Annotated in this window: 50 protein-coding genes (2 of these 50 running past the window's edge); 17 read left to right on the forward strand and 33 right to left on the reverse strand. The window is 44.9% G+C overall.

Annotation, left to right across the window (positions count from 1 at the left end; translation table 11 throughout):
* The 3 genes in view from recJ to xerD are tightly spaced (at most 60 nt apart) and all read right to left on the reverse strand, a layout consistent with a single transcriptional unit that may run on beyond the window.
* On the reverse strand, positions 1-1,168 hold the 5' portion of the coding sequence (gene recJ, locus HKI82_RS12900) for a single-stranded-DNA-specific exonuclease RecJ (RefSeq protein WP_171138294.1). It extends 572 nt beyond the left edge of the window; the window shows 1,168 of its 1,740 coding nt (coding positions 1-1,168); its start codon is at positions 1,166-1,168; its stop codon lies off the left edge, out of view.
* A gap of 60 nt (positions 1,169-1,228) precedes the next feature.
* Positions 1,229-1,984, reverse strand: a complete 756-nt coding sequence (gene dsbC / locus HKI82_RS12905; protein WP_171138256.1) for a bifunctional protein-disulfide isomerase/oxidoreductase DsbC — start codon at positions 1,982-1,984, stop codon at positions 1,229-1,231.
* Between the two features lie 11 nt (positions 1,985-1,995).
* Positions 1,996-2,904 (reverse strand): site-specific tyrosine recombinase XerD, encoded by a 909-nt coding sequence (gene xerD / locus HKI82_RS12910; protein ID WP_102940970.1) that lies wholly within the window; start codon positions 2,902-2,904, stop codon positions 1,996-1,998.
* Positions 2,905-3,084: 180 nt separating this feature from the next.
* On the opposite strand from xerD, the gene fldB reads away from it, so the two are divergent.
* On the forward strand, positions 3,085-3,603 hold the full coding sequence (gene fldB / locus HKI82_RS12915; protein ID WP_102940969.1) for a flavodoxin FldB: 519 nt from the start codon (positions 3,085-3,087) through the stop codon (positions 3,601-3,603).
* A 2-nt stretch (positions 3,604-3,605) separates the two neighbouring features.
* Here fldB and ampD read toward each other — a convergent pair whose 3' ends face one another.
* On the reverse strand, positions 3,606-4,148 hold the full coding sequence (gene ampD / locus HKI82_RS12920; protein ID WP_171138257.1) for a 1,6-anhydro-N-acetylmuramyl-L-alanine amidase AmpD: 543 nt from the start codon (positions 4,146-4,148) through the stop codon (positions 3,606-3,608).
* Positions 4,149-4,281: 133 nt separating this feature from the next.
* Between ampD and nadC the strand changes: the two genes are divergently transcribed.
* The 8 genes from nadC to yacG all read left to right on the forward strand — a co-directional run bounded on the left by nadC (position 4,282) and on the right by yacG (position 11,412).
* Entirely contained in the window at positions 4,282-5,169 is an 888-nt protein-coding gene (nadC, locus tag HKI82_RS12925; protein WP_042484530.1) for a carboxylating nicotinate-nucleotide diphosphorylase, read from the forward strand.
* Positions 5,170-5,437: 268 nt separating this feature from the next.
* The gene (locus tag HKI82_RS12930; RefSeq protein ID WP_171138258.1) at positions 5,438-5,881 is read left to right on the forward strand and encodes a pilin; all 444 of its coding nucleotides are present in this window, start codon (positions 5,438-5,440) and stop codon (positions 5,879-5,881) included.
* A gap of 15 nt (positions 5,882-5,896) precedes the next feature.
* Complete coding sequence (pilB, locus tag HKI82_RS12935) at positions 5,897-7,585, forward strand: type IV-A pilus assembly ATPase PilB (protein WP_171138259.1); 1,689 nt, start codon at positions 5,897-5,899, stop codon at positions 7,583-7,585.
* 18 nt (positions 7,586-7,603) lie between these two features.
* A complete protein-coding gene (locus HKI82_RS12940; RefSeq protein WP_102940965.1) occupies positions 7,604-8,830 on the forward strand; it encodes a type II secretion system F family protein in 1,227 nt (408 codons plus the stop codon).
* 79 nt (positions 8,831-8,909) lie between these two features.
* Complete coding sequence (locus tag HKI82_RS12945) at positions 8,910-9,779, forward strand: prepilin peptidase (RefSeq protein WP_171138260.1); 870 nt, start codon at positions 8,910-8,912, stop codon at positions 9,777-9,779.
* 3 nt (positions 9,780-9,782) lie between these two features.
* Positions 9,783-10,391 carry a dephospho-CoA kinase gene (gene coaE, locus HKI82_RS12950; RefSeq protein ID WP_102940963.1) on the forward strand — a complete coding sequence of 203 codons (609 nt, stop codon included), beginning with the start codon at positions 9,783-9,785 and terminating at the stop codon, positions 10,389-10,391.
* A gap of 31 nt (positions 10,392-10,422) precedes the next feature.
* Positions 10,423-11,163, forward strand: coding sequence for a cell division protein ZapD (gene zapD / locus HKI82_RS12955; protein ID WP_102940962.1), 741 nt, complete (start codon positions 10,423-10,425; stop codon positions 11,161-11,163).
* A 45-nt stretch (positions 11,164-11,208) separates the two neighbouring features.
* Entirely contained in the window at positions 11,209-11,412 is a 204-nt protein-coding gene (gene yacG, locus HKI82_RS12960) for a DNA gyrase inhibitor YacG (RefSeq protein WP_171138261.1), read from the forward strand.
* 66 nt (positions 11,413-11,478) lie between these two features.
* Here the strand turns inward: yacG and parC are convergent, their stop codons facing one another.
* The 6 genes from parC to nudF form a co-directional block, all read right to left on the reverse strand.
* Complete coding sequence (gene parC, locus HKI82_RS12965) at positions 11,479-13,758, reverse strand: DNA topoisomerase IV subunit A (RefSeq protein WP_171138262.1); 2,280 nt, start codon at positions 13,756-13,758, stop codon at positions 11,479-11,481.
* A gap of 3 nt (positions 13,759-13,761) precedes the next feature.
* Positions 13,762-15,642: a DNA topoisomerase IV subunit B gene (gene parE / locus HKI82_RS12970; RefSeq protein WP_102940959.1), complete on the reverse strand. Its 1,881-nt coding sequence runs from the start codon at positions 15,640-15,642 to the stop codon at positions 13,762-13,764.
* A 211-nt stretch (positions 15,643-15,853) separates the two neighbouring features.
* The gene (gene yqiA / locus HKI82_RS12975) at positions 15,854-16,441 is read right to left on the reverse strand and encodes an esterase YqiA (RefSeq protein WP_171138263.1); all 588 of its coding nucleotides are present in this window, start codon (positions 16,439-16,441) and stop codon (positions 15,854-15,856) included.
* Position 16,442: 1 nt separating this feature from the next.
* Positions 16,443-17,264: a 3',5'-cyclic-AMP phosphodiesterase gene (cpdA, locus tag HKI82_RS12980; RefSeq protein ID WP_102940957.1), complete on the reverse strand. Its 822-nt coding sequence runs from the start codon at positions 17,262-17,264 to the stop codon at positions 16,443-16,445.
* Between the two features lie 18 nt (positions 17,265-17,282).
* Positions 17,283-17,732: a DUF1249 family protein gene (locus HKI82_RS12985; protein WP_042484558.1), complete on the reverse strand. Its 450-nt coding sequence runs from the start codon at positions 17,730-17,732 to the stop codon at positions 17,283-17,285.
* Positions 17,720-18,349: an ADP-ribose diphosphatase gene (gene nudF, locus HKI82_RS12990; RefSeq protein WP_102940956.1), complete on the reverse strand. Its 630-nt coding sequence runs from the start codon at positions 18,347-18,349 to the stop codon at positions 17,720-17,722. The genes HKI82_RS12985 and nudF overlap by 13 nt, the downstream gene beginning before the upstream one ends.
* A gap of 249 nt (positions 18,350-18,598) precedes the next feature.
* On the opposite strand from nudF, the gene tolC reads away from it, so the two are divergent.
* A complete protein-coding gene (gene tolC, locus HKI82_RS12995) occupies positions 18,599-19,933 on the forward strand; it encodes an outer membrane channel protein TolC (RefSeq protein ID WP_171138264.1) in 1,335 nt (444 codons plus the stop codon).
* A gap of 86 nt (positions 19,934-20,019) precedes the next feature.
* Here the strand turns inward: tolC and hldE are convergent, their stop codons facing one another.
* From hldE to HKI82_RS13010, 3 genes are all read right to left on the reverse strand, one after another.
* Complete coding sequence (gene hldE, locus HKI82_RS13000) at positions 20,020-21,450, reverse strand: bifunctional D-glycero-beta-D-manno-heptose-7-phosphate kinase/D-glycero-beta-D-manno-heptose 1-phosphate adenylyltransferase HldE (RefSeq protein WP_171138265.1); 1,431 nt, start codon at positions 21,448-21,450, stop codon at positions 20,020-20,022.
* Positions 21,451-21,534: 84 nt separating this feature from the next.
* On the reverse strand, positions 21,535-24,381 hold the full coding sequence (glnE, locus tag HKI82_RS13005) for a bifunctional [glutamate--ammonia ligase]-adenylyl-L-tyrosine phosphorylase/[glutamate--ammonia-ligase] adenylyltransferase (RefSeq protein ID WP_171138266.1): 2,847 nt from the start codon (positions 24,379-24,381) through the stop codon (positions 21,535-21,537).
* A 148-nt stretch (positions 24,382-24,529) separates the two neighbouring features.
* Positions 24,530-25,786, reverse strand: coding sequence for a methyl-accepting chemotaxis protein (locus tag HKI82_RS13010; RefSeq protein ID WP_171138267.1), 1,257 nt, complete (start codon positions 25,784-25,786; stop codon positions 24,530-24,532).
* A 98-nt stretch (positions 25,787-25,884) separates the two neighbouring features.
* Between HKI82_RS13010 and HKI82_RS13015 the strand changes: the two genes are divergently transcribed.
* Positions 25,885-26,661: a potassium channel family protein gene (locus HKI82_RS13015; protein WP_171138268.1), complete on the forward strand. Its 777-nt coding sequence runs from the start codon at positions 25,885-25,887 to the stop codon at positions 26,659-26,661.
* A gap of 54 nt (positions 26,662-26,715) precedes the next feature.
* Here the strand turns inward: HKI82_RS13015 and HKI82_RS13020 are convergent, their stop codons facing one another.
* Positions 26,716-28,233, reverse strand: coding sequence for a CYTH and CHAD domain-containing protein (locus tag HKI82_RS13020; RefSeq protein ID WP_171138295.1), 1,518 nt, complete (start codon positions 28,231-28,233; stop codon positions 26,716-26,718).
* Between the two features lie 205 nt (positions 28,234-28,438).
* On the opposite strand from HKI82_RS13020, the gene HKI82_RS13025 reads away from it, so the two are divergent.
* From HKI82_RS13025 to HKI82_RS13035, 3 genes are all read left to right on the forward strand, one after another.
* On the forward strand, positions 28,439-29,119 hold the full coding sequence (locus tag HKI82_RS13025) for a TIGR00153 family protein (protein ID WP_171138269.1): 681 nt from the start codon (positions 28,439-28,441) through the stop codon (positions 29,117-29,119).
* A 136-nt stretch (positions 29,120-29,255) separates the two neighbouring features.
* A complete protein-coding gene (locus tag HKI82_RS13030; protein WP_171138270.1) occupies positions 29,256-30,515 on the forward strand; it encodes an inorganic phosphate transporter in 1,260 nt (419 codons plus the stop codon).
* Positions 30,516-30,671: 156 nt separating this feature from the next.
* Positions 30,672-31,280 carry a TIGR04211 family SH3 domain-containing protein gene (locus HKI82_RS13035; protein WP_171138271.1) on the forward strand — a complete coding sequence of 203 codons (609 nt, stop codon included), beginning with the start codon at positions 30,672-30,674 and terminating at the stop codon, positions 31,278-31,280.
* An 82-nt stretch (positions 31,281-31,362) separates the two neighbouring features.
* Here the strand turns inward: HKI82_RS13035 and HKI82_RS13040 are convergent, their stop codons facing one another.
* The gene (locus tag HKI82_RS13040; RefSeq protein ID WP_171138272.1) at positions 31,363-32,163 is read right to left on the reverse strand and encodes a general secretion pathway protein GspB; all 801 of its coding nucleotides are present in this window, start codon (positions 32,161-32,163) and stop codon (positions 31,363-31,365) included.
* A complete protein-coding gene (locus HKI82_RS13045; protein ID WP_171138273.1) occupies positions 32,163-33,788 on the reverse strand; it encodes an ExeA family protein in 1,626 nt (541 codons plus the stop codon). The genes HKI82_RS13040 and HKI82_RS13045 overlap by 1 nt, the downstream gene beginning before the upstream one ends.
* 88 nt (positions 33,789-33,876) lie before the next feature.
* Here HKI82_RS13045 and HKI82_RS13050 point away from each other — a divergent pair, with 88 nt between their 5' ends.
* On the forward strand, positions 33,877-35,094 hold the full coding sequence (locus tag HKI82_RS13050) for a multifunctional CCA addition/repair protein (RefSeq protein ID WP_171138274.1): 1,218 nt from the start codon (positions 33,877-33,879) through the stop codon (positions 35,092-35,094).
* Positions 35,095-35,328: 234 nt separating this feature from the next.
* On the opposite strand, the gene eno is transcribed toward HKI82_RS13050, so the two are convergent.
* The 5 genes from eno to rlmD form a co-directional block, all read right to left on the reverse strand.
* Positions 35,329-36,630, reverse strand: a complete 1,302-nt coding sequence (gene eno, locus HKI82_RS13055) for a phosphopyruvate hydratase (protein WP_102940945.1) — start codon at positions 36,628-36,630, stop codon at positions 35,329-35,331.
* A gap of 80 nt (positions 36,631-36,710) precedes the next feature.
* Positions 36,711-38,351 (reverse strand): CTP synthase, encoded by a 1,641-nt coding sequence (locus HKI82_RS13060; RefSeq protein ID WP_102940944.1) that lies wholly within the window; start codon positions 38,349-38,351, stop codon positions 36,711-36,713.
* 204 nt (positions 38,352-38,555) lie between these two features.
* Positions 38,556-39,359: a nucleoside triphosphate pyrophosphohydrolase gene (gene mazG / locus HKI82_RS13065; RefSeq protein ID WP_171138275.1), complete on the reverse strand. Its 804-nt coding sequence runs from the start codon at positions 39,357-39,359 to the stop codon at positions 38,556-38,558.
* A gap of 70 nt (positions 39,360-39,429) precedes the next feature.
* Positions 39,430-41,652 (reverse strand): GTP diphosphokinase, encoded by a 2,223-nt coding sequence (gene relA / locus HKI82_RS13070; protein WP_171138276.1) that lies wholly within the window; start codon positions 41,650-41,652, stop codon positions 39,430-39,432.
* A gap of 110 nt (positions 41,653-41,762) precedes the next feature.
* Positions 41,763-43,082 carry a 23S rRNA (uracil(1939)-C(5))-methyltransferase RlmD gene (gene rlmD / locus HKI82_RS13075; protein WP_171138277.1) on the reverse strand — a complete coding sequence of 440 codons (1,320 nt, stop codon included), beginning with the start codon at positions 43,080-43,082 and terminating at the stop codon, positions 41,763-41,765.
* Between the two features lie 162 nt (positions 43,083-43,244).
* Between rlmD and barA the strand changes: the two genes are divergently transcribed.
* Positions 43,245-46,031, forward strand: coding sequence for a two-component sensor histidine kinase BarA (barA, locus tag HKI82_RS13080; protein ID WP_171138278.1), 2,787 nt, complete (start codon positions 43,245-43,247; stop codon positions 46,029-46,031).
* Positions 46,032-46,129: 98 nt separating this feature from the next.
* Here the strand turns inward: barA and acpS are convergent, their stop codons facing one another.
* From acpS to rpoE, 11 genes are all read right to left on the reverse strand, one after another.
* Positions 46,130-46,507 carry a holo-ACP synthase gene (gene acpS, locus HKI82_RS13085; protein WP_102940939.1) on the reverse strand — a complete coding sequence of 126 codons (378 nt, stop codon included), beginning with the start codon at positions 46,505-46,507 and terminating at the stop codon, positions 46,130-46,132.
* 5 nt (positions 46,508-46,512) lie between these two features.
* On the reverse strand, positions 46,513-47,244 hold the full coding sequence (pdxJ, locus tag HKI82_RS13090; RefSeq protein WP_102940938.1) for a pyridoxine 5'-phosphate synthase: 732 nt from the start codon (positions 47,242-47,244) through the stop codon (positions 46,513-46,515).
* 17 nt (positions 47,245-47,261) lie between these two features.
* On the reverse strand, positions 47,262-47,993 hold the full coding sequence (recO, locus tag HKI82_RS13095) for a DNA repair protein RecO (RefSeq protein ID WP_102940937.1): 732 nt from the start codon (positions 47,991-47,993) through the stop codon (positions 47,262-47,264).
* Between the two features lie 77 nt (positions 47,994-48,070).
* Complete coding sequence (gene era, locus HKI82_RS13100; RefSeq protein ID WP_102940936.1) at positions 48,071-49,048, reverse strand: GTPase Era; 978 nt, start codon at positions 49,046-49,048, stop codon at positions 48,071-48,073.
* Entirely contained in the window at positions 49,041-49,718 is a 678-nt protein-coding gene (gene rnc, locus HKI82_RS13105) for a ribonuclease III (protein WP_102940935.1), read from the reverse strand. The genes era and rnc overlap by 8 nt, the downstream gene beginning before the upstream one ends.
* A 36-nt stretch (positions 49,719-49,754) precedes the next feature.
* Positions 49,755-50,654, reverse strand: a complete 900-nt coding sequence (lepB, locus tag HKI82_RS13110) for a signal peptidase I (RefSeq protein ID WP_171138279.1) — start codon at positions 50,652-50,654, stop codon at positions 49,755-49,757.
* 94 nt (positions 50,655-50,748) lie between these two features.
* Positions 50,749-52,542, reverse strand: coding sequence for a translation elongation factor 4 (gene lepA / locus HKI82_RS13115; RefSeq protein ID WP_102940933.1), 1,794 nt, complete (start codon positions 52,540-52,542; stop codon positions 50,749-50,751).
* 114 nt (positions 52,543-52,656) lie between these two features.
* Positions 52,657-53,127 carry a SoxR reducing system RseC family protein gene (locus HKI82_RS13120; protein WP_102940932.1) on the reverse strand — a complete coding sequence of 157 codons (471 nt, stop codon included), beginning with the start codon at positions 53,125-53,127 and terminating at the stop codon, positions 52,657-52,659.
* Positions 53,124-54,089, reverse strand: a complete 966-nt coding sequence (gene rseB / locus HKI82_RS13125; protein ID WP_171138280.1) for a sigma-E factor regulatory protein RseB — start codon at positions 54,087-54,089, stop codon at positions 53,124-53,126. Before rseB ends, HKI82_RS13120 begins: the two co-directional genes overlap by 4 nt.
* Positions 54,086-54,703 carry a sigma-E factor negative regulatory protein gene (locus HKI82_RS13130; RefSeq protein WP_171138281.1) on the reverse strand — a complete coding sequence of 206 codons (618 nt, stop codon included), beginning with the start codon at positions 54,701-54,703 and terminating at the stop codon, positions 54,086-54,088. Before HKI82_RS13130 ends, rseB begins: the two co-directional genes overlap by 4 nt.
* Before the next feature lie 48 nt (positions 54,704-54,751).
* Positions 54,752-55,324 (reverse strand): RNA polymerase sigma factor RpoE, encoded by a 573-nt coding sequence (gene rpoE, locus HKI82_RS13135; RefSeq protein WP_102940929.1) that lies wholly within the window; start codon positions 55,322-55,324, stop codon positions 54,752-54,754.
* Between the two features lie 425 nt (positions 55,325-55,749).
* Here rpoE and nadB point away from each other — a divergent pair, with 425 nt between their 5' ends.
* A complete protein-coding gene (nadB, locus tag HKI82_RS13140) occupies positions 55,750-57,363 on the forward strand; it encodes an L-aspartate oxidase (RefSeq protein ID WP_102940928.1) in 1,614 nt (537 codons plus the stop codon).
* A 45-nt stretch (positions 57,364-57,408) separates the two neighbouring features.
* Here nadB and HKI82_RS13145 read toward each other — a convergent pair whose 3' ends face one another.
* Positions 57,409-57,671 carry the 3' portion of a YgfX family protein gene (locus HKI82_RS13145; protein WP_146027671.1) on the reverse strand. Its footprint extends 136 nt past the window's final position, so 263 of the gene's 399 nt are visible here — the last part of the coding sequence; its start codon lies beyond the right edge, outside the window; the stop codon is at positions 57,409-57,411.

Here is a 57,671-nt window from a genome sequence, read left to right on the forward strand (position 1 = left end):
CACCATCAGCAAAAGCAATCACAGGACGGTGATATTGCTCTTTGATGCGCGAAGCCAGAATACCGATAACGCCTTGGTGCCAGTCTCTTTGGAACAGCACTAAGCCATACGGCAGTTCACTGTCTTTACCAAACTCCAGACGCTCACAAAAGGCCATCGCCTCTTGCTTCATCCCCTCTTCGATATCTTTACGAGTCTGGTTTAAACCATCCAGTTCGCTTGCCATTCTGCGCGCTGCATGGATGTTGTTACACAGCAGAAGCTCAACCCCAAAGGACATATCATCCAAACGGCCGGCCGCATTAATACGTGGACCAAGCGCAAAACCAAAGTCTGATGCCACCAGTTTGCTCGCATCACGCTTAGCAACTTCAATCAATGCCTGAATACCAGGTCTTGCCAAGCCAGCGCGAATTCTCTGTAAACCTTGGTGCACCAGAATACGGTTGTTTTCATCGAGTGCGACTACGTCAGCAACTGTGCCTAAAGCGACTAAATCAATCAGTTCCATCAATTTAGGCTCTTGCATACCTTGTTCGGTAAAGTAGCCAACTTTGCGCATGTGAACACATAAAGCCATCATCAGGTAGAAAGCAACGCCCACACCCGCCAATGCTTTTGAAGGAAAAGCACACTGCTGAAGGTTTGGGTTCACCATCGCATCCACTTCTGGCAGCTCATGTCCCGGCAGATGGTGGTCTGTTACCAATACCTGCAAACCTTTTTGTTTGGCATAACGGACGCCTTCGATTGAAGAAACGCCGTTATCGACAGTCATGATCATCTCAGCACCGAGGCTGATCGCCTGATCAACCACTTCAGGGCTTAATCCATATCCGTCTTCAAAACGATTTGGCACCAGATAATCCACATTACGGCTGCCAAGCATACGCAAAGCCAATACCGAAAGCGCAGAACTGGTCGCGCCATCGGCATCAAAATCACCAACAATGATGATGCGCGTTTGCTCTTTAATTGCTTGATATAAAAGTTCAACCGCCTGCTCGATACCGTGCAGCTTTTGGTATGAATGCAATGCCTTAGCGGCTTTATTCAATTGCTCTAAATCGGTAACGCCACGGTTTAAATAAACACGTTTTAAGATGGGCGGAATAGAATCAGGAAGAAGAGATAAATCAGGTTCTGGTCTGCGTTGAATTTCGATCATGGCTGGATTTCTGTCATACATGCGCAGGCTTGAGTCTCCTCAAGCCTGTATCCTCAGTAATTATTGCTGTTGTAGGCGTTGTTCAAGTTGTGATGGAGGCAAGTAACCACCCACCATATCACCCGAAGGTAAGAATATGGCTGGTGTACCGCTAATACCTAACTGACGGCCAAGCTGATAATGGTCAGTGATCGTTTGTTTACATTGAGCGAGATTTTTACCTTGCGCGACTTCGGCAGGCTCACGGGTCACTTTAGCATTGTGCATCGCTGATGCAGGGTCTGCTGCACACCAGATTTTCGCCATATTGTCAGCGACTTGTCCACTTGGTCCCTGACGAGGAAAAGCCAGATAGCGAACGGTAATACCGCGCTTGTTGTATTCCTTCATCTCTTGATGCAGACGTACACAGTAACCGCAGGTGATATCGGTAAACACAGTCACAGCGTATTTTTCATTATCCGCTTTGTATTCGATCATGCTGTCTCTGAACTGAGCAATTTTTTCAGCATTAATTGGCGCTTGGCGCTTGGCCATCACATCAACATAAGAGCCGTCTTCACTCAGCTCATAAAGTGTGCCAGCAATCAGGTATTTGGCGTCAGGAGACGCAAATAACACACCGCCTTCGGTATTGACTTCAACCAAGCCATCAATAGAGGAAGGAACAACATCAATCACAGGCATTCCCAGTTTTTCAAATTTGCTGATAAAAGCTTCTTTATCAATATCAGTCTCCGCAGAAGAGCCTGCTGAAAAACCGGCTAAAGCGAATAATGGTAAGAGAGATAAAGTCAGTCGGCGTAATACGCTCATTAAAATCACCTTTAAGCCCTTGGATGGTGCTCACTATGTATTTGTTTAAGTCGCTCAGTTGCAACATGAGTATAAATTTGGGTTGTCGATAAGTCACTATGCCCCAAAAGCATCTGTACCACACGTAAATCCGCGCCGTGATTTAACAAATGAGTCGCAAAAGCATGACGCAAAACGTGCGGTGAAAGCTTCTCAACATCAATTCCAGCAATCACAGCATAATGCTTTATGCGATGCCAAAAAGTCTGTCTGGTCATCTGCTGTGCTCGTTTACTTGGGAAAACTACATCCGAAGTTTGCTGACCTAATAATTCAGACCGCCCTTGATGGAAAAAAGTTTCAATCCACTCAATCGCGTTTTCTCCCATCGGAACCAAGCGCTCTTTTCCGCCTTTACCAATTACGCGCACAACGCCTTGGCGCAGGCTGATATTTTCTGTGGTCAGAGATACCAGTTCTGTTACACGCAGCCCTGTCGCATAAAGCAGCTCCAGCATGGCTTTGTCTCGAAGTTCAACGGGGTCATTCAGATCTTGAGCATTGAGCAGCGCTTCGACTTGCTCTTCAGTTAAATCTTTCGGCAAGCGTTTAGGCAGTTTCGGACTGACCATCAAAGCCGTTGGATCATCACTGCGGATTTTTTCACGATGCAGATATTGAAAAAGACGGCGTATTGCAGAGAGCATTCGCGCACGCGAGGTCTGCTTGTAGTCTTGGTCAATTAACCATGTTTGATACTCTTGCAGACCCGATAAACTGATGTAGTTCAGACGGTAGTTATTCTTATTCATCCAGCCTAAAAGCTTTGTTAAATCATTACGGTATGAAACTACCGTATTTTCTGACAAGCCTCTTTCCAGCCAAAGAGTATCTAAGAACTGCTCCATGATTCCTTGGTCAGGCAAAAATAATTCCGACACGTGTTCCTCTTTTTCTTATCATTATGCGAGATATCGACAATATGCCAAATAGCCACTAAGGCTACGAGATATCGCATGGATATACCATAAAAATCGGGCATGCTCAGGATATTCGCTGCACTCTCGGTCATTTTATGTTTAGAATCTACCATCCCAGAGAAAGAAAGAACTCAATAACCTATGAAAATTGGTCTATTTTACGGCTCAACGACCTGCTATACCGAAATGGCCGCTGAAAAAATGCGCGCGATCATCGGGGATGATCTGCTCGACATTCACAATGTAAAAGAAACACCGCTCAGCTTAATGAGTGACTATGATCTGCTAATATTAGGCATCTCGACGTGGGACTTTGGAGAGATCCAAGAGGACTGGAACGAATTATGGGATCAAATAGATGGCGTACCGCTAAACGGCAAGTCCGTCGCATTGTTCGGCTTAGGCGATCAAGAAGGTTATGGCGAATGGTATCTGGATGCGATGGGACTACTACACGACGAGATCAAGAAGACGGGAGCTAACATCATCGGTTACTGGCCTGTTGAAGGCTATACCTTTGAAGCATCAAAAGCACTGACTGAAGATGGGACTCAGTTTGTTGGCTTAGCGCTGGATGAAGACTCTCAATACGAACTCAGCGATGAACGCATTGCCACTTGGGTTGAGCAAGTGCTGATTGAGTACCAAGAGTCTCTTTAAGCTCAATCAAGCAAAGCGCGGTACTTTATCCAGTCAAATACCAAACCTGGGTCTGTTTTACGCATCGGGGCAATGTATTGGTGCCCCGTTATTCTTGGCACAGTGATTTGCGGATACATAATCATCAGTGCTTGGCTGAGCTTGGCTAGCGCCTGATATTGCTCCTCGGTATAAGCGACATAATCTGTACCTTCCAACTCAATACCTATCGAATAATCATTACAACGCTCTCTGCCCGCAAAAGAAGACTGTCCTGCATGCCAGGCTCTAGCGGTAAATGGAACAAACTGCACCACTTCGCCATTGCGCTTGATCAAGCAGTGCGCAGAGACGCCCATTTTATGGATCACTTTGAAAAACGGATGCTCATCCGGATTTAGTTTTCCGGTAAAAAACTGCTCAATATGATCACTGCCAAACTGGCCCGGTGGCAGGCTAATGTTATGCACCACCAGCAATGAGATATCGTTAACGTCGCTTCGCTCATCAAAATACGGTGACGGCACTTTGCGCGCAGTGTGATACCAGCCTTGGTTATCAATCATAAAGAGACCTTTATTTATTCATTCAGTGCTTTTGATTTTAACCGTCTCACGAGGAAATGCGAGATTAAGGGCTGAATTTAAATCTTACTCATCGTATTATGCCTGCCTCTGTTAATCCGGATTAAGATTTGCGATGAAAAATACTCACAATAGCCAAGAGCGCCTTGATTACCTAAAACAACAACTACCATTGGAAATTGCTCGTACCGTTGAAGCGACCCTAAAGGAAGATTTAGGTGGAACTCTCGACCCAGCGGCTGATCTGACAGCAAATCTTATCCCTGCAGATGTGCAAGGCACTGCCACCATTATCACGCGCGAACACGGTGTGTTCTGCGGTAAAGCTTGGGCGGATGAAGTCTTCAAACAACTGGGTGGTGAAGTCAAAATCGACTGGCATGTGGAAGATGGCGACAAAGTCGAACCAAACCAAACACTGTGCACGCTTTCTGGCCCAGCGCGAATCCTTCTTACAGGCGAGCGTAACGCGATGAACTTTATTCAGACACTTTCAGGTTGTGCAACGACAACCGCTGAATATGCGAAAGCGTTAGAAGGTACCAACTGCCGCTTACTGGATACGCGTAAAACCATTCCTGGTTTACGTAGTGCTCTGAAATACGCTGTTGCTTGTGGCGGCGGCTATAACCATCGTATCGGTGTGTTTGATGCTTACCTAATTAAAGAGAACCACATCATCGCCAATGGTGGTATTACTCAAACGATTAAAACAGCGAAAGAACTTAATCCGGGTAAACCTGTTGAAGTTGAAACAGAGAGCCTAGAAGAACTGCGTGAAGCGATTGAAGCTGGCGCTGATATCATCATGCTCGACAACTTCACCATGGATATGATGCGAGAAGCGGTTGCGATTAATGCAGGCCGTGCGGCGTTAGAAAATTCAGGCAACGTTACTCTAGAAACACTGCGCGAATACGCGGAAACAGGTGTTGATTACATTTCTGTGGGTGCGTTAACTAAGCACGTGAGAGCCATGGATCTCTCTATGCGTTTCAAATAAGCGTTTTAAATCAGCACGGTGAATATGCATCAGCAGATTTGAACCCAAATTTGTTTCAATTTTAAGACCCGCTTCGGCGGGTTTTTCGTTCCTTCTTGATACTCCATTCCAAACGAATGCGAAGCCAGTCGAAAGCTTTTGTTGATGATATGAAAGTCGTTCAATAAATAAATCTCATCACTCGCGCAACTGAACTGCTGTCGTTCTCAATATCAAACCAAGCACATAATCTCTTACTCCGAATAGCCCAAACAAACGGAGAGAGGCAATGAAAACAAATCAGCTTAAAAAACAGAAAGGTTTTACCTTAATTGAATTGATGATTGTGGTTGGCATCATTGGCGTACTGAGTGCGATCGCAGTTCCAGCCTACCAAAGCTATCTATTAAAAACTGAGGCGAACACAGCCGTCAGTATTCCTAGAACGCTATTAACCAATATCGACTTATTTATTCAAGAGAAAGGCGAATTTCCTTCAGATAGTAATTTTTCAGAAATTGGCGGCGCGAAAAACATGAGTGCTTTAGGCTCGCTCACACTTACCAAAACAGAAAAGACTAAAGGAACTCTTATTTTTAAAATCGAGAGTGATAGTGCACTCAAAGACAAAACCGTTACTTTTACTCGTAACGAAAATGGTTGGAAATGTACCCACACGACAGAACAAAAATTAAAAGGCTGTTCTGACCCTACTGCTAAGCCTGCCACTTAATAATAACGAACTCTAATGATAACCAACCTAATCACCCTACTGCGCCAAGCTAATTTATTAAGCTTGGAGCAAGAGCAGAGTGTGGTGAGCCATATTGAAGCTTCTGGCACTGATGTGCCGGAAGCTTTAATTCAGCTTGGGTTTATTCACTCGTCTGAACTCGCTAACTATCTACAGCAACAACTAGCGATGCCAGTCACTCAACTCAATGAGTTTGATTATGCACAGGTATGTCAACAGCTTGGTTTAAGAGATCTCATCACTCGCTTTAATGCTCTGCCAATTCAAAACCAAAATAACCAACTGCTTCTGGCGGTATCAGATCCAACACACCCGAGTGTAGAAGATGAGTTTCGCTTCACAACTGGCTTAAACGTTGAACTGGCACTCGCCGATCATAAATCATTGCAAGCCGCCATTCGTCGCCTCTATGGCAAAACAATCAACGACGAAGCTAAGCAGAACAAAGAGATCAGCCAAGATGAACTTGCAAGCTTAGTTCAACTTTCTGATGATGAGCTGCAATCGATTGAGGATCTCAGTAAAGACGAATCGCCGGTAAGCCGATTTATCAATCAAGTGTTACTTGATGCTGTGCGCAAAGGAGCTTCCGATATTCACTTTGAACCCTATGAAGATGTGTATCGTATTCGCCTACGTTGTGATGGTATTTTAGTCGAAACTCACCGCCCTGCGAGCCATCTCAGTCGGCGGCTTGCTGCGCGTATTAAAATACTTTCAAAGCTGGATATTGCCGAACGCCGACTTCCCCAAGACGGACGAATTAAACTTCGCTTAAATCGCGATACTGCGATTGATATGCGAGTTTCATCGCTGCCAACTTTATGGGGAGAGAAGATTGTATTACGTCTGCTTGATAGCAGCGCAGCCAATCTCAACATCGACAAACTCGGCTATGACGAAGTGCAAAAGCAGCACTATTTAGATGCCCTTAAAAAGCCGCAAGGCATGATCTTGATGACAGGTCCAACAGGAAGCGGCAAAACCGTTTCTCTTTATACAGGGCTACGCATACTCAATACCTCTGAAATTAATATCTCCACCGCGGAAGATCCGGTGGAAATCAACCTCTCGGGCATTAATCAGGTGCAGGTACAACCTAAGATAGGTTTTGGCTTCTCTGATGCACTACGTTCCTTTCTTCGTCAGGACCCTGATGTGGTGATGGTGGGTGAGATTCGAGACCTCGAAACTGCGGAAATAGCGGTGAAAGCAGCTCAAACTGGACACTTGGTGTTATCAACACTCCATACCAACTCTGCCGCCGAAACCGTCATACGTTTAGCCAACATGGGTGTTGAACCCTTCAACCTCGCATCGTCTCTGAGTTTAATCATCGCCCAACGTCTGGCTCGCCGTTTATGCAGCCACTGCAAAATAGCCACTACGCCATCCGTCACCTTGCAAGCTCAGTTTAACTTGTCAGCGGACGAAACCATATACCAAGCCAACCACTTAGGCTGTACCGAGTGCACCGGAGGATATTCTGGACGTGTCGGAATCTACGAAGTGATGGCTTTCAATGACGTTCTTGCTGAAGCCGTCATGAATAAGTCAAGTGTGGCGCAAATCGAAACCATCGCTAAGGCCAATGGCATGAGCACTTTGCTGGATTCTGGCGTACAGAAGTTAAAGCAAGGTGTCACCAGTTTTGCCGAGTTACAACGTGTTTTGTATTTCTAATCATTAGTGAGTATTTATATGAAAAAGAACTCTAGCCCTCAACTCAGTAGCTTTCGTTGGAGCGGAATAAACAGCACAGGTAAAAAAGTGTCTGGTCAGCTTCTGGCGCTGACAGAAAGCGAGGTTCGAGACAAACTAAGTGAACAGAGCATTAAGGTCAAAAAACTCAAGAAAGGCAGTGCCCCTCTTTTTACGCGTCTGTTTCACCGAGTTAAGGGAAATGACATCACCATACTCACTCGCCAACTTTCTACCATGCTGACGACGGGTGTTCCTATTGTTCAAGCACTGAAACTGGTTGGTGACAATCACCGTAAACCAGAAATGAAATCGATTCTGACTCAAATATCCAAAGGAGTTGAGGCCGGTACTCCCATTTCAAAAGCAATGCGTAACACCAGCAGCCACTTTGATTCCTTGTATGTTGACTTAGTTCAGACTGGTGAACAATCCGGAAACCTAGCTGAAGTTTTTGAACGTTTAGCCACATACCGCGAAAAAAGCGAAGAGTTGAGAGCAAAAGTTATTAAAGCATTGATTTACCCAGCAATGGTTGTACTTGTTGCCCTAAGTGTCTCGTACTTGATGTTAACCATGGTGATACCGGAGTTTGAAGCCATGTTCAGTGGCTTTGGCGCAGAACTTCCTTGGTTTACGCAGCAGGTTTTAAAACTTTCGCACGGCGTTCAGGCTTATAGTTTGGTTGCTCTTGTTGTTACTATTGCGTCTGTTGTCGCCTTTCGTACTGCAAGGAAAAAATCCTCACTGTTTCGCCTGAAAACCAGCCGCCTAGGATTAAAATGCCCTGTTATCGGCAGCGTGTTAGCCAAAGCCGCTATCGCCAAATTCAGCCGCACACTGGCAACCAGTTTCAGCGCGGGTATTCCGATTCTCTCCAGTTTAAAAACCACTGCTAAAACCGCTGGCAATGTCCACTTTGAATACGCCATAGATGAGGTTCATCGTGATACCGCGTCGGGTATGCCTATGTATATCGCGATGCGAAATACGGAAGCTTTTCCTGAGATGGTATTGCAAATGGTAATGATCGGTGAAGAGTCAGGAAAACTCGACGACATGCTGAATAAAATTGCTTCGATCTACGAGTTCGAGGTGGATAATACCGTCGATAATCTGGGAAAAATCCTCGAACCTTTAATTATTGTGTTTCTTGGCGTGGTTGTCGGCGGGTTAGTAGTGGCAATGTACTTGCCAATCTTTAACTTAATGAGTGTGTTAGGGTAATATAACCATCACTAACGCATTCAACCGCTTAGTTTTTTAATCAATACCCTCCCTTTTACTGCGGCAAATGAGCGAACAAATGGAAATTTTTGAATACTATCCTTGGCTTTTCGTAGCATCTGCCTCTCTACTCGGTTTAATTATCGGCAGCTTTCTCAATGTGGTGATCTATCGGCTACCGAAAATGATGGAGCGAGAATGGCGTCAGGAATGTGCGGAATATTTTCCAGAATCCAACATTCAAGTGCCAGAAGGCAAGCTGACCCTTAGCACACCACGCTCAACTTGCCCGAGTTGCCAAACACCACTGCGCATTATGGATAATGTACCCGTGATTAGCTGGCTGCTATTGCGTGGTAAATGCGCCCATTGTCAGGTTCCCATCAGTGCGCGTTATCCGTTGATTGAGCTCCTTACAGCAGCGATGAGCTTTCTTGTCGCACAACATTTTGGCTTTAGTTACTTCACTATTGCCTTGTTGTTTTTCAGCTATGTTCTCATCGCAGCAACCTTTATCGATTTAGATACCATGTTGCTGCCAGATCAACTGACACTCCCGTTGCTTTGGGCGGGTATTACACTTTCACTTATAGGTATAAGCCCAGTTTCTCTGCAAGATGCCATTATCGGCGCTATCGCGGGTTATTTAGCCTTGTGGTCTGTGTACTGGGTCTTCAAGCTCGCAACAGGCAAAGAAGGTATGGGATATGGTGATTTTAAACTGCTTGCGGCACTGGGTGCTTGGTTGGGCTGGCAGCAGTTGCCTCTGATTATTCTGCTTTCATCCTTAGTAGGGCTTGTGTTTGGTATCATTCAACTGCGATTAAAGAAGCAAGGTATCGATAAAGCCTTCCCTTTTGGACCTTATATTGCCATTGCTGGATGGATAGCTCTTCTGTGGGGACACGAAATCATTGATAGCTACTACTCTTACTTATTGGGGTACTAAACGATGGCATTAGTGATTGGCTTAACCGGAGGCATCGCAAGCGGAAAGACCACTGTCGCCAATATGTTTCGCGACCAGTTTGGTATTGAAATCGTCGACGCTGACGTGATTGCTCGACGAGTAGTAGAAAAAGGCAGTATCGGCCTCGAAGCCATCCATCAGCATTTTGGCGATGAGATCTTAACGGCAGAGGGAGAACTCAACCGCGCTGAGCTTCGAACACGAATATTTGCCAATGAAGAAGAAAAAACTTGGGTTAATCAGTTGCTTCATCCAATGATTCGTCAACAAATGGAGCAAGATCTGCAACGAGTCACATCGCCTTATGCGTTATTGGTCGTTCCGTTACTTACGGAAAACAATCTACAGCATATGGCTGATAGAGTTTTAGTTGTGGATGTCGATGAAGAAACACAAATTGAAAGGACAATGAGTCGAGACAAGGTGCCGATGGAACAAGCAAAATCGATCTTAGCTGCACAAGCCAGTCGTGAACAACGTTTAGCCATTGCCGACGATGTGATTAAAAATGACGCGAAAAACCAGAAACTTTTGCCTCAAATCACAGAATTACACAAAAAGTACCTAGCCATCAGCCGTAAAAATCTGTGAGAATAAGCCGAAAGGACGCAAGGCAAATCTGATGACGACACACAAGTTTGAACACCCTCTGAATGAAAAAACACGTATTTACTTACGAGTTGAAGCTTTGCTGCACCAGATGGAAAAAGCATCAGCCTTTGCTGACAGTATTCAGCACCAGTTATTTTTCCGTTCTCTATTCGATCTACTCGAAATTTTTGAGCAGATACAATTAAAGAGTGAACTGGCAAAAGATATCGAAAAACAGCGCCTCACTTACCGCAGTTGGTTAAACGTGGACGGTGTAGACCAAGAGATGCTTTCAGCACTGCTTGCTGAAGTGGATGAAGTACATCGCAATCTAATGAGCGCAGATCGTTTTGGTCAGTCACTTAAAGAAGATCGTTTCTTGTCTGCCATCCGACAGCGTTTTAACCTACCCGGCGGATCATGCTGTTTTGATCTTCCCGCTTTGCATTACTGGCTTCACCTCTCGCCAGAGAAAAAATCTCAAGATGCCAACAAATGGATGAGTACCTTAAAACCATTGTTAGATGCACTGACTCTTTGGCTCAAACTGACTCGTGAAACAGGTAGCTTTAAACCTCGTGTCGCACAATCTGGATTTTTCCAAAGCGATGCAGAAGATGCCAACATACTGCGCTTGTCCATTCCGCTCGAATATGGTGTGTACCCAATGATCTCAGGTCATAAAAATCGTTTTGCGATTAAATTTATCGACTTTAAAACTGGGCAAGCCAGCTCTGAAGAGATACCCTTCGACCTTGCTGTGTGCTGCTGAATAAACGTTTCTTAGCAGCTGAACCATCATTAATAGGAAATCTAGATGTCGTCCCAAAAGCCTACTGTGGTGAAATGTCCCCAATGCAAGCAAGAAGTCGTATGGAATGAGCAAAGTCCTTATCGCCCTTTTTGTAGTAAACAATGCCAAATAATTGATTTTGGTGAATGGGCTGATGAAGAAAATGCCATTGCTGGTGCGCCAGATATGTCCGACTCTGACGGATGGACAGAAGACTACAACTCTTAATCCGATATTGAATTTTAAGCACAAAAAAGCCCCGAAGTTCGGGGCTTTTGCTTTTACTCGTTAGTGTTACTCTTCAGGCTCTGAGCTTGATTCTGCATTTGAAGTATCAATATCTATCTCAGTTACTCGCTGTAAGCCTCTAGGTAACAATCCACCACGGCGACCACGTTCACCACGGAAGTTATCCAAATCACTCGGTTTCAAGCCAAGCTTACGCTTACCAGCATACAGAGTGACTGAAGCACCACTTGGTAATGCAATCAGATGAGACACAACCTCTTCGCGAGATTTGGCTTTTGCCGCTGGAATATTGATGATCTTGTTACCTTTACCTTTACCTAACTGTGGCAAGTCTTTAATTGGGAACAACAACATACGTCCCAAGTTGGTAATGGTAAGGATCTCATCAGTTTCAAGATCATTGACCGCTTGAGGTGCCATAATCTCAGCATTTTCAGGCAAATTCACCAGTGCTTTACCACTGCGGTTTTTCGAAAGCAGATCGGTTCCCTTACAGACGAAACCATAGCCAGCATCAGAGCCAACCAGCCAAAGCTGCTCTTCTTCACCCATGATAACCTGACGGATCGTCGTCCCTTCAGCAACGTTCAATCGGCCTGTAATCGGTTCACCCTGACCACGAGCCGAAGGCAAGGTATGTGACTCAAGAGAGTAGCTACGGCCATCACTGCCGAAGAAAACAACTTGTTGGTTACTCTTACCGCTCGCTTGAGCTAAGTAAGCATCGCCTGATTTGTAGCTTAGACTGGTGCCATCAACATCATGGCCTTTCGCATGACGAATCCAACCTTTTTCAGACAGAACCACAGTGATCAGTTCGCTTGGCATCAAATCACGTTCAGTTAGCGCTTTCGCTTCTTCACGTTCAACCAATGGTGAGCGACGATCATCACCGTATTTCTCAGCATCCGCCTTGATCTCTTTTTTCAGCAAGGTGTTTAGACGGCGTTCAGAGCCCAGAAGATCTTCCAGTTTTTTACGCTCTTTCTCTAACTCGTCTTGCTCACCGCGAATCTTCATCTCTTCCAGTTTCGCTAAGTTACGAAGTCTGGTGTCTAAGATCGCATCAGCTTGAATATCACTGATACCAAAGCGAGCCATTAATACTGCTTTCGGATCGTCTTCAGTACGGATAATTTCTATCACTTCATCAAGGTTAAGGTATGCAACCAACAAACCTTCCAAGATGTGTAAACGAGCCATGACTTTATCAAGACGGAATTGAAGACGACGACGTACGCTGGTACGACGGAATTCGATCCACTCATTGAGAATGTCGACCAAACCTTTGACCTGAGGACGATTGTCCAGACCGATCATGTTCAGGTTTACGCGGAAGCTTTTCTCTAAATCAGTCGAAGCGAACAGGTGGCTCATCAGCAAATCGCAATCGACACGATTCGAGCGCGGAACAATCACAATTCGAGTCGGGTTTTCGTGATCAGACTCGTCTCGTAGATCGTCAACCATAGGCAGTTTCTTCGCACGCATCTGGTTAGCGATCTGTTCAAGAAGTTTTGCACCCGAAACCTGATGTGGCAGCGCCGAAATAACGATGTCAGAACCTTCTTTGTGCCAAATCGCACGCGCTTTGATGCTGCCGCGGCCAGTGCGATAAATTTTTTCCAACTCAGCTTGAGGTGAAATAATTTCCGCTTCAGTTGGATAATCCGGCCCTTTCACAAACTGCATCACATCTGACAGTTCCGATTTCGGGTTATCAATCAGATGGATAGTTGCATCGGCAATTTCGCGTACGTTGTGTGGCGGAATATCAGTCGCCATACCAACGGCAATACCTGTTACACCGTTCAATAGAATATGTGGCAAGCGTGCTGGCAACATTTGCGGCTCTTTCATCGTGCCATCAAAGTTTGGCTGCCAATCCACGTTACCTTGGCCAAGTTCGCCTAATAATACTTCCGCAAACTTAGATAGCTTTGCTTCTGTATAACGCATGGCCGCGAAGGATTTCGGATCATCCGGCGCACCCCAGTTACCTTGACCATCCACCAGAGGGTAGCGGTAAGAGAAAGGCTGAGCCATCAGTACCATCGCTTCGTAACATGCAGAGTCACCATGCGGATGGTATTTACCCAACACGTCACCTACGGTACGTGCAGACTTTTTATATTTTGCCGCAGCCGAAAGTCCCAGCTCCGACATTGCATAAATTATGCGTCGTTGAACCGGCTTTAAACCATCACCAATATATGGCAAGGCACGGTCCATGATTACGTACATCGAGTAGTTCAGGTAAGCATCTTCCGTAAACTTGCGCATTGGAAGTTGTTCAACACCCTCGAAGTTAATTTCAGTACTCATTCATTACACCTCAGCCAAATCGCCATTGCTTTGTAGCCAAGTACGGCGGTCATCCGCACGTTTCTTGCCTAAAAGCATGTCCAACATCTCGTCCGTTGCCGTTTCATCATCAATCGTGAGCTGTACTAAACGACGAGTGTTTGGATCCATGGTTGTTTCGCGCAATTGAAGTGGGTTCATCTCACCCAAACCTTTGAATCGCTGAACGTTAATTTTGGCTTTCTTCTGGCTTAGTCTTTCCAAAATGCCATCTTTCTCTGCGTCATCTAGCGCATAGAACACTTCTTTACCGCAATCGATTCGATAAAGAGGAGGCATAGCGACATAGATATGACCCGCTTTGGTCAGAGCTTGGAAGTGCTTAGTAAACAGAGCACAAAGCAGAGTTGCGATATGAAGACCATCCGAGTCCGCATCGGCAAGGATACAGATTTTGCCGTAACGCAATCCGCTGAGGTCGTCGCTATCCGGGTCAATGCCCAAAGCAACAGAAATATCGTGTACTTCTTGAGACGCTAGTACCTGATCAGCAGACACTTCCCAAGTATTAAGAATTTTACCGCGTAGTGGCATCACCGCTTGGAACTCGCGATCACGTGCTTGCTTCGCACTACCACCCGCAGAATCCCCTTCGACGAAGAAGATTTCAGTACGGCTAAGGTCTTGCACTGAACAGTCTGTGAGTTTACCCGGTAGAGCTGGCCCTGAAGCCACTTTCTTACGGACCACTTTCTTACTAGCACGCATACGGCTGTGAGCATTCGCAATACACACTTCTGCAAGTTGTTCTGCAAGTTGAGGCTTTTCATTCAGCCATAGGCTAAACGAGTCTTTCACCACACCAGAAACAAATGCGGCCGTTTGACGAGAAGAGAGACGTTCTTTTGTTTGACCAGCAAACTGCGGATCTTGCATTTTCACCGAAAGAACATAGGCACAGCGGTCGAATACGTCTTCACCCGTGAGCTTAACACCACGTGGCAATAAATTACGGAACTCACAGAACTCGCGCATTGCATCCAATAAGCCCTGACGCAATCCATTGACGTGAGTACCACCTTGCGCAGTTGGGATTAAGTTAACGTAACTCTCAGTAATGAGCTCGCCACCTTCAGGAAGCCAAATAACGGCCCAAGTTGCCGCTTCAGTCTCAGCTTTAAACTCACCGGTGAAAGGCTCTTCTGGTAGAACAACCGAATCTTTTACACCTTCGGTGAGATAGTCTTTTAAACCATCTTCGTACAGCCAGCGATACTCTTTATCATTCACCTTGTCGGTAAATGTGATTTCTAGCCCCGGACACAGTACGGCTTTCGCTCGCAAGTTATTGACTAAGCGTGATACGGAGAAATTAGGATAATCAAAATAAGAAGTATCAGGCCAGAAATGAACGCTGGTACCGCGGTTACGACGACCGCAGGTTCCTGTTACAGTGAGATCGGAAACTTTGTTGCCGTGTTCGAAAGCGATTTCGTAAATTTGACCATCGCGACGTACAGCAACTTCAACGCGTTTAGAAAGGGCGTTAACTACCGAGATACCTACACCGTGTAGACCGCCTGAGAATTGATAGTTTTTGTTCGAAAACTTACCGCCAGCATGAAGCTTACAGAAGATAAGCTCGACACCAGAAATTTTTTCTTCTGGGTGAATATCTACAGGCATGCCTCGACCATCATCAATCACTTCTAATGATTGATCGGCGTGAAGGATTACCTGAACCTTTGTGGCATGTCCGGCCAACGCTTCATCGACACTGTTGTCGATAACTTCTTGCCCAAGATGGTTCGGGCGCGTTGTATCCGTGTACATCCCAGGCCTGCGACGCACTGGTTCTAAGCCATTAAGGACTTCAATGGCTCCAGCATTATATTGTTCAGTCATAATATGTAATGCTTTTATCGATAAATAATTGGTAACTTTACATCTCGTTTATTAACGCTTTATTTTTATAACAATACGTTAAGAATTAACGTGTTTTTTAACACCTAAACGAGAAAAGTCTAAGAGGAACATAGTCTGGAAGAGAACGACTGATGTCAAGAGACATCAGTCAGTGGCAAGCAAAATTATGACTCTAACCTCAATGAAAAGGCTATAAGTCTAAGAATTTGATGATTTGGGCTGGATAACGTTCAAAATCAATAAAACTATGGTCGCCACCTGTCTCCACCGTCTGTTTTGAATCTGCATACTTTTCCACAGCTTGACGATAATCGAGCACTTCATCTTCCGTTTGCTGCAGAAGCCAAAAATCTTGAGGCGATTTTAATTCAGGAATATCCAACGCGATGAGTTCTTGTATGTGGGACTCGTCCAAAACGTAACGTTCTTGGGTGTACGGATTCTCTTGTTCACCAAGAAACGAAGCTAACAGTTCATAAGGTTTCACGGCTGGATTGACTAACACCGCGCGAAAACCAAATTTTGCGTTTAGCCACGTGGAGAGATAGCCACCTAAAGAACTGCCTACCAAGCCAATTTGATAGTCATCTTTATATTGATTAACCACATCCAATAGATGTTGCGCTGCCAGAGCAGGAAAACTCGGCAATTTTGGAACAACCACTTTGATGTCTGGACGATGATTCTTGCAGTACTCACTCATCACCTGCGCCTTATGCGACAGAGGAGAACTGTTAAAACCATGAATATAAAGAAGTAAAGATGGACGCTTTGACATATTAGTAACCGCTCGCATCAAAATCAGGCTGAAACACGCCATTTGCCAAGCGTTTCACTGCTGACTTCACAGTGCCATCAGCACATAACTCCAGTTCACGCCAACCTGGTGAGGTTTTATCTAACGCAAAATCATTCGAGTTAGGTTTGAACTGGATACAGGTCGAAGGTGTCGCCATGACTCTCACGCCCATATGTTCCTTGTCCATATTCTGATGTACATGGCCGCACAAGACCGCTTTGACATTGGAATGGCGCTTTACTACATCCCAAAACGATTCGCTGTCTTTTAACGTGTGTTGATCAAGCCAAGCGCTGCCAACCAAAAGAGGATGGTGATGCAAAAGCACTAAGGTGTATCTATCCGGATACTGTGTCAGTTTCTCATCTAACAGAGCCAGCTGATGATCACTCAAACGGCCATGAGGAACACCAACAACCTGCGAATCTAGCAACACCATTTGCCAGTGTTCGCCAAGCAATACATGTTCCTCAGTGCGAATCTGGGGGGATGGTAACACTGCACCCATGTTAGGTTTGTAGTCGTGATTACCAGGCAGCCAGAAACAGTCTTTCTCCAGCATTTTAATGCTCTCTGAAAAACGTTGATAGGATTCAGCACTATGATCTTGAGAAATATCGCCCGTTGCGAGAACGGCATCATACTGAACTTTCTGAGTACAAATCTCTTTCACTACAGCACGAAAGCTGTCAGCGGTGTTTACGCTAAGCAAACAGCCGTCATCTGGCGCGAATAAGTGAGTATCCGTTATCTGTACAAGCTTTATGCTATCTGGATTATCTATACTGGGCGACACGTTCAAACTCGATAAACCTAACTATTATGGATGACTAAAATTAATTGGCTGGCGGCTAATACCATGCTTTAAGCAGAAGGTAAGCCAATCACCTAAAAAGCGATTAATTTGAGCCTTTTCATCTTTTTGTACCATTTTCTCATTCGGATAATCATGACGCGCTTTTATCCTGCTGAGATGATCGCTGGTGTGCACTTCTGCTACACGAGCGTCGTGGTACAGCCTGACAGACATGGTTGGTAATGGAAACACTGAAATATCATCACTTTGACAGATCTCCACCAAAGTTGTGTACTTTGTGACTTCTAGCACTTGAAGTTGGTAAGTCATTTGAGCCGCTTGGTAGCAACGTAAGTCATCGACACTTGGCTGTGTAGGAAGCAAAGCGTTTAACTTAGCGTAGTTTGTTTCATAAACTCGCATCAGTTCTTTTAGATCTACGTGATATGGTTTTTTCACCATTACTTCAGCCATTGAGTTCTCAAATTCTCGTAATTCAGTTCCAACCATTGTAGTGCAATGATTGATGCACCATTTTCAATAACACCGTCTTTTACCAACTGGTAAGCCTGCTCACGGCTCATGACATGCACTTTAATATCCTCTCCTTCATAGTCTAAACCATGAATACCTTTCGCTTGAGAGGAATCAACCTCGCCGACGTAAACATCTAATTTCTCAGAACATCCGCCAGCCGAAGGATAATACGAAGTCACCGATTCAATTCGGCCGATATCAACACCCGCTTCTTCTACCGCTTCTCTACGAACAACTTCAATGGCACTTTCATCACGGTCAATAATTCCCGCAACAATTTCCAGTTGCCAAGGCCGTTGTTGTTCGAGTGTTCCAACACGAATTTGTTCAATGATAACGACTTGATCTCGAACCGCATCATAAGGCAACAACGCAGCCGCATGCCCACGTTCGAAAAGTTCACGTTCAATAGGTTCACTCCATCCGCCTTGAAAAAGCTTATGTTTGAAGCGATATTTAACCATTCGGAAAAAACCTTGAAACAGTGTCTCTTTTGAGACGATTTCAATGTCTTGTGACGAAAACTGACCTAATGGTTTACCGGTTTGTGACATTCGAGAGCTCCCGATACGAATAAAGGACGGCTAAACAACGTAGTTTACTCGTGGTAACTGGTGACTTCCAAGGACATTGCTCAACTTTTTATATAAAAATTATATATATTTTTAAGTAAAGCAAAATTTATATTGCACACATGGATAGTTAAGTGTAAAAAAGTGCAAAGTTTCGAGTAAATTACGACCAAAATGGGGTAAACTCTTGAAACGCCCACCCTAACTTCATAATAGGCAGGAATAGGACCAATGAAAAAACTGCTTCCAGTATTTATTAGCGTAGCTCTTGGCAGCTTAAGTGCTGCAGTATCGGCTGACGATCTTGCTCAAATTTACGATCAAGCAAAAGAAAATGACCCTCAATTACTGAGCGCAGCGGCACAACGTGACGCAGCATTTGAAGCAGTAACTTCAAGTCGTAGTAGCTTACTACCACAGATCAACCTAACGGCTGGTTACAACATTACTAGTAGTGACGAACCAAAAGATAGTGAACTGCTATCAGCAGGAATTTCCTTTTCGCAAGAACTTTACAATCGTTCAAGCTGGGTTTCATTAGACACAGCAGAGAAACAAGCTCGCCAAGCGGATGCACAATACGCGGTTGTTCAACAGTCATTAATCCTGCGTGTCGCTCAGGCTTATTTCTCAGTGCTCAGTGCTCAAGACAACCTAGAATTTGTCCGCGCAGAAAAAGCGGCGGTTGGTCGTCAGTTAGAACAAACTAAGCAACGTTTTGAAGTGGGTCTTTCTGCAATTACTGACGTACATGATGCTCAAGCACAATACGACAGCGTTTTGGCAGATGAAGTGTTAGCTGAGAACACTCTGATAAACAGCTATGAGTCACTGCGTGAAATCACTGGTCAAGATCACAAAGATCTAAGCATTCTCGATACTAACCGTTTTTCTGCTAGCCCATCAGCGACATCAATGGATGCACTGGTTGAAGAAGCTCAACAAAAGAACTTGTCTCTTTTGTCATCTCGCATTGCGCAAGATGTAGCGAAAGACAACATCTCTTTAGCGAGTTCAGGCCACCTACCATCGTTAACACTTGATGGTGGATACAGCTATGGCAAGCAAATGGATAGCAGCGCGAGTGCTTATAGTTTTGACGGTCACGACTACAACGATTTAAACATCGGTGTGAACTTATCTGTGCCTCTATACACAGGTGGTAATGTGACTTCGCAAACCAAACAAGCAGAGTTCGCGTACGTTGCAGCAAGCCAAGATTTAGAAGCGTCTTACCGCAGTGTGATTAAGGCTGTTCGTGCAAACAACAACAACATCAACGCTTCAATCGGTGCGTTGCGTGCTTACGAACAATCGGTAATTTCAGCTAAATCAGCGCTAGAAGCAACTGAAGCAGGTTTTGATGTTGGTACTCGTACAATCGTAGACGTGCTGGATTCAACTCGTAGCTTGTACAACGCGAACAAAAACCTATCATCAGCTCGTTACAACTACATTCTTAGTGTGTTGCAACTTCGCCAAGCAGTAGGTTCTCTGTCTGAACAAGATATCCTTGATATCAACAGCGGCCTAAAAGCAGCGAAATCAGCAAAGACTAAATCTTAAGATTGTTTTTTTTACAGACATAAAAAAACGCCAGCATGCTGGCGTTTTTTCTTTCTCGGCATATCTAAAAATGCAACAAAGGCTAATTAACCTCTGCCACCTTTAATCGCTTCGATAATTTCTGTGGTTGAACAGCCGTCTTCAAAGTTCAGTACTTTAACCTGACCACCAGCCGCAATCACTTCTTTACCACCCGCAATATCTTCTGGTTTGTAGTCGCCGCCTTTTACTAATAAATCAGGCAACACTTCAGAGATCAAACGTTGTGGCGTATCTTCACTAAACGGTACTACCCAATCCACAGCACCTAGCGCTGCCAATACAGCCATACGGCGATCGGTCGGGTTCACTGGACGACCAGGCCCTTTCAAACGTTTTACAGATTCATCCGTATTAACAGCAACAATCAGGCGGTCACCAAGCTCACCAGCATGATTCAGATAAGAAACATGACCCGCATGAAGAATATCGAAACATCCGTTGGTCATAACAACTTTCTCGCCACGAGCTTGCGCTTTACGCACAGCTTCAATAAGTGCTTTCTCACCAATCACGCCGTAGTCAGTATCTTTGCTGCCGTGAATAGCTTCAGCAAGTTCAATGGTAGAGACTGTCGATGTACCAAGTTTACCGACCACAACTCCAGCGGCTGCGTTTGCTAGCGCACAAGCTTCATCTAAAGGCTTACCTGCTGCGACTGAAGACGCCAATACGGAAATCACTGTATCACCAGCACCCGTTACGTCATAAACTTCTTTAGCTTGAGTTGGCAGATGGAAAGGATCCATACCACGACGCAGTAGTGTCATACCATGTTCACTACGAGTCACCAACAGAGCATCAAGATCGAACTCTTCAATCAGACCTAAACCTTTTTCGACCAAGTCTTGATCAGATTTAACTTTGCCCACAACACATTCGAATTCAGAAAGGTTTGGAGTTAACAACGTTGCACCACGGTAACGTTCAAAGTCTGCGCCTTTAGGATCAATAAACACTGGAACATTTGCTGCTCGTGCTTTTTGAATGAACTGTTGTACATGTTCAAGAGCACCTTTCGCGTAATCCGATAAGATCACCGCTTGCACATTTGGCAATGCTGATTCCATACGCGATAAGATCAATTCAGGATCGGTTTTTTCAAACTTGTCTTCAAAATCTAAACGGATAAGTTGCTGACCACGGCTCAGTACGCGCAGTTTTGTAATCGTTGGATAGTCTGGCAAAGCAACAAAATCACACGTCACTTTCAGAGAAGTTAACTTCTCACTCAGCACCTGAGCTGGCTCATCAATCCCTGTTAAACCAACGAGATGCGCATGACCACCTAATGAAGCGATGTTCATTGCTACGTTAGCAGCACCACCAGGACGCTCTTCGTTTTTCTCTACTTTTACTACTGGCACAGGGGCTTCTGGCGAAATACGACCAGTAGGGCCATGCCAGTATCTGTCAAGCATGACGTCGCCAATAATTAATACCCCTGCATCACTGTAGTCAGGTAGGATTGGTTTCATTATGGATCTCCAATAACTGTTTCTGGGCGGAGTTTATCACAGCCCTATGAGCGGCTAAAGTTATCTAATATCAGAACTCTGTTATTAACCTAGCCACTGATTCCAAACATGTTTTACAACTTCACGTTCGTGGACAAATTTGCTTTCATCCACATCCGCGTCTTGATTCACTAAATTACGGTGATGGATTTGATCTCGCATCGCCGTATAAGCGTCGGTTAATGCCATGGCCTGTTCTTCATCCAGCACACCCTGAATCAACAATGACTCAAAGATACGCACGTTATCAGACCATCGGGTCAACTTAGGCTGTTGATGACTAAAACGTAAGACCAAGTACTGAGCCAAAAATTCAATGTCCGTAATACCGCCTTCATCTTGTTTTATCATGAAACGGCCGGGCTTCTTGCCCCCGAGGTGATCGCGCATTTTGATTCGCATATCCACCACCTCTTGCTTCAGTTTTTCCTCTTCACGAGGTAGAGCCAAAATATCATGGCGAATCTTGGCAAAAGCTTGCTGTAAAGGAGTATCACCATAAATCATGCGAGCTCTGACCAACGCCTGATGTTCCCAAGTCCACGCATCATTGCGCTGGTACTCTTCAAAAGCTTCTGTTGGACTCACCAAAAGCCCAGATGCGCCAGATGGTCTCAAGCGGGTATCAACTTCGTACAGTATTCCAGAAGCCGTTCTCACTGAGAATATGTGAACGATGCGTTGAGCTAAACGCAGATAAAACTGACGACCATCTATCTCTTTAACACCATCAGTGTAGGCGCTAACTGGACAGTCGTGCATAAAAACAATATCGAGATCAGAGTTATAGCCAAGCTCCCAGCCACCGACTTTGCCATAACCAATCACGCCAAACCCTTTTCCTTCACGATCTTTTAAGTGGGTCGGCTCTCCGTATTTGGCGGTCACCTGCAACCAAGCTTGATTGACCACAGCGTCAACAATCGCTTCAGCAAGATAAGTTAAGTGATCACTCACTTTCATCACAGGTAAGACATCGGCAATATCAGCGACAGCAATCTTTAAAATACATATTTGCTTAAACTGACGCAGCGCTTCCATCTGCTGTTCCATATCATCTTCTGGAATACGTGCGAGAAAATCTCTCAGCTCGGTTTTGTAACTTTCCAAAGGAATCGGATTATAGAGATGTTGCGGATCAATCAACTCATCAAGAAGAATCGGGTAACGAGCCAGTTGTTCAGAGATCATCGAACTCGCGGTACAAAGACGCACCAACTGCACCAGCGCAGCAGGGTGTTCATCTAGCAGTTCTAAATAAGTAGTACGAGTAGCAATGCTGTGCAGCAAAGACAATACTCTTGATAAGCCAAACTTTGCCTCAGGGTGATTGAAAATCGCTTGATACACCTTTGGCATCAAACGGTTAAGCACCTCTCTTCCGCGAGGGCCTATGGTACGTTTCGCTAAGTCCTCTTTGAAGCCGATGATGGTACCAACGATTTCGTCTCCATCTTGCATAGCGAGTTCATTCTCAACAATGCTTTCTATCAACTCGCGGTTATGGCTCATGTCCCACAATTCGTGGAAATGAGCAGCAATCGTATTTTCGTCTTGCTCATCCTCTTCACCAATCAGAGCAGCAAACACCGCATGCACATTCGCCATCTGATGTTTTACTCGAGCATTGAGTTGCTCCCAAGATTCATAGCCCATAGCAAAAGCCAGTCTCAACTGGTCATCCGCCTTGTCAGGCAAGGTTTGAGTTTGTTTATCTGCTAATGCTTGAAGAAGATTTTCAAGACGACGCAAGAAGTAATACGCTTCGGTTAACTGTTCAACTTCCTTTTTTTCCAACAATTCCAGCTCATCAATGGCTTGCAATGTTTCAAGTAACCCGCGATGACGTAAGCTCGGCTCTCTTCCGCCCCGAATCAATTGGAAAACTTGTGCAATAAATTCAATTTCTCGAATGCCACCAGCTCCCAACTTAATGTTGTTACTGAGCCCTCTACGACGGACTTCGCTACTGATCATCGACTTCATTCGACGCAGTGATTGAATCGCGCTGAAATCGATATAACGGCGAAATACAAACGGACGCAGCATCTGGCGCAGCTCTTGATACTGAGAATACATCTCGCGCCCCATAACGCGCGCTTTGACCATTGCGTAGCGTTCCCAGTCTCTGCCCTGCTCCTGATAGTAATCTTCAAGCGCTGCGTAACTCATCACCAACGGGCCACTTTCACCAAAAGGACGTAATCTCATATCCACCCGATAGCAAAAACCGTCAAAGGTCTGTTGATCAAGCATTTTAATGATGCGCTGGCCTAGACGAGTGAAAAACTGAGCGTTAGCAATACTTCTGCGCTGACCCTGTGTCTCCCCGTTTTCGGGATAAGTGAAAATTAAATCGATATCAGAAGAGAAATTGAGTTCACCACCACCGAGTTTACCCATGCCCATAATCAACATAGGCTGAGCTTCACCTTGAGCATTACAAGGTGTTCCCCACTCTTGGCAGCAGGCTTTGTACTGCCATTGGTAAGTTTCGAATATCAGAGCTTCCGCCAATTGCGATAAATGCTCTAGGCTCTCATTCAATGTCCAGGTATTTAAAAAATCACGCCAAGCGATATAAACCATCTCTTGATTGCGGAACTGGCGCAAAATGCGCAAACCACTTGTTTCATCTTCGCAGACGGAAAGCTGCGCAAAAAGGCGCTCACGATACGATTCATAACGAGAGTCTTCGCTAAGAATCTCGGGTAGCGCACGGCACAAAGCTTCATCACGCATCAAGGTTTCATGGACAAACTTGCTCAACCCGATAACGGTTTTTAGCTGAGCTTGCAGATCGCTATTCCATTGAGCAATCACTGGCTGCTGTTCTAGCAAATGGCTGAACTGTTGACTCGCGTAATCTTCAAGAAGAGATGGCAATGGCATGGTATGTCCTTGTTGATGCTGGTAGCCCGAAGAAAGATGATGTAACTATACCCAAACTCATTGAAGGGTATATCAAAATTAGTGTAATAAAAAACGCCCACAATCGAATTGTGGGCGCTTATGCATGACTTATCGATGTCAGAAAGAATTAAACTTTAAATTCAGTGATTTTGCTGTCTAATTCTTGTGCATTTGCCTGCATCACTTCCGAGGTCTCAAGCAACTCAGTTACGACAGTAACCGAAGCTTCCACCAGCTCTCTCACATTGGTTAAGTTCTGGTTCATCTCTTCTGCAACACTGCTTTGCTGACCCGCTGCTGTGGCAATTTGGAAGTTCATATCGTTGATTTGCTGAACTTGAGCCACAATACCGTCAAGCTCAGTACCTGCATTAGTCACCAGTTCAACGCCTTCAGCCACTTCAACCACACTCTTTTCCATCAACTCTACCGCTGAGTTCGCACTGCTTTGCAGTTGTGAAATCATGTCTTGAATTTCTACTGTTGCGGTTTGAGTACGTTGGGCTAGATTACGGACTTCATCTGCAACCACCGCAAAACCACGCCCAGCTTCACCAGCTCGAGCCGCTTCAATCGCTGCGTTTAGCGCCAATAAGTTTGTTTGTTCAGAAATGCTTTGAATAGTACCAACAACACTACTGATTGATTCAACACGCTCTTCAACTTGGTTTACAGCCTGAGCAGATTTAGAGATGTCTTTTGAAAGCTCACTCATTTTGCCTACAGTGCTTTTCACAAATCGCTGGCCAGTCTGAGCTTGTTTTGAAGCGTCTTCCGTTAAAGAAGAAGCACTTTGTGCATGCCCTGCCACGGTTTGCACCGTTGAAGACATTTCGCTCATCGCGGTGGCTAACTGGTCGATTTCATTGAACTCTTCTTGCGCTGACTCTTTAGTCTCAGACATGCTAAGCGTCATAATTTCCGTCATAGCCGTAAGCTCTTGTGAAGCATCGACTTGAGCAAGAATCAACTCTTTTAGTTGAAGACGTGTTTTTTCCAGCTCTTTCGCCAGCTCGCCATACTCATCTTTACACTCCATCTCGATAACTTCAGATAAGTCACGACGTGCCATCTGTTTGATCGAGTCACTCAGATAGTGTGTTTGACGCAACATAACGCGCGCTGCAAAAAGCAGTAAAACAACAAAAACAGCGATCATCAAACCGGTCTGCCAAATCACTTGCACAATGTAGTCGTCATAATGTTTCTGTGCGACTTCTAGATTTTGGGTTGCCGCCAAAAGAGCATTATAAAAGGTGTGAGCATCCCAAAGCTGCTTACCGATGATCAGTAACGTACTGAACACCATCAGCATTACCATCTTAGGAACAAGGCGAACATTCGTTATTACTCGTTCCCATGGCTTAAATGCCATTGTTGTCATTGTCATGCCTCCACAATGTCTTATATATTGAAAATCGCTTATTTATCACTACTACAGTGAAAAAATCTTCACGCACGTTGAATTATTTCGAGCCTCGTATGAAAAAAGATAGTATCAAAGATGAAACGAAACCTATGGGATTGTTATCACTCATTTTGTCTTTCTTAGCTCTATTTGTGATCTCAGGCTTACTATTTTTTCCAATAGAGCCAGAAATGCGCCATTTGTTTATCGGCCTAGACTTCCTTATATGTAGTATTTTCATCCTACAACTTAGCGTAGATTTGATCCGCTCGACAGATCGGGTGCAATTTATGAAACGACACTGGATCGATTTTCTTGCCAGTATTCCGATGATCGAACCTCTGCGTTACGCGCGCATCTTTCACATTCTAAGAATCATTTTAGTTGTTCGTTCAGGAAGAGCGATCGCTAAACAGCTACTTTCGAACCGAAGAGAAACCACCATTGCGTCCATATTATTGCTGTTAGTTTTGATGATGACGCTGGGCTCAAGCTTCATGCTCTTTTTCGAAACCAAAGATCCTCATGCGAATATTCAATCCGGTGGTGATGCTTTGTGGTGGGCCTTAGTGACCATTTCAACCGTAGGTTATGGTGATCATTATCCAGTCACTACGGCAGGGCGTTTGATTGCGACCGCTATGATTCTGTGCGGCGTAGGGATCTTCGGTATGATTTCCGGTTTGATCACGTCGCTGCTCACCTCTCCCGATAAAAAGCAGCTATTACATGCACAGAGAGAGCAGCAGATGCTGCAACAAATCGTTGTGCAGCAAAACGAAATTTTGCGCCGGATTGGAGAGCTGGAAAACAACACCGATCATCCGCGACAAGGTAAGCCAGCGGAATAGAAAACAAAAAGGGATACAAAAAAGTATCCCTGATTCAAAAACTCAATGCCTTTGTTAGTCACGCCAGTAAGGATGAGCTTCAACACCTATAATTCGAGTCTGCTCCATGGCATGTAAAATCGAGTTCTCTTGGCGAATCAGCCAGCGTTGTAGCTGTTCTTTTTCCTCACCTTCCAGCTTCTCAACAAACGGTTCTAACGTTCTTAAGGTCAACAAATCGTCGATACCGTGTAGAAGATCCGCCCAAGGCATGCGGAAAGAGTTACGTTCTTCTGCATCGTACAAACTTGCAAAACCAATTCCGGTATAAAGATTTCGCATCAAACGATACTGCTGATCAATATACTCTTGGCTACTCAAATGATGCTCTGGTGGGAACGATTCGATCAACTCTGCCCAAGTTCGATCCAACTGCTTGGCAGAGAATCGAAGGATGTTGGTCGCCATTTTTTCACGCGCTTTTTCATCGAGAAACGGCTGCCATCCACGAGTCAGGATCCAGCGGCTCAAATCAAGCAACAAACCGGTATAACGAGCAGAGTTGAGCAAACGTAGGTTTTCTTCTCGTTGAGGTAAGTTATATTGCTGCTCTTTCAGTTCAGCAATTAAAAACTTACGGGCATCCAGTTTGCGCAGCGCATAGCCTTTGTCTTCAAGAAGATCATCAAGATAGTCGTATGACTTTAACCAGCTCAGTTCTTCTTCCAACCACTTCAGTTCCTGACGCAAAATCGCACTTGCTCGACGAGGAACAACGCCGCCGTAGATGCTTAGAATCTGGCGAATAAATCGAATACTGTTGCTGATTTCATGCAATGCAGGAATGGAATCTCGCTCTGTATAGATTTGCTCATGGTAGTGCCAATGAGACAGCGCATGTTCCAGCGAGTTAATCAAACAATACTCAACCGTGTCTTGACTGCTGGTGTTCACTAAACTTAGTGGTTTAACTTCATCACCTTGATAATCCGCAGCCAGACGATAACCTCTTGCGGCTTTACTCAGGTTGCCTAGGCGCATTCCACCGTTATCACAGAACTGACGAGCCAAGGTAAACAGCGCATCGGTTTGCCCTGATTTCAGTTCTAACTCCACTTCGCAGATTGGATACTCTTTATCACCCGCAACCACTAAACCTTGGTCAAAAGCGACTTCGACCTGACTACCGTCCGGCATGCCGATCAACCATTGTTCACGAGTAAAATTAGTAGAGAAGAGCGCGCTTAGCTCAGATTGCAGAACGTCAACCTCTTTACCTTGAGGCCAAATGTCAGCAGGGTGAAGCGATAGTTCAGGTTCGTTGCTCTGATGTTCAGCATTGAATTCCGGTCTTTGATGTAAGCCAGCGACGACGCGTCCTGCGGTCTTGACGGTTTGAACATACACATCATCGAAACGTCGGATTCTTAACCCAATATCGTGTTGACGTAACCAGTTATCAGGAGTATCAAAATACGTATTACCTAACTCTCGACAACTGTGCTGAAGTACTTTTGTATCAGAAATCTTTTGACGTAAAATTTCTGAAAAATCTGGTGACACAAAAAACTTCAGTTCTATCTCGGTTTCCATATTTAACCCTTTCAAAGCAGATACCGAAAGGATATTGCCTAAAACGCGGCTGAGCAAGAGTGAAATATAGACCGTTTGATGATCTAAAACAGTTTTCATGACACTGTTAATGGGTTAACATGCGCGCCTTTATAGCCATCGCTCAACATTTAGCCATACAATGGTGTATGTTTTTTTAAGGTTATAGTTATTAGGTTGAATGACCATGCCAGTAAATACAATTATGGGGTTATTTGCAAAGTCCCCTATAAAGCCTTTGCAACGACACGTAGTGTGTGTAAATGAATGCTGTTCTTATCTAGTGCCTTTCTTTGAAGTTTGTGCGACTGGAGACTGGGAAAAAGCAGCTGAAATCCGCGCACAGATTTCTCACTTAGAGAAAGAAGCTGACGTGTTAAAGCGCGAAATTCGCCTTAAACTTCCTCGTGGTTTGTTTATGCCTGTAGACCGTACAGACATGCTCGAACTTCTTACACAGCAAGATAAACTTGCCAACCTAGCAAAAGACATTTCAGGTCGAGTTGTAGGTCGCGAGCTTATCATTCCTGAACCTCTTCAAGCTGACTTTATCATCTATGTAAAACGTTGCTTAGATGCAGCGGATCAAGCACAGAAAGTTATCAACGAGCTAGACGAATTGTTAGAGACTGGTTTCAAAGGCCGTGAAGTAACACTCGTTGCTGAAATGATTAATCAATTGGATGAAATCGAAGACGATACTGACACTATTCAGATACGTCTACGTCAAAAGCTGAGAACCCTAGAATCTTCGCTTAATCCGATTGACGTTATGTTCTTATACAAGATTTTTGAATGGGTTGGCGGTATCGCTGATCAGGCGCAGCGCGTTGGCGCTCGTCTAGAAGTGATGCTTTCTCGCTCATAAATTTAAAGTTAACCAAATAACTAAGAGCTATTTTGTAAAACTGAATTAAGCGTTAAGTTTTTATCGCCAACGGTTTAAATTCGTGCCTAAAACACGAAGAAATAGCTCCGCTTGTTATAAACAACTAGGTATAAAGATGGATATCCTTGCTAACTACGGCACTGTCCTGATCATTGTTGCTGCCATTTTTGGTTTCTTAATGGCTATCAGTATTGGTGCGAACGACGTTGCGAACGCAATGGGAACATCAGTTGGTTCTAAAGCTCTAACCGTTAAACAAGCGATTCTTATCGCGATGGTGTTCGAATTTGCAGGTGCTTACTTAGCCGGTGGTGAAGTAACTGACACAATCCGCAAAGGCGTGATTGATACATCACTATTTGCTAATCATCCTGACGTTCTTATTTATGGCATGATGTCAGCTCTGCTAGCGGCGGGAACTTGGTTACTGCTTGCTTCATATATGGGCTGGCCTGTATCAACCACTCACTCAATCATCGGTGCGATCATCGGTTTCGCATGTGTATCTTTCGGTACTGAAGCGGTGGATTGGAGCTCTGTTAAAGGTATCGTTGGTAGCTGGATTGTTACCCCTCTGATTTCAGGTATCTTTGCGTATTTCATATTCATTAGTGCCCAACGACTGATTTTCGATACAGAAAGACCGCTTATCAACGCTAAGCGCTTCGTTCCTGTGTACATGTTCATCACAACAATGGTGATTGCACTTGTAACTATCAAGAAAGGTCTTAAACATGTTGGTTTACACCTTTCAAGCACAGAAGCTTGGTTATGGTCTGCTGGCGTATCAGCGCTAGTGATGGTTGGTGGCTACCTGTACATTCAGAAGAAGTTTGCTAACCGCGAAGACGACCATAGCTTCTCTGGTGTTGAGAGTATCTTCAGCGTATTGATGGTAATCACAGCTTGTGCCATGGCATTTGCTCACGGTTCAAACGACGTTGCAAACGCGATCGGTCCACTGTCTGCGGTTGTTTCTACTATTGAACACATGGGTGAAATTACAGCGAAAAGCGCAATTGCTTGGTGGATTCTGCCTCTAGGTGGTTTCGGTATCGTTGTAGGTCTAGCGACTATGGGCCACAAAGTAATGGCAACGGTTGGTACAGGTATTACAGAACTAACACCTAGCCGTGGTTTCGCAGCTCAGCTTGCAACTGCGTCTACAGTAGTATTAGCGTCTGGTACTGGTCTGCCGATTTCAACCACTCAGACACTTGTTGGTGCGGTTCTGGGTGTAGGTTTTGCACGTGGTATTGCAGCACTTAACTTAGGTGTTGTACGTAACATCGTTGCATCTTGGATTGTAACGCTTCCAGCTGGTGCTCTATTAGCTGTTGTGTTCTTCTACGCTATTCAAGGCATTTTCGCTTAATTTATTAAGTCAGTGCTTTGTTAAGGCGATGTCATTATTGACTCAAACGCACATAAAGGGAGGCTTTGCCTCCCTTCTTTGTTGCACGCGAATAAGAAACTTTTTACTATTTGCCACATGAGTGTAAAGCTACAATTTATAACTAAGGGATTTACCGTGAAAAAACTTATCTGCATGGTGTTATTTTCCATGTTAGCAAGCCCAGTGTTTGCACAAGACCGTTACATCGCCGATAAGCTGTTTACTTATATGCATTCTGGTCCAAGCAACCAATATCGTATTATCGGCAGCATTGACGCAGGTGAGAAAGTTCAGCTAGTTTCAACCAATAAAGAATCCGACTACAGCGAAGTTGTAGACTCTCGCGGTAGAAGAGGTTGGGTGGAGAGCCGTTTTGTGACTCGCGATATCAGTATGGCTGTGCGTTTACCGCAACTTGAAAAAGAGTTGGCTCAGGTAAAATCACAACTAGCGAATGCACGTCAAAGTGCAGATTCTGAGAAAGCGGGTTTGGTTGAATCTTTGGATGTTCGCAACCAACAGATTGCACAACTGGAACAAAACTACGGTGAAATCAGCAAGCAGCTAACAGCGTCTCAAACTGAGATCCGTGAATTGCGTGCGAAACTGGATACACAGAAAGAAGACTTACTGCTGAAATACTTCACTTATGGTGGTGGTGTTGCAGGTATCGGTTTACTACTGGGTCTAATCCTTCCGCACATTATTCCACGACGTAAGCGCAATCCTGCTGGTTGGGCATAAACGTTATCAAATTGAAAAAGGTCACTCGCTAGTGACCTTTTTTTGTTTATGCTGAACAGTGCTTTCTGAGAAGCAACAAAGCCTATCCTTGCCAGTGGTAGAGTGCAGGAATTTCGATCAACTGCTGTTCGAACTGCACCAAAGTTGTTTGAGGATTAATTTCTACCAGCATTACACCGTCTGACAACATATCCCCTTCGTGATATTCCACACCATTCATTTTTATCCAACGCTTACTTTCAGAGCTGGCATAAACGTGGGTCTGAAAATCCATCGCGGGTAATTGACCTGAGTACTTATCAGCATTTTGCACCAAGGATATCGCTCTTGAATTACTTCGTTTAGAGGCGCTAGCTGTGCTTTTCATCGCAGACTCTACTCTCATGGCAAGCGCAGGCGAAAGACCACTCAGATCCAGTTGTTCGAGATTTAAAGGGGTATTCTCTTTCTGCACGGAAGTTGAGGGCTCTGGTGTTTTAACCTCAGTTGTTTTAGCAACTGTCGTTTCATTGGTTTGCTTAGTATCAATTGATGGTGTGTCTTCCGTTTCAGCTAAAAGCTGTTTAGTTTGAGCAGGAATCAGATAGGTACTTTTTAGCTCAGTAAACTCAGGGTAAGGCAGAAACTCAACCGGTGCTGGAATTTGTTCCACTAGCGCAGGCTGGCTCATTACTTGAGTGATATTCTGTTGCTGAAGTTGATAACTTTGATAGCTCAGCAGCGAGACAGTCACAGCACTCGGTACAATCAACAATAAGCTGTGATACCAGCGGAAAAGCATGGACTTCTCAGCAGAGATAGTCGCAGAGCTATACCCATGAGTCATAGTATTAGACTGGTAACCTTGGTGTGACGATTTCAGCGCATTCATTACTTGCGACATTATGCACCTCCTACCAAGTGTGACGCACCGAGTTTAGGAGCGTCCAGCTTAGGTGCATCTTGCTGAGTAAGCAGCTCCAGACGACGCAGGGTTTGTTCTCCCGCAATGCCATCCACATACATATTCTGCCAGCGCTGGAATAAGGAAACCTTACGCTTTACTTCGTCATCAAACACTTGTGTTTCCCGCTCCGGCTCGCCCAGAATTTGCGATAACTTGCGATCAAGAAGAGCAATCTCCTGTCCTTTCATTCCTCTCTTCAAGGTCTGCTTAAAACTGGCTTGCCAAGTTAGATGAAACTCACCATTCCACAACGGAGATATCCACTGTTTATCAATACGTATATGTTCGCCATTCACCAGAAGCTCCAGCTCATCTCCATTTAAGCGATACAACACTGCGTAACTCGGCTTGTTATCAACCTCAAGCGTTAACACCACCGGCATATTGAGCTGAGAAAGAGTCTGCCAGTCACCTTGACTTGGCATGCATTGCAAAAGCGATGAGCTATCCGACTGACAAAACGTATCTGTTACCGATGCCTGATATCCCCAGACTGCATAGAGAGCACGCAGAGCACTACTTAGGTCCTCAGCTTGAATGAGAACCTCTTCAACTTGTTTTGGAAATACCGTTTCTTGCAGCGCTGGTTTTGCTTCTGGCAGTGGCCAATGATGAGCCACCTGCTCATTGATGATAGGTGGAAGCCAATACGCACTTGCGGCAGCTAAAGAAAGGCCGATTAAACTGCACGTCGCAGCAACAAAAGGGAAACGCGCAGAAGAAGGTTTTGCATCCGAGCGCTGATAGACCGTTGATTGAAAGCTCATCACTTGCTGGCAAGCCCATTTTACTCGCTCTAAACCGAGTTCTTTTTCACCAGCTTTAAATGCACCTTTCAAGCTGTTGTCACAGACTAAATTAATCAGCCGCGGAATTCCGTGGGTTTCACGAGCAATCCACTTGGCGCATTTGTTAGAGAACAAATTGCCATCGCCACCCGCTTGTTGCAGACGAAAACGGATGTAATGAGCCGTTTCGACGTCATCGAGAGGCAGCAGATGATATCGACCAGTAATTCGCTGTGCTAGCTGGCGAAGCTGAGGCAGTTGAAGTTTCTGTTGCAGTTCAGGTTGACCGATGAGTAACACCTTCAACAGCTTTCGGCTGTCTGTTTCTAGATTGGTCAGCAGTCTTAGTTGTTCTAAAACATCGGGCGCAAGGTGCTGTGCTTCATCGATAATCAGCAGGATCTGAATACCAGCAGCATGCTTATCCAAAAGAAATTGGTTAAGAGCCTGACTGAGTTTTTTGATCGTCGCTTTTTTTCCATAACTAACGGCAAACTCATCACAAATGGCTTCCAGCAGCTCTTGTTCTGAAAAGGTTGGATTAAGAATAAATCCAGCTTGAGTATTGGCAGGCAAATTATCCAGAATCGCTTTCGCTACGGTCGTTTTCCCAGTACCAACCTCGCCAGTCAACATGGCAAAACCACCACCGTCACCCAATCCTTCTTGCAGATGGGAAATAGCCTCTTGGTGACGTTGACTTAAATACAAATAGCGAGAATTCGGCACAATTGAGAAAGGTAACTCAGTTAAACCGAAAAATTGTTGATACATACCCCTGCCTCTATCAAAGTGATTAAGCGCAAAGTATCATTGCCGCTGATGATTATCCAATGACATTAATGATTTTTGAGGCGGTTTAGTGCAAGTTTACCTGGTTGGCGGCGCCGTTCGCGACAAACTACTCGACATCCCTGTTTACGATAAGGACTGGGTTGTAGTGGGAAGTAGCCCTGATGAAATGTTAAGCCAAGGCTTTACCGCCGTTGGCAAAGACTTTCCTGTCTTCTTACACCCTAAAACCAAGCAAGAATACGCACTTGCCCGTACCGAGAGAAAAACAGGAGCAGGTTACACAGGCTTCGAATGTCACTTTGCACCCGATGTTACGTTGGAAGAAGATCTGATCAGGCGCGATCTCACGATTAATGCGATGGCACAAGCCGAAGATGGCACTCTTATCGATCCTTATGGCGGTCAGCGTGATCTTAATGATCGCATCCTACGCCATGTATCCGACGCTTTTATTGAAGATCCGCTGCGTGTTTTACGCTTAGCCCGCTTCGCAGCAAAACTTTCTCATCTTGGCTTTGTGGTTGCAGAAGAAACCATGGCTCTTATGGCTCAAATCGCGAGTAGTGGCGAGCTTGAGCATTTAACCGCAGAACGTGTATGGCAAGAGTGGCATAAGTCCCTTTCGACTAAGAATCCTGAAGTATTTCTTTCTGTACTGAGAGATTGCGGCGCATTAAAGGTGGTACTTCCTGAACTCGATCGTCTGTTTGGTGTTCCTCAACCGGAAAAGTGGCATCCAGAAATTGATACAGGTATTCATACACTTATGGTGGCGAAACAAGCGGCTCAACTTTCGCAATCACTGCCAGTGCGATTTGCCGCGCAAGTGCATGATTTAGGGAAAGGTGTCACACCTGAGTCTGAATGGCCAAGCCATAAAATGCATTGCCATACAGGCATTAAAATCATCAAGAAACTGTGCGAACGAGTACGCGTGCCGAATGAATTTAAAGAGCTGGCGCTATTGGTTTGTGAGCAGCACTCAAACATCCACAGAGCAGCAGAGCTGAAAGCCAGTACCAAACTCAAAATTCTCAATAAACTCGACGTATGGCGAAAGCCAGAGTGTTTAGAAGAAGTGTTACTTTGTTGTCAGGCTGACCATTCAGGTCGTTTAGGTTGCGAAGAGAACTCTTACCCTCAAAAGGCACTATTTGAAGCTGCGTATCAAGCCGCACTCAGTATCGAAGTGAAGGATATTATTGCCGATGGCTTTCAGGGCAAAGCGATTCGCGATGAGTTAGAGAAAAGACGGATTGAGGCGATTTCGTCGCTTTCTAAATAGTCGAAACTGGGAATGAGTATCCTTAATCTTATTTACCAAAAGAAATTCATTTTCAAGACAGGTTTGATGGAACAAATTTACAAGGGCATGGATGCCCTTGTCTAAGCGCACAGGGAAGTCTTGAGCGATTTGTGGAATCAATCCTGTTTTGAATGTCACCTTACTTTTCTTTACGCAAAAAAATACCTCGCCTAAGCGAGGTATTTATAAAGAACTATAAAGCTAAGCTAAGAATTAAGCTTGACCTTTAACTTCTTTAAGACCGTTGAAAGGAGCACGACCAGCTAGAGCTTCTTCGATACGGATAAGTTGGTTGTACTTAGCAACGCGGTCAGAACGGCTCATAGAACCAGTTTTGATTTGACCTGCAGCTGTACCTACCGCTAGGTCAGCGATAGTTGCATCTTCAGTTTCGCCAGAACGGTGAGAGATTACAGCTGTGTAACCTGCGTCTTTAGCCATCTTGATTGCAGCTAGAGTCTCAGTTAGAGAACCGATTTGGTTGAACTTGATAAGGATAGAGTTAGCAATGCCTTTCTCGATACCTTGAGCAAGAATCTTAGTGTTAGTTACGAATAGATCGTCACCAACTAGTTGGATCTTGTCGCCTAGAAGTTTAGTTTGGTGTGCGAAACCATCCCAATCAGACTCGTCTAGACCGTCTTCGATAGAAACGATAGGGAATTTCTCAACTAGACCAGCTAGGTAGTGGTTGAACTCTTCAGAAGAGAAAGTTTTACCTTCGCCTTTCATGTTGTAGATGCCAGCGTCTTTGTCGTAGAACTCAGATGCTGCACAGTCCATAGCTAGAGTGATGTCTTTACCTAGAACGTAGCCAGCAGCCGCAACTGCTTCTGCGATAACTTCTAGCGCTTCAGCGTTAGATTTTAGGTTAGGAGCGAAACCACCTTCGTCACCAACAGCAGTGTTGTAACCTTTAGACTTAAGAACTTTAGCTAGGTTGTGGAATACTTCCGCGCCCATACGTACAGCTTCTTTAAGAGTTGCAGCGCCAACTGGTTGAATCATGAATTCTTGGATATCAACGTTGTTATCTGCGTGCTCACCACCGTTGATGATGTTCATCATTGGTAGAGGCATAGAGAATTGACCTGCAGTGCCGTTTAGCTCAGCGATGTGCTCGTATAGAGGCATGCCTTTAGCAGCAGCTGCTGCTTTAGCGTTTGCTAGAGAAACAGCTAGGATTGCGTTAGCACCGAAGTTAGATTTGTTTTCAGTACCGTCTAGGTCGATCATGATTTGGTCAACAGCAGCTTGGTCTTTAGCATCTTTACCAACTAGAGCGTCAGCGATTGGACCGTTTACAGCAGCGATTGCTTTAAGAACACCTTTACCTAGGAAACGTGATTTGTCGCCATCGCGTAGCTCAAGAGCTTCACGAGAACCAGTAGATGCGCCAGATGGAGCAGCTGCCATACCAACGAAACCGCCTTCTAGGTGTACTTCAGCTTCTACAGTTGGGTTACCACGTGAGTCGATGATTTCACGACCTAGAACTTTAACGATCTTAGACATTAATGTTTCCTCTCGTTGAATTTAAATGTCAAAACTATAAAGGACAGTTGCACAACTTAAAGCAACTGTCCGTATCCTTGTTACTTCTCAGATTCACCGCGTTGGAACTCACCCGCTGCTTTCACAAAACCAGCAAATAATGGGTGACCATCACGAGGGGTTGATGTGAATTCTGGGTGGAACTGCGCTGCTACAAACCATGGGTGAGCAGGGTTCTCAATCACTTCAACCAATTTCTTGTCAGCAGATAAGCCTGAAACTTTTAGGCCAGCTTTTTCAATCTGCGGACGAAGATTATTGTTTACTTCATAACGGTGACGGTGACGTTCGTGGATCGTCGCGCTACCGTATAGTTGGTAAGCTTTGGTACCTTTTTCTAGGTGGCATAGCTGAGAACCTAGACGCATTGTGCCGCCAAGATCAGAAGTCTCAGTACGCTCTTCAACGTTACCTTCACTATCTACCCATTCAGTAATCAAACCTACCACAGGGTACTTAGTGTTTTTGTTAAATTCTGTTGAATGTGCACCTTCCATGCCTGCAACGTTACGAGCGTACTCGATAAGCGCTACTTGCATACCTAGACAGATACCTAGGTAAGGAACCTTGTTTTCACGTGCGTATTGAGCAGCCATAATCTTGCCTTCAATACCACGGTCACCAAAGCCACCTGGAACTAAAATTGCGTCAAGACCATGCAGAACTTCGAAACCACGAGTTTCTACGTCTTGAGAATCTACATATTTAATCGTTACATTCAAACGATTTTTTAGACCAGCATGCTTTAGTGCTTCGTTTACTGATTTGTAAGCGTCTGGTAGTTCAATGTACTTACCAACCATACCGATGGTAACGTCACCCGTTGGATTCGCTTCTTCGTAAATTACTTGTTCCCATTCAGATAGATCAGCTTCAGGAGCATTGATACCGAAACGAGCACAAACTAAATCATCCAAGCCTTGAGATTTGATCAATTGAGGGATCTTGTAGATTGAATCTACGTCCTTCATTGAAATAACTGCTTTCTCAGAAACGTTACAGAAAAGTGCAATCTTCTTACGCTCGTTTGCTGGGATCATACGGTCGCTACGACATACTAGAATGTCAGGCTGAATACCGATAGATAGCAGTTCTTTTACAGAGTGTTGAGTTGGCTTAGTTTTCACTTCACCTGCTGCTGCAAGGTAAGGAACTAGAGTCAAGTGCATGAACATTGCGTGTTCACGACCTACTTCGATTGCCAACTGACGAATCGCTTCCATGAATGGTAGAGATTCGATATCACCAACTGTGCCACCAACCTCAACGATAGCCACATCGTGACCTTCGGAGCCCGCGATTACACGGTCTTTGATAGCGTTAGTGATATGCGGGATAACCTGAATAGTTGCACCTAGGTAATCGCCGCGACGCTCTTTACGTAAAACGTCAGCATAAACACGACCAGCAGTAAAGTTATTGCGTTTGGTCATCTTAGTACGAATAAAACGCTCGTAGTGACCAAGGTCTAGGTCAGTTTCTGCGCCATCTTCTGTAACAAACACTTCACCGTGTTGAGTCGGGCTCATAGTGCCTGGGTCAACGTTGATGTAAGGGTCAAGCTTCATCATGGTCACTTTAAGACCGCGAGCTTCTAAAATAGCGGCAAGAGATGCTGCTGCAATACCTTTACCTAGAGAGGATACGACCCCGCCAGTAACAAAAATATAATTTGTCGTCATGTTTAACCTGAAATTGGTTGAATGAGGGAAATGGATTTCTTCTGGACGGGACGAAACTATACCAGAACCCAATTACCGCCACAACGTGAAATCTATCACACTCAGTTTTTAATTTTTTGCTTCAAATCAAATAGCCATATCGCAGAATGCAAACAAAGTAATTTAATTGGGTTAATTTTGTCTCAAAAGCCCATTTTCAGAGCTTCACTCTAGACCTTTTTCCCGTCTTTTTACTCGCTCCCACATGCCATCTAACTCTTGCAATGAAAAGTCCGTCAAGGTTTTATCCTGCTCTCTCACTTGAGCCTCAACACCTTGAAAACGCTTTACAAATTTACGGTTAGCCTTGGTAAGAGCGACCTCAGGATCTTTCTTGAGATGACGAACTAAATTCACCGTGGCAAACAGCAAATCCCCCAGCTCCTCTTCAACTCTCGACTCATCAACATCGATATTGATGGCTTCGGCAACCACTTCTTCAATTTCTTCATGCACTTTGTCTACAACCGGACCTAAAGTCTCCCAGTCGAAACCGTATTTTGCGCATTTTTTTTGAATCTTATTCGCTCGCGATAACGCAGGCAGCGATTGTGGTATAGAGTCTAGAATACTTTGCTCGCTTTTGCCTACTTGGGCTTTTTCGAGGGATTTTTCCCTTTCCCAATTGGCATTCAATTCCGCTTCATCAGCAAATTTTGCATCTGAAAAAACATGAGGATGGCGACGAGTCAGCTTTTCATTTACCGTTTCCACCACTTCACGAAAATCGAAGAGTCCTTGTTCCTGAGCCATCTGACTGTAGAAAATCACCTGAAACAGTAAGTCACCCAGCTCTTCTTTTAAGTTGGGCCAATCTTGGTTATGGATGGCGTCCACCACTTCATACGTTTCTTCAATAGTGTATGGAACAACACTTTCAAAAGTCTGCTTCTTATCCCAAGGACAACCGTTTTGCGGATCACGTAATTTCGCCATGATGTCGACGAGTTGTTCAATTGGATGTGCCATGTTGATTTCCTTATAAAAGAAAAAGGTAAGTGACTAATCACTTACCTTTAATTTCAATCTGTTATTTGATTTATCCGAGGCGTTTGACCAGCATAACGTCTTTCACTTGTTCTAGTCGCTTAGACACACGAGCCAGAGTTTCGATGTTGTTAACCTCTAGTTCGAAATCCATCGTCACGATTTGGCGCTTGTAGTCGCTGCGGCTCTTCATAGTGAGTACTTTCACCTTCTCGTTCGCCAGCAGACTCGTGATGTCTTTTAGCAAGCCCACGCGCTCCATCGCTTCCACTCGCAGAGTCAGGATGTAAGAACCCATAAATCCAGAACCCCACACAGTGTCGATAATACGTTCAGGTGCGTGGTGGCTTAGTTCTTCCAGCTGCTCACAGTCACTTCTGTGCACCGAAATACCGCGCCCTTGAGTGATATAACCTTTAATTTCATCACCCGGAATTGGCTGGCAACAACGCGCAAGGTGTGTCATCAAGTTATCGACACCTTCCACCACGACCGCATCTTTTTGCGGACGGTGAGGAGTTGACGATTTCGATTCGTCTCCCTTGAGCTTTTCAAGTACCAGTTTATCTTCTTCTTCCGCCGTCGGCTTATTCACTAACGCGTTGATGTGGTTAACGATTTGGTTAATACGTAGGTCACCACTACCGACACCAACATAAAGCTCATCAGCGCTATTAACGTTAAAGCGTTTCAGAGCGTATTGCTCTGCGTCTTTTAACGTTGCCCCGATTTTCGATAACTCTGTTTCTAGAATTTCACGCCCTGCTTCGAGATTCTTCTCTCGGCTCTGCTTACGGAACCAAGCATTGATCTTCGCACGAGCACGACCTGAATGAACAAAGCCCGTTGCTGGGTTTAGCCAATCGCGAGACGGGTTCGGCTCTTTCGCTGTGATGATTTCAACTTGGTCACCCATATGAAGTTTATGGGTGAATGGCACAATACGCCCGCCAACTTTGGCACCAATACAGCGATGCCCCACTTCAGAGTGAATGTGGTATGCGAAATCCAGTGGCGTTGCGCCCATTGGCAGGTCGACAACATCACCACGCGGCGTAAAGGCATACACACGGTCATCAAACACTTGGCTGCGAAGTTCATCCAACATCTCACCGGAGTCAGACATCTCTTCTTGCCAATCAATCAGTTTACGTAGCCAAGTAATTTTCTCGTCGTAGCCGCTACGTCCGCTGCTTGCACCTTCTTTATATTTCCAGTGCGCAGCGACCCCCAGTTCAGACTCTTCATGCATCTGCTTAGTACGGATCTGAATCTCAATGGTTTTGCCTTCAGGGCCAAGAATCACAGTATGAATCGACTGATAACCGTTCGGTTTCGGGTTTGCGACATAATCATCAAACTCGCTAGGCAAATGCTTAAACTGGGTATGAACCACACCAAGCGCGGCATAACAGTCTTGCAGCTTATCCGCGATGATACGCACGGCGCGCACATCAAACAGTTCATCAAATGCCAGATTCTTCTTCTGCATTTTGCGCCAGATACTGTAAATGTGCTTCGGACGACCGCTGACTTCAGCATTGATATTCGCCGCTTTCATTTCCGCGCTTAAGTTGTCCACAAAGTCACGGATGTACTGTTCGCGAACGATACGACGCTCAGACAGCTGTTTCGCTATCTGTTTATAAGTGTCGGGTTGTTGGTAGCGGAATGCGTAGTCTTCGATTTCCCACTTGAGCTGACCGATACCTAATCGGTTCGCCAGTGGTGCATAGATGTTGGCACACTCTTTTGCCGCTGAACGACGAACCTCATCCGGTTGATCTTTCACTTCACGAAGGTTACAGATTCGCTCTGCAAGCTTGATAACCACGCAACGGAAGTCATCCACCATCGCCAACAACATACGACGTACGTTATCGACTTGTGCTGACGCTTCACTGCCTTGCATGGTGATATTCAGTTGACCAATCGCTGCCATCTCTTCGACGCCAGCAATTAATTTAATGATCTCTTTACCGTAATGTTCTTCGACTTCTTCGCGATCCACTAAGCCACTGGTCGCAATTGGGAACAACAACGCTGCCACCAGCGTTGGGCGGTCCATCGATAAAGTGATCAGAATTTCGATCATTTCGCGGCCACGCCACAACAATAGCGGGCCTTTAGCATTGCCCACCAAGAATTGCTCACATTGGTGATACACCTCTGTAAGCTTTGCCGCTGTTTTTGGGTCTTGCCGTAAACTAGAAATCCACTTTTCTAGCTCAAACTGTTCGTCTGGGTTTAAGTGTGCGCTACGTACCGCGACCATCTTTTTATCCTAATTCTTATAATTTGCGAGCTATTCTACTCTGGTTAGACAACGGAAGTCCGTTACCTAACCAAGTTTTACACTTTTGCTTTTTTACTTTTTACAAATAACTATATTTTTACAAATAGAGCCATTGACTCTAAATGGCTGGTATGTGGGAACATATCCAACATACCGAGTTTTTTCAGCTGATATCCCTGCTCAAGTAAGCTTTGGCTATCACGAGCAAGCGTAGCAGGATTACATGAAACATACACAACTCGCTCAGCACCTAAACTGGCAAGTTGGTCAACTATACCTACCGCGCCTGCACGTGCAGGATCAAGCAGAACCTTGTTAAACTGCTGCTGTGCCCAGATTTCCCCTACGAACTCTTGTTCAAGATTTGCCTGATAAAATTCAACATTCGTAATCTTGTTGTGCAGAGCATTGCTTTTCGCAATCTCTACCATTTCATCCACACCTTCAATTCCGACAACTTTATCGGCTAACTTTGCTAACGGCAGGCTGAAGTTACCTAAACCGCAGAACAAATCTAACACACGGTCGTCTTTTTGAACGTCCAACCACTCAAGCGCCTGTTCAACCATTTCTTGGTTAACCTGCTGGTTTACCTGAATAAAATTGCTTGGCAGAAACGGGATAGTGACGCCCACTTCTTGATAGTAAGCCTGCTCACCCAGCACTTTATCCAATTGATTAGCATTCGGCATAACATAAAGGGTTAACTGATGTTGCTGCGCGAACTCTTTTAGCGCAGAAAGGTCTTTATCCGCTAGAGGAGATAAATGACGCAGCACCAATACCGACGTATTGTCGCCTTTCACCAGTTCAACGTGACCAAGCTGGTCAGGCTTTTTAAAGACACTGAGCAGAGATTTCAGTTCCGGTAACAACGCATTTAAGCTGGGTTCTAGCACAGCACAATCCGTCACGGTGACAATCTCTTTACTCTGCTTACGGCGAAAACCGAACTGAAGTTGCTGGCTTTTCTTATCCCACATCATGCTGATACGAGCACGGCGGCGATAACCTTTATCGACACCAGAAACCGGAGCCGAAAGCGCAAGTTCTTGTCCTGCGAATTTAGTCATCAACTGACTCAGGGTTTGCTGCTTATGTTCAATCTGAGCGTCACGCGACAGATGCTGCAAATCACAACCGCCACACTGAGCATAATGAGGGCAGAAAGGCACAGTGCGCTGCTGACTTGGCTTAAGCACTCTAATCAGCTTTGCGCGTGCAAACTTACTTTTACTTTCCGTCAGCTGAATCAGTACTTCTTCATCCGCTAATGCGCCATCGATAAAGACGGGTTTCTTATCCAGATAGGCAATGCCTGCGCCTAAATGATCGAGCTTCTGAACGCTCACTGCTTGATGTTTAGTCTCTAAAGCGATGCGCTTTTTCGGTTGGAAGAAACGTGCCATGTTCTGTGCCTAATGTATTAGTTTTTGCCCCAGCGTCACTATTCTGCTTGGGGAGCATTGTCGAAGCTAAGGTTCTTGAATTAAGCTAACCATAATTTGAGTAGTTGGCTAGCTGCAAAGTTGGCTATTTTCCCATATCCACACCATGATGTTTAGACAATAATGACCAGATACGGCTTACGCGCACGTGTAATTACACTCACTTTGGCTCCAACCTTGATTATCGGGTTACTTTTGAGTGCGTTATTCTCATTCAACCGATATCACGATTTAGAGACACAAGTGCTCAACTCGGGTGCAAGTATTATCGAACCATTGGCTATTGCCAGTGAAGAATCGTTAAAAAACCAAAGCCGTGAATCGGTAAGACGCATCATCAGCTACGCACATCGTAAAAATTCGACCATAGTGCGCAGTATTGCGGTGTTTGATGCCAACCACGAACTCTTCGTCACGTCGAACTTCCATCCGAACTTCGAATCTTTGATGTATCCGAAAGATAAACCGATTCCGGTACTCAGCAGTTCTCAGCTCGATGAAAATACGCTTATTTTGCGCACCCCGATACTGGCAGAAACTTTGTTCAGTGACAGTGCGGCAAAAACATCGTCTGCGCCGGTTTTAGGCTATATCGCAATTGAGCTCGACCTGTCTTCACTGCGTTTACAACAGTATCAGGAAATTTTCTCAGCCTGTTTGGTGTTGATTCTTGGACTAGTGTTGTCTGGCGTGTTTGCATTCCGCTTGATGCACGATGTTACCCGCCCAATTATTCATATGAAAAACGTGGTTGACCGCATCCGTCGCGGGCATTTGGATGTGCGAATTGAAGGACGAATGCACGGTGAGCTGGATGACCTGAAAAAAGGTATCAACGCCATGGCGGTGTCGCTGTCGGAATACCATGTGGAGATGCAGCACAGTATCGACCAAGCAACCTCTGACTTGCGTGAAACTCTGGAACAGCTAGAAATTCAAAACGTTGAGTTGGATATTGCGAAAAAACGCGCGCAAGAAGCCGCGCGCGTGAAGTCTGAATTCCTCGCCAACATGTCACACGAGCTGCGTACCCCATTGAACGGTGTTATCGGCTTTACACGTCAGATGCTGAAAACTCAGTTGACCAACAGCCAAGCGGATTATCTGCAAACCATCGAGAAATCAGCCAATAACCTGCTGACCATCATCAACGATATTCTCGACTTCTCGAAACTGGAAGCAGGCAAACTGGCACTGGAAAATATTCCATTTGAGTTCCAAGACTCGCTAGAAGAGGTGGTCAACTTACAGGCGGCAAGTGCACACGAGAAAGGGCTGGAAATCACGCTCAAAGTGGATCCAAAAATTCCAGCAGGCTTGGTGGGGGATCCGCTGCGTATTCAGCAAGTACTCACTAACTTGGTGGGTAACTCCATTAAATTCACCGAGCGCGGCAACATTGATATCAGTGTGGAAATGCGTTCTCAACGCGATGACTTCGTTGAGTTGCAATTCATGGTGCGTGATACCGGTATCGGTATTTCAGAGCGTCAACAAGCTCAGCTTTTCCAAGCTTTCAGTCAAGCCGACGCAAGCATTTCACGTCGTTATGGTGGTACGGGTCTAGGTCTGGTTATTACCCAAAAGTTGGTCAGCCAAATGGGCGGTGAAATCAGTTTAACCAGTCGACTACACCAAGGTTCAACTTTCTGGTTTAACCTGCGTTTGATGACTACAGATTTGCCAATGCACGACTGGCTTGATCCTCAAGCTCTGCGCAATAAACAACTGCTGCTTGTTGAACCAAACATGCAAGCAGCCTCTATTGTTCAGCACACCTTAGTTCAAGCTGGATTGAATGTGGTTTATCGCTCAGCGATTCCAGCCGAATCAGAGCAGTACGACTACGTTCTGTTGAACCTTGCACCAAGCAAGGAAACGGACCAATCACTGGTTGAGCAATGGGTAGAGAAAGCGCTGTCCATCGCAGCAAACGTAGTTATCGGCACGCCGAGTACCGAACTGGCTCTGGCGGATTTGTTAATGCAGAAATATCCAGTGCAATGTATTACCAAGCCATTGTCACGTAAGAAACTGCTACAAACTCTGATCGCCAATCAGCCGGCTCGAACTGAAAAAGCTATTGAGGTCATTACTCATATTGAAAAAATGCCGCTCACCGTTATGGCGGTTGACGATAACCCAGCCAACTTGAAACTGATTACTGCACTGTTGCAAGAGCGCGTCGAAACTGTGGTGTCATGCAGCAGCGGTGAAGATGCCATTGAACGAGCAAAAGAGCATCATTTCGATATCATCTTGATGGATATTCAAATGCCGAAGATGGATGGTGTCACCGCTTGTCACGAAATTAAGAAGCTCAAGCTCAACAGCAACACGCCGATTATAGCCGTGACCGCACATGCAATGGTTGGTGAGCGTGAAAGACTACTGAAAGCCGGTATGGATGATTACCTCACCAAACCGATTGAAGAGCATATCTTGCAACAAGTGTTATTACATTGGAGTCTGAAACCAGAAACGGATGAAGCCATCACGCTTGAGCATCAAGAACCGATTGAGCTGGAAGAGATTCAAGTTGAAGAGTCAGCACCAGTCAATGCGACCGTTGCTATCGACTGGCCGCTGGCATTAAGACAGGCGGCCAATAAGGAAGATTTGGCCAAAGATATGCTGAAGATGTTGGTTGCCTCTTTCAAAGAGATCAATCAAGTAATAGAGATGGCACTCAACGATGATGAGTACCCTGCGACAGATTTACTGCATCATATTCATAAGCTCCACGGCAGTTGCTCATACAGTGGCGTTCCTCGCCTGAAAAAAGTATGTGAGACCTTAGAGCACACCCTGCGTTCAGGAGCTCGCGTGCAAGATGTTGAGCCAGAACTGTTTGAACTTCAGGATGAAATGGAAAAAGTGGTAGCAAGCGCTGACCCATATTTGGTTTAAGCGATATCGCTTAGTTATCTTGCCGCCAAGAAACTCGCGTATAGAAAAAGAGGTGCTTTAAGCACCTCTTTTTATTGAGTTTGAAACTCTTATACGGATTAAGATTCAAGAATCACCGTCGCTACTGCGTAGTGACGTTCATCTGAAATAGTAAGGTGAACAGAACGCACCGAAGAGGCTTGAGCAATTTGCTGTGCTTTTCCAGATAGCGTAAGAACCGGTTTGCCATTCTCATCATTGCTGATTTCAAAATCCTGAAAGCTCACACCGTGAGCGATACCTGTTCCTAATGCTTTTGAAGCCGCTTCCTTAGCCGCAAAACGCTTAGCCAAATAACGCCCTTTCTGCTTTAGGTGAGTAAACACGTCCAGCTCACTTTCAGTCAGAATTCGCTGCGCAAACGCATCACCACTACGATTGAGCGCCTTTTCTATGCGCTCAATCTCCGCGATGTCTGTTCCTAATCCAACAATCATAGGTATTAGCGACGCGCGTCCAGCATGATGGCTTTCATGTCTGCCACAGCTTTTGGTAAGCCATCAAACAATGCACGACCAATGATTGCGTGACCGATGTTCAACTCATAAATTTCTGGAATTTCAGCGATGGCTGCAACGTTGTGGTAAGTCAGACCATGACCTGCGTTTACTGTGATGCCTTGATCAGAAGCGTAGCTTGCTGCCGCTGCAATCTTCTTCAGCTCGTCTTGTTGATCCGCTTCGGTTTTTGCATCAGCGTAATGACCAGTGTGAAGCTCGATAAACGGTGCGCCACATTTCTTCGCCGCATCTATCTGCTCACGGTCAGCATCAATAAACAGAGACACTTTGATGCCTGCTTCTGTCAGTTTTTGCGTTGCCGCTTTTACTTTCTCAAACTGACCAATCACGTCCAAGCCACCTTCAGTGGTGAGCTCTTCACGTTTTTCAGGAACAAGACAAACAAACTCAGGCGCTGTTTCTAAAGCAATTTCAACCATCTCATCTGTTACTGCCATTTCCAAGTTCATGCGGGTCTGGATGGTTTCTTTCAGAATACGTACATCACGATCTTTGATATGACGACGGTCTTCGCGAAGGTGAATCGTAATACCGTCTGCACCTGCACGCTCCGCGATTTCCGCTGCGTGAACTGGGTCTGGGTATTGAGTACCACGTGCATTACGCACTGTCGCGATATGGTCAATATTAACGCCTAAATAAATTGAGCTCATTTTCCTACACTCCGTGCTCAAGAGAGAGTCCCTCTTGAATTTAATTTTAGGGGAGTTGCTTGTCTAAACAACTCTCTACTTTTTAAAGGTTTGCCGCCAAGATACGGCTTTAAAGCGATACGTGTAAAGCGTTTTGCCGCTTGAAGTTGCTCTTTTGTGCTAAAGCGCCGTTCACTGATCGCGATTAATTCGTTACCGAGAAAAGTGAGATTATCGCGCCTCACCGATGCAATAAACCCTTTCTGCTCTCGATATCGATAAGTCATATTGGGATCAACCGGTTCTCCGGTTCCCGCACAATGCATGAAATCTACCCCATAGCCCATGGCAGACAACAAAGCTAACTCAAAACGGCGTAACGCCGGTTCTGGGTTATCACTCTGTGCTAGCTCGGTCAAAGCAGTAAGATAATCATGGAACAAGCCGGGAGAGGGAACTTCAGGCATTAAGACTCGGCCTATGAGTTCATTGACGTACATGGCCGAATACAGAGATATGCCCGTTAGCGGTAATCCAAGGCTGATAGCCTCTGCCTGACGTAAGGTTTTCATTGAGCCATTGCCCGACCACTTCAACAGTAGTGGCGTGAATGCCTGCAAAGCACCTTTGGTTGTTGAACGCTTACTTCTCGCCCCTTTTGCCATGATGCTTAAACGGCCATATTCTTCGCTGAATACGTCCAGAATTAAGCTGGTCTCGCTATATGGGCGGCGGTGTAATACAAAGCAGCGCTGTAAACCGTCAGACATAGTTTGAATCCAAATATAGAAATAAGGACAGAGGCAGATAAAAATCTGGCCCCATTACATGGAGCCAGATTACAAGATTATAGGTCGTCGATATAGCCTAATGAACGAAGAGCTCGTTCATCATCAGCCCAACCGGATTTCACTTTAACCCAAGTTTCTAAGTAAACTTTGCGACCAAACAGCTCTTCCATATCCAAACGAGCTTCGCGACCAATGGTTTTGATCTTTTCGCCGTTCTTACCAATCACCATTTTTTTCTGACCAATACGCTCAACCAGAATCAAGGCATTGATATGGAAACCGTCGGTTTCTGGGTTGTAGTCGAAACGTTCAATTTCAACCGTTACCGAATAAGGCAACTCTTCACCAGTAAAACGCATCAGCTTTTCGCGGATGATTTCTGAAGCCATAAAGCGTTGCGAACGGTCTGTCACATACTCTTCTGGGAAGTGGTGAACCGCTTTTGGTAAGTGATCACGCACGTGCTTACGCAGTACATCAACGTTTTTACCCAATTTCGCTGAAATAGGCACCACATCAACAAAGTTCATGCGTTCAGACATCGCCTGCATGTGCAGCATCACTTCATTGCGATCTTTCACGTTATCGACTTTGTTAACACAAAGAATCACAGGGAAGTTCGCTTTCTGAAGTTTAGTCAGAACCATTTCATCGTCTTCAGTCCAATGCGTACCGTCAACGAGGAACAAAACTAAGTTCACATCACTCAGAGAGCTGTTTGCCGCACGGTTCATCAAACGGTTGATCGCACGTTTCTCTTCAATGTGTAGCCCCGGTGTATCAACATAAATAGCTTGATAATCACCTTGAGTATCGACACCCATAATGCGGTGACGAGTGGTTTGCGGCTTACGTGAAGTAATCGAAATTTTCTGACCAAGGATATTGTTCAGTAGCGTAGATTTACCCACGTTCGGGCGACCTACGATAGCAACAAAACCACAGTGCTGGTTCTCTGGTAGTGACGCTTCAACTTTGGCGTCGTCACCTTCTGATGCAAAGAATGCATCAATATCAAATTCTTTATCAGCCATTGCTTAATTGCTCTAGTGCAGTCTCAGCAGCCGCTTGTTCTGCCTTGCGGCGGCTGGTACCTTTACCAATCACAGGCATTCCAATACCTGCTACGTCACACGATACAGTGAATTCCTGATTGTGTGCTTCACCTTTAATATTAGTCACTGTGTAAACAGGTAGAGGCTTTCTTCTGCCTTGCAAAAATTCTTGCAGGCGAGTTTTTGGATCTTTCTGTGACACACCAGGCTTAATCGCATCTAGGCGAGTTTGATACCAGCTTAAAATAATGCTGCGAACCACTTCAGTGCCACTATCTAAATAGATAGCACCAATAATCGCTTCAACAGCATCAGCTAGGATTGAATCACGACGGAAACCACCGCTTTTCAACTCGCCTGGACCTAATTTTAAGTAATCTCCTAGTTCGAATTCACGACCTAGTTCAGCCAGTGTGTGACCACGAACTAACGTAGCACGCATACGACTCATATCGCCCTCGTTGATTTTCGGGAAACGATGATACAGGTCGTCAGCAATGACAAAACTTAAAATTGAATCGCCCAGAAATTCAAGACGTTCATTGTGTTTACCATTGGCACTGCGGTGAGTCAGTGCCAAATCAAGAAGCTCAGGATCTTTAAACTGATACGTGAGCTTTGTTTCTAATCTACTAACTGGAGAAGTCATACTCTCTCGATGTGTTGCGGGGCTGATAAATCAGCCCTAGTTAATGCCACCGATGCGGCTAAGGCGCACACCAGTTGGAATCCAAGCAGGAATTACGCTGTTAGGATCTCGGTCAAACTCAAAGCTCACCCAGATAGCAACGGCTTTCCCTACTAAGTTGGCTTCTGGAACAAAGCCCCAAAAACGGCTGTCAGCACTGTTGTCACGGTTATCACCCATCACAAAATAGTGCCCTTGTGGAACAACCCACTCGTTCACACCACTACGTGGTGCATAACTACGTACATCATCAATACGGAGAGGGTTGATCAAAATATTGTGTTTTACTTCGCCTAGCTGTTCATCAAGTTGCATCATTGGAATGTTGTTCTGAGTGAACTCACTTTCCTGCACGTTTGACAGCTTGATAGGCTTACAGGTTGACTCACCTGCACTTTGCACACAAATCTGTTTATCTCGGCTATAACGCACGATATCCCCAGGCATACCAACCACACGCTTAATATAGTCAATACTTGGGTTTTGCGGGAATTTGAACACCACAATGTCGCCGCGCTCAGGCTTGCCCGTTTCCACTAACTGTGTGCGCCATACTGGATCTTTCAAACCGTACGCGTATTTTTCAACAAGAATGAAATCGCCCACCAGCAGCGTTGGCATCATAGAGCCTGATGGAATTTGGAACGGTTCAAATACAAACGAACGCAGAACTAACACGAATGCGATCACTGGGAAAATTGAAACGGAATTCTCAATCCACCATGGCTGTGGCGCGACTTTGGTTGTCAAACTGGTATCAATACTGTCGGGTTCGGCTTTTAGCTGACGTGCCACGTTTTCATGGCGCTTCTTCGCCCAAACCCATTTTTCCAACGCCCACACAATTCCGGTAACCAAGGTTACAAGAACTAAGATGAGTGAGAATGTATTAGCCATTGACTTCCCTTATCTAAAAAATACGAAAGTGAAAGAGCCGAGACTCTTTCACTTGCGAGTTAATACATAAAACCTTGCAGATAAGACAAAACGATTAGTCTTTACCTACGTGAAGAATTGCAAGGAACGCTTCTTGTGGAAGCTCAACGTTACCGATTTGCTTCATACGTTTCTTACCTTCTTTCTGTTTCTTCAATAGTTTCTTCTTACGGCTCACGTCACCGCCATAACACTTAGCGATTACGTTCTTACGTAGCTGCTTCACTGTTGAACGCGCGATAATGTGGTTGCCGATAGCAGCCTGAATCGCGATATCAAACATTTGGCGAGGAATGAATTCTTTCATCTTCTCAACCAATTGGCGGCCACGAGTCTGAGCGTTGTCATGGTGAGTAATGATGGCTAATGCATCCACTTTGTCACCGTTCAATAGTACGTCTACACGAACCATCTTCGACGCTTCGAAACGTTGGAAACCGTAATCCAGTGACGCATAACCACGAGACGTTGATTTCAAGCGGTCAAAGAAGTCCAGTACCACTTCTGCCATAGGAATATCGTAAGTCAGTGCCACTTGGTTACCGTGGTAAACCATGTCCACCTGCATACCGCGTTTTTCGATACATAAGGTAATAACGTTACCTAGGTATTCCGACGGCACTAGGATATTACAACGCGCGATAGGTTCACGTATCTCTTCAATGTCGTTGATTGCTGGCAGCTTCGCTGGGCTATCAACATACATAACTTGCTTGTTGGTCATTTCCACTTCATACACTACCGTCGGTGCGGTGGTGATCAAGTCGAGATCATATTCGCGCTCTAGACGCTCCTGAATGATCTCCATATGTAGCATACCTAAGAAGCCACAACGGAAACCAAAACCTAGTGCTGCTGATGTTTCTGGCTCATAGAACAGAGACGCATCGTTCAGGCTAAGTTTACCTAGCGCATCACGGAAGTTTTCATAGTCATCTGATGATACAGGGAACAGACCCGCATAAACCTGAGGCTTCACTTTCTTAAAGCCCGGTAGTGGTTTTTCACTGCCGTTTTTCGCCCAAGTCAGCGTATCACCCACAGGCGCGCCTAGGATGTCTTTAATACCACAAACAACCCAGCCCACTTCGCCAGTGTTTAGTTCAGTGGTATCGATCTGCTTAGGAGTAAAAATACCTAAACGGTCAACGTTCCAAACCTGACCAGTGCTCATGACTTTGATCTTGTCATTCTTCTTCAAACTACCGTGTTTGATACGTACTAGTGAAACAACACCTAAGTAGTTATCAAACCATGAGTCAATAATCAGAGCTTGCAGCGGCGCATCAGGGTTACCTTCTGGCGCTGGAATTTTTGCAACGATTTCTTCAAGAACAAGGTCAACACCAAGACCTGTTTTCGCAGAACAGCGAACCGCTTCGACTGCGTCGATGCCAACAATATCTTCAATTTCTTCTGCTACACGTTCAGGTTCTGCTGCCGGCAGGTCAATCTTGTTTAAGATTGGCACTACTTCCAGATCCATTTCGATAGCCGTATAACAGTTAGCTAGGGTTTGTGCTTCTACACCCTGGCCAGCATCAACAACAAGTAATGCACCTTCACACGCGGCTAGAGAGCGAGATACTTCATATGAGAAGTCAACGTGTCCAGGTGTGTCGATGAAGTTAAGTTGGTATGTTTCGCCATCATTTGCTTTGTAATCGAGTGTCACACTCTGTGCTTTGATGGTGATACCACGCTCACGTTCTAGATCCATTGAATCAAGAACTTGTTCTGCCATTTCACGATCACTTAATCCACCACATACTTGGATTAAACGGTCAGATAAAGTCGATTTACCATGGTCAATGTGGGCGATAATCGAAAAGTTACGAATGTGCTTCATAGGTTTGGGATGACTAAACTCTTTGCAAATTAGGACATATGAGGGGCGATTTTTAGTGCCCTTTCATTCAAGTTGGGCGATTCTACCCAATTTCCTTTGGGATCGCATCATAATTTAGGCAATAGGCTCTCCAAGCACTCTTAGCAGAACCACTTCTTGCTCTGTACGCTTTTCCAGCGAGCCAGACCAGATTTTCGCTAGGCGTATACCCAAACCGATAAAGACAAGTGAAGTTAAAATGATGATTCCTTCTCCCATGCCGAACAGAGGGGCAAGCCAGCTATCAGCAAGCCAGGCACCGAGGATCATCATTAACAGAGGAACTAAATAAACCAACGCTGCTGACTGCAACAGGCTTTTTTCTGGAAAACCGATTTCAACCACCTGACCTTGAGATACGCTCTTATCCGTATCCAAATGCCAGCGTAACGACTTGCCACCAATAGCTTTAGAAACAATGCCTGTACCACAGCTTTTCGCCGACGAGCAGCTGCTGCAACTGGTTTTCTGTTCGCAACTTAGCTCAACATGAAAACCCTGTTCTTTTGTTTGTACAGCCATCACAGTGGCAAGTGCAGTCATCATTGTGGTGTAGCCTTGGTATTATCAAATACAACCGATTGAGCAATACGTTTCGCCGTTTCTGGTGGAATATCCCCTACAACGGAAACCTCACGATCACCCTTAATAAACGTTTGTAAAGTACGACGCCCCTGTCTTACTAACTGTCCTTGCAGTGAGTGTTCATCACTGGAAGAAACATAGACAGAGAAGCTGAATAAACCGTCTGAGAACATCTGATTTTCGACTACTCGTTCGGTATTAATCATTCGGTAGCGATTAAGATTGACCGATTTAAAACCATCCGGCTTCCAACCTACTGACCAGAACGTCTCACTTACTTTACTTTTCGGTAAGGATAGCACTTCAGGCAACTGAACATTATCAAAACCTGCCATCAATTCTGCCAGTTTGTCACTGACTGAGTACGAGATAGATCGATACTGCTCTAACACTTCACCGTAGCGATCAATCAGATCTGCCCGCAACGGAAGATGCGTTTTCTCGTCGACCCAAAGCATGTAGGAATATCTTAAACCGTCTTTCGGAACAATACGCACCACTTGGCAAGGGGTGCCCGCTTCGCGTGCTCGTCCCATTTTAACGAAATCGTAGAACTGGCTAAGCTCAGTAACATCACTATTGAGCATTGGAATGGTTGGCGCAACCATGTTGCCAGATTCGATGGTGAAAGGCTCTACGCCGGGTTCAATGTAACTTACTTCATTGTCACGCTGAAAAACTTCACGTATAGGGCCGCTCAAATAAACAAGATGAGCGTATTCCTTTTGCTCATGTCGAGCATGACGATACAGCAAAGGTTCAATACTGTTTTTCTTAATCAGGATATAAGACAGTTCATAGTTGAGATGTTGACTGGCCTCGTTCATTTGATGCAATAAAGCCTCTGCAGATTCGTCCTCTGCAAAGGCTGAAGTAGAGCTCAAACTGAACAGCGCCAACACACTGATCAGAAATTTTTTCATTCAATTACCGGTTCGATTGAGTCTTGGTGTTGTCCCAAGCCCTCGCTATTTAATCTCAGTTGCAGTTCGTAATCCTGAAGCATAGCGTTAACACGACGACGCTGCTCCTGAGCATTTGATTCTATACTTGGTCTTACTGACTCACGTGTCAGACTCACAGGTTCTACACTGCCAGATAAAGGAACTGTTTGCAGTACGGGAAAAGGTTGATCCGCAGCTGAAGAACCACTTGCACCATATTGTTGAACACCGATGATAGCAATCAAAGAGACACACGCAGCCACAGCCACCTGACCAAATGGCGATAACCATTTTGGCAGTTGTCGGCGCGCTTTATGCGGTGCAGGTTGTTCCTCGACCACTCGCATACTCTCTAAATCAGTGACATTGGTACTGTATGGGGTATGTGCTGGTTCATTTTCCAACGCTAATGCCACACTTTCAGCGATATTCCATTCAGGTCTCTCGGGTGCATCGCCACGCATTACGTCACCAATCAGGTGGTAATTTTTCCACGTTTCGATACTTTCACGATCGTTGGCTAACTCTTGAATTAGCAACTTGTCGACCATCTCTCCATCCATGAGAGCTGAAAGTTGTTGTTTGTCCGCCATTATTTTCACCATTATTTTCCAATTACTGGGTTCTTACTGGTTCCAACGCTACAAAAGAGATTTGATTCTCTTTTCTACCGCCTCACGAGCACGGAATATACGAGAACGTACCGTACCAACAGGGCAATCCATAATTTCAGCAATGTCTTCATAACTTAAGCCTTCCAGCTCGCGTAAAGTCATTGCCGTTTTTAAGTCCTCAGGCAACGCGTCTATCGCACTAAACACTGCCTGCTTCAGTTCTTTCGACAGCGTAATGTTCTCAGGGTTCGATATTTCTTTTAACGCATTGTTTGTTTCGTAAAATTCAGCTTCTTCAGCATCAACATCCGTGGCTGGCGGTCTACGCCCTTGTGCTACGATGTGATTTTTCGCGGTATTGACAGCAATACGATATAGCCAAGTGTAGAACGCACTTTCACCTCTGAAAGTTGGGATAGCGCGATAAGCTTTAATAAAAGCCTCTTGTGCTACATCAGCAACATCTCCTGAATTGCTCACGTACCTAGAAATAAGATTGCAGACTTTATTTTGATATTTCAAAACTAAAAGATTAAATGCTTGCTTATCTCCATTCTGAACTCGCTCAATCAATACTTGATCGGTTAGCTGCTCGTTCATTCGAGCGGTTACTCCTATTGTTATCTCCCTTACCTTCTCAGATATGGGCTTTAATTATCCAGAATGTAGTATTGACACCACTGTTTACATGAGCACTATTGTGACTCAGTAAAAAAGATAAAGTTCAATTATGTGTTAATTTAATTGCCAAACATAATGCACAATGTGATGTAATCGAGGTTTGTAACCCCGAAACGATTTTGCGGATACAAATCTATAAAAACAATAGCTTTTAAAAACTATTATTTTTTAAACACATTATAAATGCGGGACTCACATAGCTCGGTTTCCTAATTGCTTGATTCATCTTATAGATTAGTCATTGGTATGACGCTCTTTTTCAATCAGGCTCATCAAATCAGCAAGTGAAAAATTTAAATATAGAGTAGGACGATTCTACTATAGTTCGGGAATTTAAAAGTTTTATGAACGAAAACCGAGAGCATCAATGTGATGTATTAGTGATAGGGAGCGGTGCAGCAGGCTTGTCGTTAGCTTTGCGTATCGCAAAACATTGCAAAGTCATCGTACTGAGTAAAGGACCTCGTAGTGAAGGCGCAACTTTCTACGCTCAAGGTGGCATTGCCGCTGTATTTGATGAATCTGACAGCATTGATTCACATGTTCAGGATACCCTTATCGCTGGCGATGGTATCTGTGATGAAAAGACCGTTCGCTTTATTGCTGAACACGCAAAAGAGTGTGTGCAGTGGCTTATCGATGGTGGTGTACCTTTCGACAAAGAAGAAGACAGTGATGATGGTGATGATAACCCTCGTTATCACTTAACTCGTGAAGGCGGACATAGCCACCGTCGAATTCTGCATGCAGCTGATGCCACCGGTATGGCCATGCAAACATCATTGCAAGACAACGCACACAAACATCCGAACATTTCTATTTTTGAACGCTACAACGCGTTAGATCTGATTACCGAAGACAAAGTCGGCGGTGATAAAAATAAAGTGATTGGTGCTTATGTCTGGAACCGTAATGAAGAGCACGTTGAAAGCATTCGTGCTAAATACGTGGTTCTAGCAACTGGTGGTTCTTCGAAAGTGTATCAATATACCTCAAACCCTGATGTTTCTTCCGGCGATGGTATTGCGATTGCTTGGCGTGCGGGTTGCCGAGTGGCGAACTTGGAATTTAACCAATTCCACCCAACCTGTTTGTACCATCCTGAAGCTCGTAACTTCCTGCTGACAGAAGCGCTTCGTGGCGAAGGGGCTTACCTTCGTCGTCCTGATGGTTCTCGCTTTATGCTCGATTTCGATCAGCGTGCAGAACTGGCACCGCGCGATGTGGTAGCTCGAGCTATCGACTTTGAAATGAAACGCTTAGGTGCAGACTGTATGTATCTCGACATCAGCCATAAGCCTGCAGATTTTATTGAAAAACACTTCCCGACTATCTATCGCCGTCTGATGGATTTGGGTATTGATATCACCAAAGAGCCGATTCCAATTGTTCCTGCTGCACACTACACCTGTGGTGGTGTTATGGTGAACCAACAAGGTCAAACTGACCTCAAACACCTTTATGCAATTGGTGAAGTTAGCTATACCGGTCTGCATGGTGCAAACCGCATGGCTTCAAACTCACTGTTGGAATGTGTGGTTTATGCTTGGTCTGCGGCTAAAGATATTGTTAAAAACATTAAGAATATCGACATGCCGCCATCGGTTCCTGTGTGGGATGAGAGCCAAGTAACCAGCTCTGACGAAGAAGTGGTTATCCAACACAACTGGCACGAACTGCGCCTGTTTATGTGGGATTACATGGGTATCGTGCGTACAGATAAACGATTAGAGCGAGCTTTACGTCGTATTCAGTTGCTGCAACAAGAAACGCAGGAGTACTACAGTAACTTCCGTGTTTCCAACAACTTGCTTGAACTGCGTAACCTGCTGCAAGTAGCTGAACTGATGGTGCGCTGTGCAATGCAACGTAAAGAAAGCCGCGGCTTACACTACACCTTGGATTACCCAGATCAGCTTGAAAACAGTGGTCCGACAATTCTCTCGCCAAAAGAGTAATCATTCTTTAAGCAAAAGCATCATGTCCCACATCGAAAACAGGAGCTAAGGCTCCTGTTTTCTTTTCAATCTCACCAATAACTGACGATAAGTCGCTTCTTCGCAACTGTCTCTCCACAACAACCAATGCTTGCCTCTGGCATGAAAAGATAAGAAAGCAAAAGAGTGAAGATCGCTGACTGACTGGAAAGACTGCGTTTGATCGTTCATTTTTAAATAACCATCAAAACCAATCTCAACAGAACCGTGTAAACAGTCCGGCAGTAACGCACTCAAAGGACGAGTTAAAAAAACAGAGAATAAGAATG

Source organism: Vibrio plantisponsor (assembly GCF_013041605.1).
GTDB lineage: Bacteria > Pseudomonadota > Gammaproteobacteria > Enterobacterales > Vibrionaceae > Vibrio > Vibrio plantisponsor.

Bases quoted from the DNA above. Each gene is read 5' to 3' on its own strand.
- dsbC (WP_171138256.1), bottom strand. From the start codon at position 1,984: ATGAGCGTATTACGCCGACTGACTTTATCTCTCTTACCATTATTCGCT.
- fldB (WP_102940969.1), top strand. From the start codon at position 3,085: ATGAAAATTGGTCTATTTTACGGCTCAACGACCTGCTATACCGAAATG.
- ampD (WP_171138257.1), bottom strand. From the start codon at position 4,148: ATGATTGATAACCAAGGCTGGTATCACACTGCGCGCAAAGTGCCGTCA.
- nadC (WP_042484530.1), top strand. From the start codon at position 4,282: ATGAAAAATACTCACAATAGCCAAGAGCGCCTTGATTACCTAAAACAA.
- HKI82_RS12930 (WP_171138258.1), top strand. From the start codon at position 5,438: ATGAAAACAAATCAGCTTAAAAAACAGAAAGGTTTTACCTTAATTGAA.
- pilB (WP_171138259.1), top strand. From the start codon at position 5,897: ATGATAACCAACCTAATCACCCTACTGCGCCAAGCTAATTTATTAAGC.
- HKI82_RS12940 (WP_102940965.1), top strand. From the start codon at position 7,604: ATGAAAAAGAACTCTAGCCCTCAACTCAGTAGCTTTCGTTGGAGCGGA.
- HKI82_RS12945 (WP_171138260.1), top strand. From the start codon at position 8,910: ATGGAAATTTTTGAATACTATCCTTGGCTTTTCGTAGCATCTGCCTCT.
- coaE (WP_102940963.1), top strand. From the start codon at position 9,783: ATGGCATTAGTGATTGGCTTAACCGGAGGCATCGCAAGCGGAAAGACC.
- zapD (WP_102940962.1), top strand. From the start codon at position 10,423: ATGACGACACACAAGTTTGAACACCCTCTGAATGAAAAAACACGTATT.
- yacG (WP_171138261.1), top strand. From the start codon at position 11,209: ATGTCGTCCCAAAAGCCTACTGTGGTGAAATGTCCCCAATGCAAGCAA.
- parC (WP_171138262.1), bottom strand. From the start codon at position 13,758: ATGAGTACTGAAATTAACTTCGAGGGTGTTGAACAACTTCCAATGCGC.
- parE (WP_102940959.1), bottom strand. From the start codon at position 15,642: ATGACTGAACAATATAATGCTGGAGCCATTGAAGTCCTTAATGGCTTA.
- yqiA (WP_171138263.1), bottom strand. From the start codon at position 16,441: ATGTCAAAGCGTCCATCTTTACTTCTTTATATTCATGGTTTTAACAGT.
- HKI82_RS12985 (WP_042484558.1), bottom strand. From the start codon at position 17,732: ATGGCTGAAGTAATGGTGAAAAAACCATATCACGTAGATCTAAAAGAA.
- nudF (WP_102940956.1), bottom strand. From the start codon at position 18,349: ATGTCACAAACCGGTAAACCATTAGGTCAGTTTTCGTCACAAGACATT.
- tolC (WP_171138264.1), top strand. From the start codon at position 18,599: ATGAAAAAACTGCTTCCAGTATTTATTAGCGTAGCTCTTGGCAGCTTA.
- hldE (WP_171138265.1), bottom strand. From the start codon at position 21,450: ATGAAACCAATCCTACCTGACTACAGTGATGCAGGGGTATTAATTATT.
- glnE (WP_171138266.1), bottom strand. From the start codon at position 24,381: ATGCCATTGCCATCTCTTCTTGAAGATTACGCGAGTCAACAGTTCAGC.
- HKI82_RS13010 (WP_171138267.1), bottom strand. From the start codon at position 25,786: ATGACAACAATGGCATTTAAGCCATGGGAACGAGTAATAACGAATGTT.
- HKI82_RS13015 (WP_171138268.1), top strand. From the start codon at position 25,885: ATGAAAAAAGATAGTATCAAAGATGAAACGAAACCTATGGGATTGTTA.
- HKI82_RS13020 (WP_171138295.1), bottom strand. From the start codon at position 28,233: ATGGAAACCGAGATAGAACTGAAGTTTTTTGTGTCACCAGATTTTTCA.
- HKI82_RS13025 (WP_171138269.1), top strand. From the start codon at position 28,439: ATGCCAGTAAATACAATTATGGGGTTATTTGCAAAGTCCCCTATAAAG.
- HKI82_RS13030 (WP_171138270.1), top strand. From the start codon at position 29,256: ATGGATATCCTTGCTAACTACGGCACTGTCCTGATCATTGTTGCTGCC.
- HKI82_RS13040 (WP_171138272.1), bottom strand. From the start codon at position 32,163: ATGTCGCAAGTAATGAATGCGCTGAAATCGTCACACCAAGGTTACCAG.
- HKI82_RS13045 (WP_171138273.1), bottom strand. From the start codon at position 33,788: ATGTATCAACAATTTTTCGGTTTAACTGAGTTACCTTTCTCAATTGTG.
- eno (WP_102940945.1), bottom strand. From the start codon at position 36,630: ATGTCTAAGATCGTTAAAGTTCTAGGTCGTGAAATCATCGACTCACGT.
- HKI82_RS13060 (WP_102940944.1), bottom strand. From the start codon at position 38,351: ATGACGACAAATTATATTTTTGTTACTGGCGGGGTCGTATCCTCTCTA.
- mazG (WP_171138275.1), bottom strand. From the start codon at position 39,359: ATGGCACATCCAATTGAACAACTCGTCGACATCATGGCGAAATTACGT.
- relA (WP_171138276.1), bottom strand. From the start codon at position 41,652: ATGGTCGCGGTACGTAGCGCACACTTAAACCCAGACGAACAGTTTGAG.
- rlmD (WP_171138277.1), bottom strand. From the start codon at position 43,082: ATGGCACGTTTCTTCCAACCGAAAAAGCGCATCGCTTTAGAGACTAAA.
- barA (WP_171138278.1), top strand. From the start codon at position 43,245: ATGACCAGATACGGCTTACGCGCACGTGTAATTACACTCACTTTGGCT.
- acpS (WP_102940939.1), bottom strand. From the start codon at position 46,507: ATGATTGTTGGATTAGGAACAGACATCGCGGAGATTGAGCGCATAGAA.
- pdxJ (WP_102940938.1), bottom strand. From the start codon at position 47,244: ATGAGCTCAATTTATTTAGGCGTTAATATTGACCATATCGCGACAGTG.
- recO (WP_102940937.1), bottom strand. From the start codon at position 47,993: ATGTCTGACGGTTTACAGCGCTGCTTTGTATTACACCGCCGCCCATAT.
- era (WP_102940936.1), bottom strand. From the start codon at position 49,048: ATGGCTGATAAAGAATTTGATATTGATGCATTCTTTGCATCAGAAGGT.
- rnc (WP_102940935.1), bottom strand. From the start codon at position 49,718: ATGACTTCTCCAGTTAGTAGATTAGAAACAAAGCTCACGTATCAGTTT.
- lepB (WP_171138279.1), bottom strand. From the start codon at position 50,654: ATGGCTAATACATTCTCACTCATCTTAGTTCTTGTAACCTTGGTTACC.
- lepA (WP_102940933.1), bottom strand. From the start codon at position 52,542: ATGAAGCACATTCGTAACTTTTCGATTATCGCCCACATTGACCATGGT.
- HKI82_RS13120 (WP_102940932.1), bottom strand. From the start codon at position 53,127: ATGATGACTGCACTTGCCACTGTGATGGCTGTACAAACAAAAGAACAG.
- rseB (WP_171138280.1), bottom strand. From the start codon at position 54,089: ATGAAAAAATTTCTGATCAGTGTGTTGGCGCTGTTCAGTTTGAGCTCT.
- HKI82_RS13130 (WP_171138281.1), bottom strand. From the start codon at position 54,703: ATGGCGGACAAACAACAACTTTCAGCTCTCATGGATGGAGAGATGGTC.
- rpoE (WP_102940929.1), bottom strand. From the start codon at position 55,324: ATGAACGAGCAGCTAACCGATCAAGTATTGATTGAGCGAGTTCAGAAT.
- nadB (WP_102940928.1), top strand. From the start codon at position 55,750: ATGAACGAAAACCGAGAGCATCAATGTGATGTATTAGTGATAGGGAGC.